At 47.2% G+C, this 57,671-nt stretch carries 59 protein-coding genes, 7 tRNA genes and 1 pseudogene; 6 read left to right on the top strand and 61 right to left on the bottom strand.

Annotated features, from left to right (window positions below):
* Positions 1-23 precede the first annotated feature (23 nt).
* The 3 genes from ASD24_RS15050 to ASD24_RS15040 are packed head-to-tail and all read right to left on the bottom strand — an operon-like array spanning position 24 to position 1,744.
* The gene (locus ASD24_RS15050) at positions 24-524 is read right to left on the bottom strand and encodes a GNAT family N-acetyltransferase (protein WP_056697107.1); all 501 of its coding nucleotides are present in this window, start codon (positions 522-524) and stop codon (positions 24-26) included.
* On the bottom strand, positions 521-1,018 hold the full coding sequence (locus ASD24_RS15045) for a hypothetical protein (protein ID WP_056697105.1): 498 nt from the start codon (positions 1,016-1,018) through the stop codon (positions 521-523). Before ASD24_RS15045 ends, ASD24_RS15050 begins: the two co-directional genes overlap by 4 nt.
* 57 nt (positions 1,019-1,075) lie before the next feature.
* Positions 1,076-1,744: a hypothetical protein gene (locus tag ASD24_RS15040; protein ID WP_056697103.1), complete on the bottom strand. Its 669-nt coding sequence runs from the start codon at positions 1,742-1,744 to the stop codon at positions 1,076-1,078.
* A gap of 225 nt (positions 1,745-1,969) precedes the next feature.
* Between ASD24_RS15040 and ASD24_RS15035 the strand changes: the two genes are divergently transcribed.
* Together ASD24_RS15035 and ASD24_RS15030 are read left to right on the top strand one after the other, a co-directional pair.
* Positions 1,970-3,946, top strand: coding sequence for a methyl-accepting chemotaxis protein (locus ASD24_RS15035; RefSeq protein WP_056697101.1), 1,977 nt, complete (start codon positions 1,970-1,972; stop codon positions 3,944-3,946).
* Between the two features lie 113 nt (positions 3,947-4,059).
* On the top strand, positions 4,060-6,039 hold the full coding sequence (locus ASD24_RS15030; protein WP_056697100.1) for a methyl-accepting chemotaxis protein: 1,980 nt from the start codon (positions 4,060-4,062) through the stop codon (positions 6,037-6,039).
* Positions 6,040-6,214: 175 nt separating this feature from the next.
* On the opposite strand, the gene ASD24_RS15025 is transcribed toward ASD24_RS15030, so the two are convergent.
* The 40 genes and pseudogenes from ASD24_RS15025 to ASD24_RS14825 form a co-directional block, all read right to left on the bottom strand.
* Positions 6,215-7,225, bottom strand: a complete 1,011-nt coding sequence (locus ASD24_RS15025; protein ID WP_056697097.1) for a LacI family DNA-binding transcriptional regulator — start codon at positions 7,223-7,225, stop codon at positions 6,215-6,217.
* A 151-nt stretch (positions 7,226-7,376) separates the two neighbouring features.
* Positions 7,377-8,186: a 5-deoxy-glucuronate isomerase gene (iolB, locus tag ASD24_RS15020; RefSeq protein ID WP_056697094.1), complete on the bottom strand. Its 810-nt coding sequence runs from the start codon at positions 8,184-8,186 to the stop codon at positions 7,377-7,379.
* A 66-nt stretch (positions 8,187-8,252) separates the two neighbouring features.
* A complete protein-coding gene (iolG, locus tag ASD24_RS15015; protein WP_056697092.1) occupies positions 8,253-9,308 on the bottom strand; it encodes an inositol 2-dehydrogenase in 1,056 nt (351 codons plus the stop codon).
* 78 nt (positions 9,309-9,386) lie between these two features.
* Entirely contained in the window at positions 9,387-10,862 is a 1,476-nt protein-coding gene (locus ASD24_RS15010; RefSeq protein WP_327205242.1) for a CoA-acylating methylmalonate-semialdehyde dehydrogenase, read from the bottom strand.
* Positions 10,863-11,056: 194 nt separating this feature from the next.
* Positions 11,057-12,064, bottom strand: coding sequence for a 5-dehydro-2-deoxygluconokinase (gene iolC / locus ASD24_RS15005; RefSeq protein ID WP_056697090.1), 1,008 nt, complete (start codon positions 12,062-12,064; stop codon positions 11,057-11,059).
* Positions 12,065-12,226: 162 nt separating this feature from the next.
* Entirely contained in the window at positions 12,227-13,123 is an 897-nt protein-coding gene (iolE, locus tag ASD24_RS15000; protein ID WP_056697088.1) for a myo-inosose-2 dehydratase, read from the bottom strand.
* Between the two features lie 57 nt (positions 13,124-13,180).
* Positions 13,181-15,046, bottom strand: a complete 1,866-nt coding sequence (iolD, locus tag ASD24_RS14995; RefSeq protein WP_056697086.1) for a 3D-(3,5/4)-trihydroxycyclohexane-1,2-dione acylhydrolase (decyclizing) — start codon at positions 15,044-15,046, stop codon at positions 13,181-13,183.
* An 885-nt stretch (positions 15,047-15,931) separates the two neighbouring features.
* Positions 15,932-16,150, bottom strand: a complete 219-nt coding sequence (locus ASD24_RS14985) for a hypothetical protein (protein WP_056697082.1) — start codon at positions 16,148-16,150, stop codon at positions 15,932-15,934.
* A complete protein-coding gene (locus ASD24_RS14980; protein ID WP_056697079.1) occupies positions 16,147-16,752 on the bottom strand; it encodes a DUF3990 domain-containing protein in 606 nt (201 codons plus the stop codon). Before ASD24_RS14980 ends, ASD24_RS14985 begins: the two co-directional genes overlap by 4 nt.
* Positions 16,749-17,222: a YbjN domain-containing protein gene (locus ASD24_RS14975; RefSeq protein WP_056697078.1), complete on the bottom strand. Its 474-nt coding sequence runs from the start codon at positions 17,220-17,222 to the stop codon at positions 16,749-16,751. Before ASD24_RS14975 ends, ASD24_RS14980 begins: the two co-directional genes overlap by 4 nt.
* Positions 17,223-17,420: 198 nt before the next feature.
* Entirely contained in the window at positions 17,421-18,212 is a 792-nt protein-coding gene (locus ASD24_RS14970; RefSeq protein ID WP_082560417.1) for an N-acetylmuramoyl-L-alanine amidase, read from the bottom strand.
* Positions 18,205-18,414 (bottom strand): holin, encoded by a 210-nt coding sequence (locus ASD24_RS14965; RefSeq protein ID WP_056697076.1) that lies wholly within the window; start codon positions 18,412-18,414, stop codon positions 18,205-18,207. The genes ASD24_RS14970 and ASD24_RS14965 overlap by 8 nt, the downstream gene beginning before the upstream one ends.
* A 2-nt stretch (positions 18,415-18,416) precedes the next feature.
* Positions 18,417-18,791, bottom strand: a complete 375-nt coding sequence (locus tag ASD24_RS14960; protein ID WP_056697074.1) for a hypothetical protein — start codon at positions 18,789-18,791, stop codon at positions 18,417-18,419.
* A gap of 56 nt (positions 18,792-18,847) precedes the next feature.
* Positions 18,848-22,453 carry an LPD38 domain-containing protein gene (locus ASD24_RS14955; RefSeq protein ID WP_056697072.1) on the bottom strand — a complete coding sequence of 1,202 codons (3,606 nt, stop codon included), beginning with the start codon at positions 22,451-22,453 and terminating at the stop codon, positions 18,848-18,850.
* Positions 22,454-22,463: 10 nt separating this feature from the next.
* The gene (locus ASD24_RS14950) at positions 22,464-23,045 is read right to left on the bottom strand and encodes a hypothetical protein (RefSeq protein WP_056697070.1); all 582 of its coding nucleotides are present in this window, start codon (positions 23,043-23,045) and stop codon (positions 22,464-22,466) included.
* A gap of 41 nt (positions 23,046-23,086) precedes the next feature.
* Positions 23,087-24,820, bottom strand: coding sequence for a hypothetical protein (locus tag ASD24_RS14945; RefSeq protein WP_056697068.1), 1,734 nt, complete (start codon positions 24,818-24,820; stop codon positions 23,087-23,089).
* A 227-nt stretch (positions 24,821-25,047) separates the two neighbouring features.
* Entirely contained in the window at positions 25,048-25,566 is a 519-nt protein-coding gene (locus ASD24_RS14935; RefSeq protein WP_056697065.1) for a hypothetical protein, read from the bottom strand.
* Between the two features lie 78 nt (positions 25,567-25,644).
* Positions 25,645-26,397, bottom strand: coding sequence for a hypothetical protein (locus ASD24_RS14930; RefSeq protein WP_056697063.1), 753 nt, complete (start codon positions 26,395-26,397; stop codon positions 25,645-25,647).
* Between the two features lie 11 nt (positions 26,398-26,408).
* Positions 26,409-27,812 carry a hypothetical protein gene (locus ASD24_RS14925; protein ID WP_056697062.1) on the bottom strand — a complete coding sequence of 468 codons (1,404 nt, stop codon included), beginning with the start codon at positions 27,810-27,812 and terminating at the stop codon, positions 26,409-26,411.
* Positions 27,809-28,366, bottom strand: coding sequence for a phage adaptor protein (locus tag ASD24_RS14920; protein WP_056697060.1), 558 nt, complete (start codon positions 28,364-28,366; stop codon positions 27,809-27,811). The genes ASD24_RS14925 and ASD24_RS14920 overlap by 4 nt, the downstream gene beginning before the upstream one ends.
* A gap of 82 nt (positions 28,367-28,448) precedes the next feature.
* Entirely contained in the window at positions 28,449-28,580 is a 132-nt protein-coding gene (locus tag ASD24_RS31330; protein WP_268795334.1) for a hypothetical protein, read from the bottom strand.
* Positions 28,581-28,635: 55 nt separating this feature from the next.
* Positions 28,636-29,133: a hypothetical protein gene (locus ASD24_RS14915; protein WP_056697058.1), complete on the bottom strand. Its 498-nt coding sequence runs from the start codon at positions 29,131-29,133 to the stop codon at positions 28,636-28,638.
* Between the two features lie 10 nt (positions 29,134-29,143).
* Positions 29,144-31,939 carry a hypothetical protein gene (locus ASD24_RS14910; protein ID WP_056697056.1) on the bottom strand — a complete coding sequence of 932 codons (2,796 nt, stop codon included), beginning with the start codon at positions 31,937-31,939 and terminating at the stop codon, positions 29,144-29,146.
* A gap of 3 nt (positions 31,940-31,942) precedes the next feature.
* Positions 31,943-32,524 carry a phage adaptor protein gene (locus ASD24_RS14905; protein ID WP_056697055.1) on the bottom strand — a complete coding sequence of 194 codons (582 nt, stop codon included), beginning with the start codon at positions 32,522-32,524 and terminating at the stop codon, positions 31,943-31,945.
* Between the two features lie 12 nt (positions 32,525-32,536).
* On the bottom strand, positions 32,537-32,800 hold the full coding sequence (locus ASD24_RS30330; RefSeq protein ID WP_235540588.1) for a head fiber protein: 264 nt from the start codon (positions 32,798-32,800) through the stop codon (positions 32,537-32,539).
* Positions 32,801-33,034: 234 nt separating this feature from the next.
* Entirely contained in the window at positions 33,035-33,994 is a 960-nt protein-coding gene (locus ASD24_RS14895) for a Mu-like prophage major head subunit gpT family protein (protein WP_056697050.1), read from the bottom strand.
* A gap of 28 nt (positions 33,995-34,022) precedes the next feature.
* Positions 34,023-34,442, bottom strand: a complete 420-nt coding sequence (locus ASD24_RS14890; protein ID WP_056697048.1) for a hypothetical protein — start codon at positions 34,440-34,442, stop codon at positions 34,023-34,025.
* 14 nt (positions 34,443-34,456) lie between these two features.
* Positions 34,457-35,425, bottom strand: a complete 969-nt coding sequence (locus ASD24_RS14885; RefSeq protein ID WP_056697046.1) for a hypothetical protein — start codon at positions 35,423-35,425, stop codon at positions 34,457-34,459.
* Positions 35,426-35,483: 58 nt separating this feature from the next.
* On the bottom strand, positions 35,484-37,559 hold the full coding sequence (locus ASD24_RS14880; RefSeq protein WP_056697044.1) for a portal protein: 2,076 nt from the start codon (positions 37,557-37,559) through the stop codon (positions 35,484-35,486).
* The gene (locus ASD24_RS14875) at positions 37,556-37,777 is read right to left on the bottom strand and encodes a hypothetical protein (RefSeq protein ID WP_056697043.1); all 222 of its coding nucleotides are present in this window, start codon (positions 37,775-37,777) and stop codon (positions 37,556-37,558) included. The genes ASD24_RS14880 and ASD24_RS14875 overlap by 4 nt, the downstream gene beginning before the upstream one ends.
* A gap of 222 nt (positions 37,778-37,999) precedes the next feature.
* On the bottom strand, positions 38,000-39,454 hold the full coding sequence (locus tag ASD24_RS14870; RefSeq protein WP_056697040.1) for a terminase large subunit domain-containing protein: 1,455 nt from the start codon (positions 39,452-39,454) through the stop codon (positions 38,000-38,002).
* Positions 39,447-40,166, bottom strand: coding sequence for a terminase small subunit (locus ASD24_RS14865; protein ID WP_056697039.1), 720 nt, complete (start codon positions 40,164-40,166; stop codon positions 39,447-39,449). Before ASD24_RS14865 ends, ASD24_RS14870 begins: the two co-directional genes overlap by 8 nt.
* A 58-nt stretch (positions 40,167-40,224) precedes the next feature.
* On the bottom strand, positions 40,225-40,443 hold the full coding sequence (locus tag ASD24_RS14860) for a hypothetical protein (RefSeq protein ID WP_056697037.1): 219 nt from the start codon (positions 40,441-40,443) through the stop codon (positions 40,225-40,227).
* 193 nt (positions 40,444-40,636) lie between these two features.
* On the bottom strand, positions 40,637-40,984 hold the full coding sequence (locus ASD24_RS14855) for a hypothetical protein (protein ID WP_156395462.1): 348 nt from the start codon (positions 40,982-40,984) through the stop codon (positions 40,637-40,639).
* 207 nt (positions 40,985-41,191) lie between these two features.
* A tRNA-OTHER gene (locus tag ASD24_RS14850) sits at positions 41,192-41,277 on the bottom strand.
* A gap of 128 nt (positions 41,278-41,405) precedes the next feature.
* Entirely contained in the window at positions 41,406-42,017 is a 612-nt protein-coding gene (locus ASD24_RS14845; RefSeq protein WP_056697031.1) for a hypothetical protein, read from the bottom strand.
* A gap of 3 nt (positions 42,018-42,020) precedes the next feature.
* Positions 42,021-42,869: a zinc-finger domain-containing protein gene (locus tag ASD24_RS14840; RefSeq protein WP_056697030.1), complete on the bottom strand. Its 849-nt coding sequence runs from the start codon at positions 42,867-42,869 to the stop codon at positions 42,021-42,023.
* Positions 42,870-44,244, bottom strand: a pseudogene (locus ASD24_RS14835) (DEAD/DEAH box helicase).
* Positions 44,241-44,522, bottom strand: a complete 282-nt coding sequence (locus tag ASD24_RS14830; protein WP_056697025.1) for a VRR-NUC domain-containing protein — start codon at positions 44,520-44,522, stop codon at positions 44,241-44,243. Before ASD24_RS14830 ends, ASD24_RS14835 begins: the two are co-directional and overlap by 4 nt.
* 287 nt (positions 44,523-44,809) lie before the next feature.
* Positions 44,810-47,146 (bottom strand): virulence-associated E family protein, encoded by a 2,337-nt coding sequence (locus ASD24_RS14825; RefSeq protein WP_056697022.1) that lies wholly within the window; start codon positions 47,144-47,146, stop codon positions 44,810-44,812.
* A gap of 150 nt (positions 47,147-47,296) precedes the next feature.
* On the opposite strand from ASD24_RS14825, the gene ASD24_RS14820 reads away from it, so the two are divergent.
* On the top strand, positions 47,297-47,614 hold the full coding sequence (locus tag ASD24_RS14820) for a hypothetical protein (RefSeq protein WP_056697020.1): 318 nt from the start codon (positions 47,297-47,299) through the stop codon (positions 47,612-47,614).
* Between the two features lie 2 nt (positions 47,615-47,616).
* Here the strand turns inward: ASD24_RS14820 and ASD24_RS14815 are convergent, their stop codons facing one another.
* The 12 genes from ASD24_RS14815 to ASD24_RS14765 all read right to left on the bottom strand — a co-directional run bounded on the left by ASD24_RS14815 (position 47,617) and on the right by ASD24_RS14765 (position 54,721).
* Positions 47,617-49,566 (bottom strand): DNA polymerase, encoded by a 1,950-nt coding sequence (locus ASD24_RS14815; RefSeq protein ID WP_056697019.1) that lies wholly within the window; start codon positions 49,564-49,566, stop codon positions 47,617-47,619.
* Between the two features lie 413 nt (positions 49,567-49,979).
* Positions 49,980-50,771 (bottom strand): DUF2815 family protein, encoded by a 792-nt coding sequence (locus ASD24_RS14810; protein WP_327205241.1) that lies wholly within the window; start codon positions 50,769-50,771, stop codon positions 49,980-49,982.
* The gene (locus ASD24_RS14805) at positions 50,764-51,963 is read right to left on the bottom strand and encodes a DUF2800 domain-containing protein (protein WP_056697017.1); all 1,200 of its coding nucleotides are present in this window, start codon (positions 51,961-51,963) and stop codon (positions 50,764-50,766) included. The genes ASD24_RS14810 and ASD24_RS14805 overlap by 8 nt, the downstream gene beginning before the upstream one ends.
* Positions 51,960-52,394, bottom strand: a complete 435-nt coding sequence (locus ASD24_RS14800) for a hypothetical protein (RefSeq protein ID WP_056697015.1) — start codon at positions 52,392-52,394, stop codon at positions 51,960-51,962. Before ASD24_RS14800 ends, ASD24_RS14805 begins: the two co-directional genes overlap by 4 nt.
* A gap of 19 nt (positions 52,395-52,413) precedes the next feature.
* Positions 52,414-52,671 carry an AbrB/MazE/SpoVT family DNA-binding domain-containing protein gene (locus ASD24_RS14795; RefSeq protein ID WP_056697013.1) on the bottom strand — a complete coding sequence of 86 codons (258 nt, stop codon included), beginning with the start codon at positions 52,669-52,671 and terminating at the stop codon, positions 52,414-52,416.
* Positions 52,668-52,832, bottom strand: coding sequence for a hypothetical protein (locus ASD24_RS30325; RefSeq protein WP_156395460.1), 165 nt, complete (start codon positions 52,830-52,832; stop codon positions 52,668-52,670). Before ASD24_RS30325 ends, ASD24_RS14795 begins: the two co-directional genes overlap by 4 nt.
* A gap of 43 nt (positions 52,833-52,875) precedes the next feature.
* Positions 52,876-53,064 carry a hypothetical protein gene (locus ASD24_RS14790; protein WP_056697011.1) on the bottom strand — a complete coding sequence of 63 codons (189 nt, stop codon included), beginning with the start codon at positions 53,062-53,064 and terminating at the stop codon, positions 52,876-52,878.
* 15 nt (positions 53,065-53,079) lie between these two features.
* Positions 53,080-53,565 (bottom strand): hypothetical protein, encoded by a 486-nt coding sequence (locus tag ASD24_RS14785; RefSeq protein WP_056697009.1) that lies wholly within the window; start codon positions 53,563-53,565, stop codon positions 53,080-53,082.
* Positions 53,566-53,570: 5 nt separating this feature from the next.
* Positions 53,571-54,041, bottom strand: a complete 471-nt coding sequence (locus ASD24_RS14780) for a helix-turn-helix domain-containing protein (RefSeq protein WP_056697007.1) — start codon at positions 54,039-54,041, stop codon at positions 53,571-53,573.
* 5 nt (positions 54,042-54,046) lie between these two features.
* Positions 54,047-54,226 carry a hypothetical protein gene (locus ASD24_RS14775; protein ID WP_056697005.1) on the bottom strand — a complete coding sequence of 60 codons (180 nt, stop codon included), beginning with the start codon at positions 54,224-54,226 and terminating at the stop codon, positions 54,047-54,049.
* Positions 54,227-54,228: 2 nt separating this feature from the next.
* Positions 54,229-54,513 carry a helix-turn-helix domain-containing protein gene (locus tag ASD24_RS14770; RefSeq protein WP_056697002.1) on the bottom strand — a complete coding sequence of 95 codons (285 nt, stop codon included), beginning with the start codon at positions 54,511-54,513 and terminating at the stop codon, positions 54,229-54,231.
* 1 nt (position 54,514) lies between these two features.
* Complete coding sequence (locus tag ASD24_RS14765; protein WP_056697000.1) at positions 54,515-54,721, bottom strand: helix-turn-helix domain-containing protein; 207 nt, start codon at positions 54,719-54,721, stop codon at positions 54,515-54,517.
* Between the two features lie 191 nt (positions 54,722-54,912).
* On the opposite strand from ASD24_RS14765, the gene ASD24_RS14760 reads away from it, so the two are divergent.
* The 3 genes from ASD24_RS14760 (at position 54,913) to ASD24_RS14750 (ending at position 57,059) form a co-directional block, all read left to right on the top strand.
* A complete protein-coding gene (locus ASD24_RS14760; RefSeq protein ID WP_056696998.1) occupies positions 54,913-55,320 on the top strand; it encodes a helix-turn-helix domain-containing protein in 408 nt (135 codons plus the stop codon).
* A gap of 3 nt (positions 55,321-55,323) precedes the next feature.
* Positions 55,324-55,731, top strand: a complete 408-nt coding sequence (locus ASD24_RS14755) for an ImmA/IrrE family metallo-endopeptidase (protein WP_056696996.1) — start codon at positions 55,324-55,326, stop codon at positions 55,729-55,731.
* A gap of 131 nt (positions 55,732-55,862) precedes the next feature.
* Positions 55,863-57,059, top strand: coding sequence for a tyrosine-type recombinase/integrase (locus tag ASD24_RS14750; RefSeq protein ID WP_056696995.1), 1,197 nt, complete (start codon positions 55,863-55,865; stop codon positions 57,057-57,059).
* Positions 57,060-57,155: 96 nt separating this feature from the next.
* Here ASD24_RS14750 and ASD24_RS14745 read toward each other — a convergent pair.
* The 6 genes from ASD24_RS14745 to ASD24_RS14720 form a co-directional block, all read right to left on the bottom strand.
* Positions 57,156-57,226: transfer RNA gene (locus ASD24_RS14745), tRNA-Gly, on the bottom strand.
* Positions 57,227-57,237: 11 nt separating this feature from the next.
* Positions 57,238-57,311, bottom strand: a tRNA-Pro gene (locus ASD24_RS14740).
* A 28-nt stretch (positions 57,312-57,339) separates the two neighbouring features.
* Positions 57,340-57,413: transfer RNA gene (locus ASD24_RS14735), tRNA-Pro, on the bottom strand.
* A gap of 7 nt (positions 57,414-57,420) precedes the next feature.
* Positions 57,421-57,499 (bottom strand) — tRNA-Leu (locus tag ASD24_RS14730).
* Positions 57,500-57,513: 14 nt separating this feature from the next.
* Positions 57,514-57,590 (bottom strand) — tRNA-Arg (locus tag ASD24_RS14725).
* A gap of 4 nt (positions 57,591-57,594) precedes the next feature.
* A tRNA-Gly gene (locus ASD24_RS14720) sits at positions 57,595-57,669 on the bottom strand.
* Between the last annotated feature and the right edge of the window lie 2 nt (positions 57,670-57,671).

The raw sequence follows: 57,671 nt of genomic DNA, 5'->3' as shown, positions 1-57,671 counted from the left end.
ATGAAATTTGAACTTACTCTGTCTTATTGTATCGTGCACACCATCGTGACTGATGTGTCACACATGCCTACTTCAACAAATCCAAATCGACGATACAATCGAATTGCTTCGTTATCTGGATCAACACTAAGTGACACAGCAGCAATACCCCTTTGCTTCGCTTCCTCTAATGCAGCTTGAATTAACCGTGTACCCACACCTTGTCCGCGTGCTTCTTCAATGATCGCCATTCCCATCTCCGGTGTCTCCGCATTGACATAGCCGAATCCTGCATTTTGTTCATTGAAGAACCTAAGTGTGATTGAGCCTAATCTTCTGTCCTGTCCCCCGTGCGTAGCCACCGCCACAAATCCAAAGTCGCCTTCCCTTCCCCATCCCTCTACGTATTTAGATAACCCAGGGCTATGGATAATATCCCGTTTAAAGGGCTCGTCTTCCTCTCTGGTATACAGGGATGCATATAACATTTCCCATAAAAATGGAACATCTCGCTCATCAATGGGTCGAACGACAATATCAGTCATGCAGCCTCCTCCTTTAACTTATTAAAAATACGTTCAATTTCATTGAAGTTGAATTCATTGGTGATCTTGTAAGACTTATGGGCATCTCTCGTTGCAGCACTATTATAAATCGCCATGGTATTGTCGCTATAGAGTGAAATTCCGAGTTGTTCAGAAAAACGATCCTCTTTGATAACCAAGATCCGTACTTGGTAATAGTAAGGTAAATCCTGATCTGAACCCACTTGTTTTACATTTTGTAGTTCAACATCCTTGAATAGTTTTAGAATGCCCTGGATCTGCTTCGGATCTTCAAGTTGAACTTCTTCAGAATCATAGAGCTCGCGTTCAACCTTACTTATTTCCAATAGCCTAATCTTGTCAAGCATGGTCATATGATCGGTTACCTCTGCACGAAACGTAGTATGCTGACTTTTCACATATAACGGGATCGCAATAGCAGCAACTACAATGGCCGTAACTATAGCTAAAATATACTTCGTTCTATTTTTCATATGATAGCGATGCACCCCTCCCGTAAAAATGCAATAAAAGCCCTATAACTTGGATGCTTATAGCTTCACCCATCCTGATCCACTAAAATACCTGCGAAATCCCTTGTCTGATCCGTCCATTGATTCCATTGGGAACCAATGCTGTTGCCGAAGCTCTTCAGCTGATAACACACCTAATTCATGCTTACGCTGACCTTCACTGCTCAACCAATCGGCGTACGCATTTAAACTGACCTGTACACGAGATTGATCATGCCTAGTCACCATCACATAATTCTGTACAAGTTTAGTCGAATTGGAATCCTCCGGAGTCAAGTAACTTGTATTTTCATAGACCTGTCGAAACTCCCTCTGTATCTCAGACCCATCTCGAACTTCTTCAATCTCTGCAAGAAACCCCGTCTGCACATCGACACCAGCTCCTAGATCGACAAGTGCGGTATATTCTGCATGATAGATATTGGAAGAGTAAGATGCAGGTTGCCCCTTAAGCTGAGAAAAATCCTCTCCTGTAAGCTCCAGATATCTAGAATGGAATTGTTCAGGAGACAAGTTGGTCATCTCCCAATGGAAAGCTACATCACTAAGAGAATCCATTATAATCTCAACCTCAGGAGTAGGAGGTGTGTAATCTTCTAATTCTTGTTCTCGCGAGGAATTAAGCAGAATCAAGAGCGCAACAAAACACGCAGATAAGATGTATCCCCACTTTTTAATGATACTCACTCCCCCATTTTCCTAATCTCTTAGACTTTTAAATTCCTAAAACAAGTCCCTACTTTTCCCTGTCTATGTAAATAACGTTGAATCTACATGAAAGTTATTCATTAATTTCAATTGTAATCGCATTCAGAAATGTTATCTCTAAAATTTAAAATTTATATGACGATATACTTCATAAGCTTTTAACCATGCTAACACATTTATGACATCTAGGGGGAGAAGTAAAGTATGAAATTAAAACTTAAATTGATGTTGGCCTTCTTGATCACCGTCCTTGTTACTGCAGGTGCTCTCGCACCACTGGGTCTGTATCAGTCAGGCAAACAAGCCACTCAAAGTGTGAACAACAAACTAGACGGATTGGTATCTGCCGCAACATTTCAGTTGGACGGTTGGTTACATGGCAATGAGAAATTACTAGAAACGGTGGGGCTCATATTCCAAGAAGCTGTGCCTGCTTCTGATGTGAATGAGGACTATTTGTCCATCATGTACCAGGGCACCAATCAGAACAATCTAGAAGATTTATATTATGGTAACGAGGATGGTCAGTTTATAAATGGTTCCGACTTCGTCCAAGCAGCAGATTTTGACCCCAGAGAACGTTCCTGGTACAAAGAAGCTGTGGCAGCAGATAAGCTAATCTTTACCGATCCATACATCGATAACAAATCTAAACAATTCACGGTATCCATCGCCATGCCTATAAAAACAGAGAATGGTGCGCTACAGGGGGTTGTAGCTTCTGATATTTTGCTCTCCAAATTAACCGATACGGTCAATCAGATTGATCTGGGTGGGTTAGGATACACCTTCATGCTTGATAAAAATGGCGTCATCTTAGCTCATCCCCAAGCTGAGCTCGCAAGTACTTCTGCTGCGGACAATGCTGAATTGGGGCCGTTACTGGCTGAGATGATAGCTAATCCAGCAGGACAGACGTCTTTCCAATATAACGGAGAGAACCTGCTCTTATACTTCAAACAGATTCCAAGTACAGGTTGGATTGTCGGTTCAGTCATTTCTGAAAAACTCGCTTATGCTGAATATTATCAATTACGTAATCAATATATTCTCATTATCACCGTCACGCTGGTCGTTGTTTTGGCAGGAGCATATGGTGTTGCCGCTCGTTTAATCAAACCTTTGAAACGACTCCAGCTCATGTCTGCTCAAATGTCTGAAGGTGATTTCACAGGTCGTGTTCCCTCCAAAGGAAAAGATGAATTCGCCGAGCTTGGGGTGGCCTTTAATTCAATGTCTGGTCAGCTCAGCCAATTGTTGCAGCAGGTTCAACAATCTGCAGATCGAGTTCAGGACATTTCACATGAAATGGAGGATCATACCGGGAATACCCAGCGTATTGCTGAACAGATCTCCATTGCTACAGACGAGCTCGCTCAAGGATCAAGCAGTCAGGCAGAGTCTGTCTATGAAGGCTCTAGCCGACTTACCGAAATGAGCCACACTGTCAATGGCATTAATGGCAGTATCGAGCAGTCGGTAGCTATGATGCAGGAGGCAACAGACGCCATGCAGGCAGGATTGCGAGCCGTAGACCATCAAGTGCATCTCTCAGAAGATAACCGTAAATCTATTCAACAGGTCGGAGAATCCATCCACTTATTGGCGGACAAATCTCGCAAAATCGAAGGTATTGTCAGTATGATTCGTGATATTTCGGCTCAGACGAACTTGCTCGCCTTGAATGCCTCCATTGAAGCTGCTCGAGCGGGAGAGCAAGGACGTGGGTTCGCTGTAGTTGCGGGTGAGGTACGCAAACTAGCTGAGCAATCTTCCCAGTCTGTTGATTCGATTATTGTGTTGCTAAACGAAATTCAGGCTGCGAGCAGTCAAAGCGTAGATGAAGTAACGTCTGCAGAGCAAGCCACCCAACAACAAGTTGCCTCCGTTCATGAGATGCGGGATGTCTTTGCACGAATTAAACAATCGGTCGATGGCATTGACCATCAGGTGAGACAGGTTTCCACAGCGACCTCTGAACTCGACAACAATGCAGGCAAAATTGCCGAGGTAATCTCCAGTGTTGCCGCGATGTCCGAACAGAGTGCTGCTTCCACAGAAGAAGTCGCTTCTTCGACTCAAGAGCAGTTCAATTACATTACAACCATTTCAGATCGCTCTAGAGAATTAACGAATCACGCCAACACGTTATTTAACGAAGTGAAAAAATTTAAAATTTAATCTTCCTCCATACTAAATATCTGCTTCATTTTGACGATATATTATCTAAGTTGTAAGTCTTAAAGTTTCATTCAAACATAAGAAATAGAACTGGATGCTTGGGGGGAATGGGAATGAAGCTCAAACCAAAATTAATGATTATGTTTCTCGCCGCCGTACTAATTACGGCAGTTCCGCTTGCAGCTCTGGGCTTGATTCAAACCGAGAAGCAAGCAACGTTACATGTGGATACTAAATTAAATGGACTGATGACCTCATCAGCCAACGAGTTGAATGGATGGATTAGCAGTAACGCTAAAGTGGTTGAAACACTGTCGTTCATCATTCAGGAGGGTGTACCCGAGGGGCAGCTCAATGCAGATTATTTTAATATTATGAAGCTTGGTAGCAATAAAGAAAGCCTTTCGGATCTCTACTTTGGTGCAGAACAAACTGGCGAGTTTCTTAATGGTTCCGGCTGGGTGCCTGACCCTGATTACGATCCCCGAAAACGACCATGGTACATGGAAGCCAAGCAAGCTAACCAATTAACATTCTCCGATCCTTACCTAGATATGGTGACTAATCAATATGCCGTGTCCATCGCCATGCCTGTACAGAATAAGGAAGGGCAGTTACAAGGGATTGCGGCAGCCGATCTGCTCCTCTCCACCCTTACCGATACGGTGAGTAAGATCAACCTAGATGGGCTAGGATACACCTTCTTAATTGATAAAAAAGGACAGCTCCTAGCTCACCCTGATGAGAAGCTCGTGAATACATCTGCTGCGGACGATCCAGAACTCCAGCCATTATTGGCTGATATGCAAGCTAACCCGTCAGGGCAGAAGCTTTTCCGTTACAACGATGAGAACTATTCATTATTCTATCAGCAGATTCCGAGTACAGGCTGGGTGATTGGTGCAGTAATTTCCGAAAAGCTCGCTTATGCCGAGTATTACTCTTTACGTAATAATTATATTCTGATTATCGGAATTACACTGCTCGTTGTGATGGCTGCATCGTATTGGATTGCCTCACTCTTCATTAAGCCTCTGAGAAGCCTGCATGGCACATCCCAGCAAATGTCGAGTGGTGATTTTACCAGCCGAGTGAACATAAAGGGCAGAGATGAATTTGCCGAGCTGGGTGCGGCATTTAATCAGATGTCCGATCAGCTGAGCACGCTACTTCAACAGGTGACCTCTTCCGCGGATCAAGTACAGCGTATTTCTGGTGAGATGGAAGACCATACGAACAATACGAAGCGCATAGCAGAGCAAATCTCCATTGCCACAGATGAACTGGCTCAAGGGTCTAGCAGGCAAGCCGAATCTGTCTACGATGGCTCCACTCGTCTGTCGGAGATGAGCGATAACGTTAGCGGTATTCACCGCAGTGTAGAGCAATCCGTCAACATGATGCGTGAAGCGAGTGAAGCTATGCAAGTAGGGATTCAGGCCGTCGACCATCAGGTCGAGCTTGCAGGCGATAATCGCAAGTCTATTGACCGTGTTGGAGAGTCCATCACACTGCTGGCAGACAAGTCTCAGAAGATCGAAGGCATTGTCGATATGATTCGCGGCATTGCCTCACAGACCAATCTGCTTGCCTTGAACGCATCAATTGAAGCAGCAAGAGCGGGTGAACATGGACGCGGATTCGCCGTCGTTGCAGAAGAAGTGCGGAAACTCGCCGAGCAATCTTCAAGTTCTGCCCAGGATATCATTGTATTGCTAGATGAGATTCAAGCAGCTAGTCGCCAAAGTGTAGATGAGGTGGTCTCTGCTGAAGGTGGCATTGATCAGCAAGTAGCTGCCGTGCATGAGATGCGGGAGTCATTCACACGGATTAAGCAATCCATTGACGGTATCGACAGCCAGTTAGGGCTTGTATCCTCTGCCACGACTGAACTAGATGGAAACGCAGGCAAGATTGCTGAGGTGATCTCCAGCGTAGCGGCCATGTCAGAGGAAAGTGCAGCTTCCACCGAGGAAGTTGCCTCCTCAACGCAAGAACAGGTTAATTACATGACGAGTATATCGAAACGTGCTAATGAACTGTCACAGCATGCCAACACATTATTCCAGGAAGTGAAAAAGTTCAAAATTTAAACGGAAACGTTCAAATTAGGACAAGAATCTGCTTCGCTCACGGAATGATCAACACAATAAATAAGCCGCGTCTCCCCTCAGGGATCACGCGGCTTATTTATTGTATACTTCAGTATTGTATTTAATATGAGTGTGAGCGAGAGTGACGGTATAACGCAATGAGAGCACACTATTGTTAGCGTTCAACCCTAGGTCCTGTCGACTCCCGTACCACCAATTCAGGCTTCAACACCTTCTGCTGTGGCTGCTTGTTGTGATCCTTCAACTCTTCAATAAGAATATCCACCGCATGACGACCAAGCTCTTCAATAGGCTGAGCAATCGTTGTGAGCGGCGGGCTCGTAACTGACGCCAGAATCGTATCATCAAAACCAATGATCGACACATCTTCAGGCACACGTAGACCTAGTTCCTTCGCTGCCTGTAGCGCACCTATTGCCTGTATGTCATTACAACAGAATAGACCTGTTGGACGCTCGATATCGCTAAGGAGTTGCAGCACTTCCTGTTTGGCCGCGTGCAAGTCAGCAGAAGAAGCTCTGATCCGTTCCGATGCAAGCGTGTGACCTGCTTGCTGCAGCTGCTCGCGGAAACCCCGGATTCGTTCTTGACTACTGCTCACCTTGAACGGTTCAGATAATACAGCAAGATGGGTATGCCCCAGTTCCAGTAGGTGCTGCGCAGCCAACGCACCACCTAAACGGTCATCAATAGCGACTGTGTGCACAGATAGCGTTGGCATCTGTCTTGCGATCAGTGCAACAGGAATCGATTGTTGCAGCAGTGGTGCCAATATATCTGCATTATCGATCCCCGTTCCGATCATCATGCCATCGACTCTTTTTTGCTGTAACAAATTCAGATAGCGCTCTACCCGCTCGTCCTTGTTATCTGTACTGCAGATCACGACGCTGTATCCGAGCTTGCGACTCCGATCCTCCACCGCACGAGCCAGCTCGGCAAAATACGGATTCGAGATATCGGGAACGAGCAGACCCAAGGTATACGTCTGTTTGCCAGTAAGTGCAGCAGCAATGGCACTTGGTTGATAGTGCAGACGTTCCATAATCTCCATGATCTCGGCGCGGCGCTTTTCACTAATTTTCCCTTTGCCGTTAATGACCTGTGACACCGTTGCTATCGATACACCCGCTTCACGTGCTATATCATAAATGGTTGCTTTCAATGTTATTTCCCCATTTGTACTACATATAAAGTTCATTATACATAGGTAATCGTTTCTTCTTATTATGCAGGGGGATGTCCGCATAAGCAACCAACTGTAGGTTCTTCCCGTGCATAAGACAAGTCCAGCATGTTAAGGACTCTGAAGGAGTCTATCTTTTGTTCATCAGCCAATCATGGTCAGGATCGTTATGGAATTTCCATGTCCGCGTTGGTCCAGCCATCACGTTCAGATAATACACCTCGTACCCTGGAGGAGCACCTACCGGATGGTATCCGCATGGTACAAGCACCACTTCGCCATTGTTGACGGCGAGCGTCTCATCCACAGAACGATCATCAGTATAGATCCGTTGAATAGCGAAGCCTTGCTGAGGCTCTACACGGAAATAATAGGTCTCCTCCAGCAATGACTCATCTGGTAGTGCATCCCGATCATGTTTGTGCGGAGGATAACTCGACCAGTGTCCATCCGGTGTAAATACTTCTACTACAAGCAAACTGTCGGCTTCCTTTTGCTCTGGCAAAATGTTATGGATCTGCCGCTCCAGATTACCGTACCCTCGTGATTCAACGCCAACATCCTCAGGTGCAATCAGACGTGCTGGGTAACTTCCTTTACCAGGCGCTGCACAAATAGCAATTTCAAGTTTGGTAAGCGCAGTAACCTGTACTTGATCTGAACTCGGAATATACACAGCGTATGGAGGGATTTTCTCAAAAACGCTCATTCTGCGCCCAATATTCTCCCACGTGTTCTTCTGTGTACTCACATTCGCAAGTCCGCTAAGAAGAACGATACACAACTCCTGATCCTCGCTCTCACGCACCCATGTCTGATTCTCCTCCAGTTGTACCACCTGAAATCCTACGTATTCCCAGCCGGCCGACTCTGGCGTAACGGTTAAGAGTGTTCCATCCTCTGCTGGTTTGAATTCGGGCTTCACTATGCGCTCTGACATGTGGTTACCGACTCCTCTCGAATTGCAATTTTAGAACAACATACGATAGCAGTTAACTTTGCTTGCTTAAGATTGAACAGCCGTCTGCGAATTCACTGATACACTCGTTACCTCACGAAGCTTGACTGGTCTTCCCTGTTCGAGTGACATCCGAGCCGCATATGCAATCCGCTCTGCCTGAACCGCATCATGACCATCCACGATCACAGGTGTATCCTTCAGAATAGCCTCTATAAACAGAGCTGTTTCTTGTACATACGCTTCGTTATAACGTTCAAGGAAAAAGTGGAGTGGTTTGTCCCGCAGCAATCCCGTAGCTGTGCTAAGCTCTACTGTATTCGGATGATCGTTAGCAGCCGCAGTGCTACCCATCGATCCAAACACTTCCACACGTTGGTCATATCCGTATACCGCTCGGCGACTATTATCAATAACACCAATCGCTCCATTGGCAAAATTCATCGTCACAATCGCAGTATCCACATCTCCATATTCAGCAAATACGGGATCCACCAGCACATTGCCTTGTGCGTACACTTCCTCTACTTCACTGCCTGAGAGATAACGAGCCATATCAAAATCATGAATCATCATATCCATGAAAATTCCACCTGATACCCGGATATATTCCGCAGGCGGCGGACTAGGGTCACGAGAGGTAATCTTGATAATATGTGGCTCTCCGATCGAGCCATCCTGTACATGTGCGCGCACCTGTCTGAAATTATGATCAAAGCGGCGATTGAACCCGATCTGTAGCTTCACTCCTGCCTGCTGTACAGCCGCTACTGCTGCCTCTGTCTGATGAAGATCCATACTCACTGGTTTCTCACAAAAAATATGCTTACCTGCTTGCGCCGCTAATTCAATAAGTGGCACATGAGTGTCTGTTGAGGAACAGATCAATACAGCATCCACGTCAGGGTGTTCAATAAGCTCTGTACTATTCGTTGTCACCACTGAGATACCACGCATCGATGCCCAAGCTTCAAGCTCTGGCCCTGCAAATAGATCACTTATACCTACGATCTGCACATGAGGATTGCGCAACAAATTGTCGGCATGAATTTTGCCAATTCGTCCTGCGCCAATAATACCCACTCTCACCTTGTCCTTGCCCATCCCGCTACCTCCCTGTATGCGTATCCTGTCTCCCATGACTTACTTCGGCTTCATTGTGATCAGCCGATCACCCGTTGCTTACCAACGAGCCGTGACCATCTTTTTGCGCGTGTAAAACTCGACCCCGTCTGACCCGTTGGCATGAAGATCCCCATAGAATGACTTCTTCCAGCCGGAAAATGGGAAGAACGCCATCGGCGCTGGCACGCCTAGGTTAATGCCCAGCATACCCGCATCAATGGTTTCACGGAATTGCCGCATGTGAGCTCCGCTACGTGTGAACAAGCACGCGCCGTTAGCAAAATCGGAACGGTTCGCCAGCTCCACCGCTTCCTCCAACGTCTCCACTCTCGCTACAGCAAGTACCGGAGCGAAAATTTCATCCTTCCAGATTTTCATCGTGCTATCTACTTTATCGAATACGGTTGGCCCTACAAAGTAGCCTGCTTCCCCGCTTGCCTTATCCTTACGGCCGTCCCGAATCAGTGCCGCTCCTTCTTGCTCTCCAGCCTCGATATAACCCAGTGTACGTTCTTTGTGTCCAGCGCGAATGACTGGGCCTAAGAACACTCCCTCATCCAGACCATTACCAATGGTAATCCGATCGGCTGCTCCCACCAGCTTCTCGACAAGAGCGTCTGCAACATCGCCTACAGCCACAACCACTGAACACGCCATACAACGCTCTCCCGCCGAGCCAAACGCTGCACTAGTAATCTCTTTCACCGTGAGGTCAAGGTCAGCATCTGGCATAACGATAGAGTGGTTTTTAGCACCAGCTAACGCCTGCACCCGTTTGCCATGAGCGGAAGCAGTTTTATAGATATATTCAGCCACAGGCTGTGATCCGACAAAAGAGATCGCTTGAATCTGCTTATGTTCAAGCAATCCGTTCACGACATCATGTGCACCGTGAACGATATTAAGCACACCATCTGGTAGCCCCGCTTCCTTGAATAGCTCTGCCAAGCGTCCTGCTAGCAGAGGTGTACGCTCCGAGGGCTTCAGAACAAATGTATTGCCGCAGGCGATGGCCAGCGGGAACATCCAACACGGTACCATCATCGGGAAGTTGAATGGAGTAATACCTCCAATTACACCTACTGGGTACCGATACATGCCTGACTCCAGCCCTGTGGCGATGTCAGGTAATTGTTTACCCATCATCAGATTCGGGGCACCTGCTGCGAATTCCACGCATTCGATACCACGCAGGACTTCGCCGTAGGCCTCTGCGTAACTCTTACCATTTTCAAGCGTAACCAGCCTTGCAAGCTCTTCCCAATGTTCTACGAGCAATTGCTGATAGCGGAATAAAATCCGGGCACGGCGTGGCACCGGGGTTACACTCCAGGATCGGAATGCCTCATGTGCAGTTTCAACAGCCTTGTCTACATCTGCCCGCTCAGAAAGCGGTACATAAGCGATAATCTCTTCCGTAGCTGGATTCACAACAGGCTCCGTACGGGTAGACGTTGGAGTCACCCAAGTACCCCCGATCCAGTTTTGTACCATTGTCACATTTGTCGATGTCTCCGATGTTCCTTTTGCCATAACCTAGTCCCCCTTCGTATATACGTGCCCTATGAACTTACCTATGCCTGAAATGGCAGTAGTGAAGTTAATGCGTTAAATCATATAGGTTCAACTAAAGAAGGTTCAGTTGCACTTATATAGTTAACTAATAAATTAGTATATGATCCTCGGTAAACGGATCTGCGTTTCTGAGTAATGATGCGATCCAACGATCACACTGTTATTTCGCCTCGATTACAACGTTCGATATATTCATTCACCTGCTCCACCGTAGGCATTGCATCCGAACAACTGTGACTAGAGATGACAATGCTGGCTGCTGCTGCACCGTACCCCATACTGCGTTCAATCTTCCATCCTTGCATCAGACCATATAGGAATCCGGCTGCGTAAGAATCTCCTGCTCCAAATGTTTTGACAACCCGCGCTGGATAACTATCCGCACGGTGAGACAGCCCTTCTCTGGTGTACGCAATGGAACCTTCCTTGCCGTGTTTGATCACTACGATTTTGGCATCAAAGTCGAACCATTTCTGAGCGGTTACCTGATCGTTATGCTCTGGGTTATGATCAAATGTTTCCATCATATCGAACTCTTCGCGAGTCCCTAGAATGATGTCACACTTCTCTGCTGCCAGGTTGTAATATACCGCCGTTTCTTCTGCTGAAGACCATGTATATGGACGGTAATCTAGATCAAACACAATGACAGTTCCATGTCTCTTGGCATAAGTTAGTGCCTGCAATACAGCTTCACGCGAAGGACTCTGAGCGAGGGCAGTACCAGAAATCAGGAGCACGCTAGAATCTGCAATGAGTTGCTCCTGCACCTCGCGCGGCTGTAACTTCAGATCAGCTACGTTATCCCGGTACATCAGAATACTGCAATCGGTTGGGCTTTTGATCTCTGTAAACGCAAGTCCTGTAACTGCCCCCGTATCATCCGATACGACATTGGAGGTGTCGATCGTGTTCTGCTCCAGATAACTTTGGATGAAGCGTCCCATCTGATCGTCTGCGATCTTGCCGATAAACGCTGTCTTCATGCCAAGCCTTGACATGCCAATCGTAATATTGGCTGGAGAGCCACCTACATATTTGGTAAACGTCATCGTTTCTTCCATAGGGCGGTTAATCTCGTTAGCATTAAGGTCGATGCATAATCGGCCAATTGCAGTAAAGTCTAGCTTTCTGGATACCGGAAAGGATACGTAGGTCATTACCGTTGAACCCCTTTCTAAGGGAAATATTTAATGAATCAGATTGAGTCTTGGTCGCTTGGTTAGCTCGGTACTGATCGTCTATCTTAAGAACAGTCATTGATGAATCCTCTGAATAAGTTCTTATGGCTCTGTGAGTTACTAGAAGAACCAGTTCGTAGACTACTTGATTAGGGATTCCATGTATTGCAGAGAGCGTTTCGCATACTCATAAGGATTGTGAATTGCTGGATCTTGTTCCCCTTCGAGCATCGCCCAGCCGTCATATCCTCGCGTGATCAATTCCTGAAGAATTGGTGCAAAATCAATACATCCGTCACCTGGTACAGTAAACACGCCTCTACGAATACAACCGACAAAATCAGATTGTTCCTTCCTAGCCTCATCAAGCACATGTGGGCGAATATCCTTCAAGTGGATATAAGCTATGCGGTCATAATGTTTACGCAGCACCGTAAGTGGATCTGCACCACCGTAATAGGCATGACCCGTATCGTACAGGAGGTACACCAGTGAAGGATCGGTGAGCTCCATAAGCCGGTCAATTTCATCTGGCTGCTCTACCACAGTGCCGCCATGGTGGTGATATGTGAGCTTGAGCCCATACTCTTGAGCGATAGCTCCAGCTACATTCAAGCCATCAGCAAATGTATGCCATTCCGATTCGCTCAGTCTTAATACTTCTTTTTCATGCGGTGTGCGCCGTGGGTCAAAATGCAGCGAACCCCCCACCTCAGCTGTACTAATCACCTTACTACCCATCGACTGTAAAAATTCCGCGTGTCTTCGATAACTGTCCAGCTCGGATAGACGATAGGCTGGGTCTGATAGCAGGACCGATTTCCATTGGGAGACAAGACGGATGTTCCGCTTATTCAATTCCTCGCGTAGCGTTGCAGAATCGGTTGGATATTTGCGTCCCATCTCCGTACCTGTTAACCCAAGACGCTGAATATCATCTAGAATCTGCTCACAGGTTGTGGCATCACCATGTTCCTTCACGTCCTCGCCAACCCAATTAATTGGATGAATCCCGAGCTGAAAGGGCAACTTGTTCATTGCTTTACATCTCCTTTGTCGTTCAGCCTCTAGCTCCGTATCGTGAACAGTGCTGAATTAAATGGGTCTTGCTTTGGATCGATTCGTTAACATTGCCTGATGAGCATGAATTACCTTTTCTTCTGTAGAAACCTCCGGTACACCCACATTCCACCATGACTCGTACCCACCTGCGTTCGTTCCCGGCACGACTGAGATCTCGATGAGTGTAGTCACGTTCTCGTTTCTAGCATCCTTGAGTGCCTGCTCCAACTGCTCCGCAGTTTCAGCCTTGTAGGCTTTGGCTCCCATACTCTTGACATGAGCAACAAAATCCATTTGCATATAATCGCCAGAGAGTCTTCCGCTCTCCGAATCCCGGTACCGGAACTCGTTACCGAACCCGTCGCTTCCATGCTCACGCTGTAGGTTATGGATACACTGGAATCCATTGTTGTTAAATAATAAAATAGTGAACTTCTTCTGTTCCTGTAAGCTGGTCACCAGTTCAGAATGAAGCATCAAATAACTTCCATCGCCAACCATGGCGTATACCTCACGATCAGGCTCAGCAAGCGCAGCTCCGAACGCACCACTTACCTCATATCCCATACAAGAGAATCCATATTCCATGTGATATGTCTTCGGCTCTGCTGCTCGCCACAGACGATGCAAGTCTCCTGGTAGACTACCTGCTGCACACACGATTACGGAAGATGGATCAATCGTTTGATTAATAACGCCAACCGCAGTAGTCTGTGCAAGACCATCTGTATGTTCTAGACTGTACAGCCGATCTACCTCTGTAATCCATTCATCTCGCAAGTTAGCAACTTCAGTTGCGCCATATCCCGTTTGGTATTGCTGCTCTTGCAATGTCTTTTGCAATGCCTGTAGACCTTCCCGTGCATCTGCTAGAATGGCTTCTCCACCTAATTTGGCGGCATCCATACTATTAAGATTAATATTGATGAAAGTAGCTTCCGGATGCTGAAAAGCAGAGCGAGACGCCGTCGTAAAATCGGAGAACCGAGTTCCCACGCCGATTACAACGTCCGCTTCCCTTGCAAGCCTATTGGCTGCTAGGGAGCCAGTAACCCCAATGGCACCCACATTCAGCGGGTGGTTCCACGGTATAGCACTTTTACCGGCTTGTGTCTCAGCAACAGGAATGCCAAACCTCTCGGCGAATTCCGCTAATTGTGCGGATGCCTCAGAGTACAATACACCGCCACCGGCAACGAGCAGTGGCTTCTTGCTGCGGGCTATCTGTTCCGTTGCCCGTTCCAGTGCAGATTGAACCGGTGGACGGCGATCCAAGTAGTGTACTTTACGAGCAAAGAACGATTCTGGATAATCGTATGCTTCTGCCTGAACATCCTGCGGCAGTGCCAATGTTACCGCGCCTGTCTCTGCTGGGTCAGTTAATACTCGCATGGCTTGTGTTGCTGCAATCATTAATTGTTCTGGGCGAACGATTCGATCCCAATACTTGCTGACAGCTTTGAAGGGGTCGGTCGCTGAGATCGTATAGTCACTGCTTACCTCCAACTGCTGTAGAACTGGATCAGGCTCTCGCGTTGCAAAATTATCACCGGGAAGCAGTAGGACAGGAATCCGATTGACTGTTGCTGTTGCCGCCGCTGTGATCATGTTCAGCGCACCTGGTCCAATGGATGTTGTACAGGCATAGATTTGTTTACGATTCTTCTGCTTGGCATAAGCAGTGGCTGTATGCACCATGCCTTGCTCGTTTTTCCCTTGCATATATCGCAGCGTACCCGGGCTACGCTCCAGTGCTTCTCCAATACCAGTCACATTCCCATGTCCAAAAATACCGATGACACCTTTTACAAACTTAGTTTCTACACCATCTACCGAAATGTACTGCTGATCTAAATATCGAAGTAGTGCCTGTGCCATCGTCAGTCGAATTGTTCCCATTCGTTAATTGTCTCCCTTCCCTTTACAGGTTAAGCGCTTAATCTACGTTAAGTTTAAGCGCCTTACCTCTAAAGGTTAAGCGCTTAATTCACATGGTAATACAGCTTGCTGATTTAGGCAAGATATTTTTGTAAGCGTTTTATATTTATCGTATAAAAAATTCAGTAATGGATGTACGTAGAATATTGCTCCTATCCGACTGGATAATGTTATTACATTCGTTGAAGCGTAAAAAAAGCAAAAGAGATATGGCATACACCATATCTCTTTTGCTTTTCTATTGAAGCGGGTGATGGGAATCGAACCCACGCTATTAGCTTGGAAGGCTGATTCTCACCCTATGTTTTGAATTGATTTGATCTGTTGAATGGGCGCTAATACTGGATTTCAGTGTTAGCGCCTTATGTATAATTCGATATCGTAGGCGAGTTTCTACTATTATAGTGCCCCATAATTGCCCCTTATTATATAGAAAAAAGAAGTCCGCCTAGGTTAGCCTGACGGATTTTAATTATATCTTATATTGAAGCTGAAATAATCTCTTCTATCTGAGTCCAGCCGTAATCCTCATCACCGCGTACAAGCTTGATTTCTCTTCGAGGCATGTCGATTGCTGTGACAATCCCTTGTAAACTCTCATCATAAAATGGGTTGAACACGACCAACGTAATTAATCTTCATCCCTGGTAAGACTCCAAAATCGCCTGTTCTATAATCTGTACTCCTGTTCTTCTAGTGCGGTTTTCCCTCGTCTTTTTTTGTTTATTCATTGCCTTTTTACTTGCCACAATATCGTCTCCGTAACTAGGAATATCATACAGGAACATACGTTCTTTACGCAACAGAAAAAAGGCCTTCAAAATCACTTCTTTTGTAGGCCTTAAATTATTTCCCCATTGATAAGTGTTCTTCTAATATATAATCAGCCCAATATTCAGGAGGGTAGTGCCCAATAAAGTCTGGATCTTCTTTTAACATTTCAATAAAAGTGGAACCTTCCACAAGTTCTTCAGCCTTATCATGTTTGTATCCACCACGCTGGGAGATGGATTCAAGCACCATCTCCTTTAATCTGAGTTCTACATACTCCTCATCATATCTCATGCTTGTTCCACCTCCCATATATGATTTCTACTTATCCAATTTTTAGCTTCTTCAGTATGGATAGATAACTGATCAAACGATACATTACCATCTTTCCATGGATGCCACGGCATTATACCTCTCAAGGCCTCTTGATGTGTAATTTTATTCTTTTTTAGGTCATCTAGCAATACCGCAATATTTGGTTTCCCATCTGCAACTGGACCATAAACCAATGGAATTGTTTGATTTATGTTATTCAAATTACCGTAAGATGTGTGAGTTCTATTACTTAATATAAAATTACCCCAAACAGTATCTGGTTTATCAAATATTTTGCAATTATTTATTTGTACTTGCTCTATATCGAGCTCATACTCAAATACTATAGGTTGAACGAGCTTTTTAGAACCGTCTCGAATAATTCTTTTGTTAGCGAACTTTGTTTTTCGCAAAGCCTGCTCCTGAGCTTGTTCCATGTTGCTTGTAAGATAAAAACCTACTCCAAAATCTGGGCGAGGGTTGGCTCCTAAAATATTGATATTGATTCCAACTTCTAGGGAATTCCGATGATTATCTGTAGTACCATGAAAAAGTTTTGTAGGAAGAATATTCTGACTCAAATTCCAACCTTCTCCCCCACAGTAGAATCATTGAATAATCCTCTATACACTTCAACAGGATCTTTATCACCGAAAGCAATACTCATAACTGATTTCATGTGATTTTCTACCATATTTAGAGTTAAAGAAATTAGTTTTTCCAAATTTTTTCCGGTGGTATTAAACATGCCAGTGGCTCTAAATGCTACCTCACCTAAATTTCTATATACAAAAAAGTGTCCCATCTTAAAATGAACATTAAGGTGAGAGAAGAACAACGAAACTTCATCGAATTTATCACTTGGTACTTTAACTGGAAAAGTTGATTCTAGTATAAAGTATTCATTATCAATGATAATTGTCACGTCAGAAGAAAAATCTTCACCTTTAAAAGGGAGATAAAATGCAAAATCATCTAAACTTTCTTGGTAGGAAAAACTGTACTCATCTAAAATCCCTTTAACTTGTTCAAATCCTTTTTGTGATTCCATTTCTATTCCCTCCCTCTTCTTGAATATGTAGTATAGACTGTTATTCGACTTAGTCCTCGAGATCCCTTCTATTCCCCTTACATGATTTTATATCGGTAAATTTAATATAAAATTAAATAATATTAAAAAGGACCCCGCGTCAGTAATTGAACGGAGTCCCTTCACCGATTCTTTCGGATTACTTTTATTATACATTCCTTAACTTTTAGATTCAATATTTTTCAAACGTTTATCTAGATCAGACACATTACCGTTAGTCGTAGCAAACAAGACCAGGATATTTTTCCTGAGCCGATTAATGACTACTGCTGTTTCTTCCCTCGTGATCTGCGCCCCTGGACGAATCCCGTCAAAATAACCATTTGCCGTTACCTCAGCCCACGTCGTCTCAGCCCACTTGCTTGGTACGTTAATGTCTCTCCCCTGTGTCACCGGCTTGTCCTCCTTCGTATTGACCAGCCCCAGGTATGTAGCGATACCCTGGACGTGCCCATCAATGATCGCATCGATCACACTAGATTGCTTCAAGCGATCAGCGTCAGCTGCCACATCGATAAACAAGTTTTCCGTCAGGACTGCTGGCATCTTGGATTCCCGTACCATATGCAGGTTCTTCGACTTCTGGCCACGATCAATACCGCCCAGCTTTGTCATGATGGCTTTATGCAGAGCATCCTGCAGCTTCACACTGTTCTGGGATGCAGACGTATATCGGTAGGACTCAAACCCTCCCTTACCGCCGGCAGCGTTGCAATGGACAGATACCAGGATGTCAGCACCAGCAGCGTTTGCCTTGGCTGTCCGATCGCGCAGCTCCAGGAATACATCTGTGGATCTAGAGAGCAGCACCTGCACGTCAGCATAGGCTGCCTCCAGTCGTGTCTTAATGCCTAGCGTTACCTTCAGAGCAATGTCTTTCTCCTGGATCCCGTGGCCAACTGCTCCTGGATCCGTACCGCCATGTCCTGCATCGATCCAAACTTTATACATCTGCACCATCTCCTTTGCTTACTTCTGGCAATCCAGCTAGACTTGTGAGCAAACTTGTGATTACGGATAATACAACTGTCCCGCCCACTACGCGCCAATCCACCGCTGTGAATACAGTAGTTGCACCGATTACACCGATAGCAACCTGTGCGCCTGTTTTAATCGCTCTTACGCCCGCAGCTTTCCACCATTTCATTGTCATGATTACATTCCTCCTAATTTAAGTCCTGCCCAAACAGCAGTAACGATTGCACCAGCAACACCTACGATTACAGCACCGTAAAAGGTGCGTTTAAACCACTTCTGATCCTCAGCCTGAGCCTTCTGTGTAGCCAGCGCCGTTTCAGCTTTACGCAGCGCATCATCCGCAATCTCTTTGGCCGATTGCAGCATATCCACTCTGTGATGCGCTGATTTTGAGGACTGATCCGCATTACGGGCAATCTCCCGAACTGTTTCTACGGCAGCAGCCAAAGTTGGTACGACTTCCAACGTTTTCTCAATACGTGCAAGTTGGATCTGAATATCGACAAGCAACTTCGAATTTTCGTCAGCCACCTCTCTCACCCTCTCGTCCACGATCTTCTCCCCCTTCTCTCTATGAAAAAACACGCCCAGGAGTTGAGCGTGTTGGTCTATTTATATGGAACGATTGCTTTTGCAGCATCGACGCCCTCCTGGGCTAAGTCGTTGAGCTGCTGTTGCATCACGCGAAGCTGTTCCCGTTTCTGAGCCTTGTTCAGCGTTCGATTTGCTTCCAGCTCACGCATCTCTTTCCGGACTGAGCCCATGTCCTTGCTGATCCGGTTAAACTGCTTACGCAGATCGTCATTGTACCAAGCAGGCAGATCCCTTAGATCCTTATCCGTATTCGCCTGATCCATCTGATCCTTATAGTTGTAGAACTCTTTGGAAATGTCATTACTGTACACAGGATCCGCTGTCATATTGGTGACAAACGCATTACCCACCGACTGCAGGACATTGGTGCCCTCGTTGGCAGGCGACATCGCCGGCAAAGCAAGTTGACCAGCAACACCTGTGTATTGCCGAATAAGATAGTCTAGCTGCTTAGGCGACATTCCTGTTTGCTCTCCAATGAATTTAGACAACGAACTTGTCCGGGCATCAGACTGCAGCTCAGGAGACAAACGCTCCAAGTATCCGGGCACGATAGGCGCATCAGCAAAGTTACGGTTAGAAGATACTTGCGTCATAGGGCCAAAAATCGTATCACCCAGGAGCCTGTCCGGGATGTTCGCATCCTTCTTGGTCAGGGATTGAATCCCCGGTGGTAAGAAGTTTGTCCGAAGCGCATCAGCAAAGTCACGGAAGGCTGCTGGATCTTCATCCTGAAGCTTCCGCATCAACCGCTCCGGGATATCGCCAAATAACACGCCAAGCTCCTGCGGCTTCGCGATCCGGATAAAGGTACCATCGCCTTTCGGAATCAGAATAAACTGATCCTTGATACGGTTGCTTAGCTTTTGGTAGTTCGGATCATCATGGTTGACTGCATAAGCTACCAGGGACGGGATCGTGATGGCCAAGACGGATTTTATCCCCGCCTGAACAGGATTGTCTTTGTACATCCGGGCAAAACGGTCAACCCCTTGAATGGCAGCGTTCATGTATGGAAACACTTTGTCCAGCTCCCGGGTCAAGGTACCGCGCCGTTTGAAGTTCGTCGTTAAGTCCTGAGCTTCATACAAGGCGTTCAAGACTTCGTCCTGTGAGCCTTTTCCACCTTTGGACAACCTTTTATACTCGGCGAGTCTTGGCGCTGTCTCCAGGACATTCTGGAAGTTCTCCAGGATATCAAATGTCTTCGGAATAGCATTTTTCAAGGCTGGCTGCGGCAGGATCTTCCGTTTACTCTGAGCCAGCAGATTACGGTTAGCCGCAACAGCTGAAGAGTGGCCACCGCCTAGTGCCTTGTACTGCTTGTAGATATCCTTATTCAGGAACGTCTCCATAGACGCCTGAACCAGATCCGCTACGAAGCGAATCGGGTTTCCGGTTGACTTGCTAGTTACATAAGCCTGGGGAATGTCACGGAAGATGTTACGCGTGATATTGAAAATAGGGTTAGCCCCTGTCGTCAGCATCTTCATTTTATTGGTGACCCAGCCCACCATGTCCAGGAGCATCCCTCCACTATTGGGACCCAAAGCCGTAACTGCCTCGAGTAAACTCTTATCATTAATCTTCACATGCACAGGCTCACCGTTGACCAGGACCCGAACAATATTGTCCTTATCCAGCTTCGTGTTCTGCATCACGCTGTTGAAGTCATCGCTGAATCGAGAAAGGAGATCCTCCAGTCCATCCGCATCCAGCAACTGCTTCGTAATATCATCCAGCTTCTCCGGCTGTTCTACGATTTCCGCAAAAGCCTTAAAGTCCTCTGGAGACTGTTTAATATTATTAACAAATTGTTGCATGACCTTGTTGCGGTTGGCCGATTTCACGTAGGCGTCAACGTTCTCAATAGTTGCCTCGATCGGACTGATAATCTGACGCTGAGATCCACCTTTCTGATAGCCCTTCACTGGGTTTCTGCCACCAAAGCCTTTACCCTTAGCCCCGCCAATCTGCTTACCTGTCTTTTCCAGCTCGCTAAAGAAACGTTTATTCGGCACATAGTAGGGGTTAGCTTCAAGCCAGGCTTCAGCCTGTTTCGGTGAAATGATACCAGGCTCGACTAGCCACTTCTGCACCATGGTGTTGTTGAATTCATAGAGCTGATCGGCAATCTGCTTAAACTCCGGAAACTCAGCATCGTACCGATCCAATTTGATCTGGCCAGCTTCAGGTGTCCAATTCAAGCTATCTTTAAATACTTTTTCCCCGCGATCAAAACGGGTAATCGCATGCCGGTTAATGAGATAATCCTCGAAGTCGAGGAATTTACCTTTCGGCAGCTCACTCAAAACCTGTTTGAGGGATGCTCCTACGGTGTTGCCTGCGCTGTCCACTAGCCCGTCTGTCACGATTTGACGTGCGGTCATGTCTGCACCACGGGTACCTAGAGCAAGCTTGTGGGTACTCTCTGAGGCTCTCAGGCTACGCCCCATTACCTTCTCCATCCATCGGTCAAACTGGCGAAGCGGGTTAAGATCATCGACCAGGGCTGTATAGGCTTTATTGGCCAATCCTCCTGGAGTGCCTAGCTCAATGCTATTACGTGACCGGATCTGACTCTTCGTATCTGATAACGCTGCGGCTGCGTAGGGATCTCGATTCTTCCCTAGCCCCGATACTCCCAGTCCAGGCTGAGCTGCCTCACCTAACTCTCGAATAGCTCCAGTCAGATTGCCTGATCCAGCACGATTCCGTAATGCCGAGATCCCTGCACCAGCTCCACGAAGTAGCAGGTCACCACCTGCACCCAGCCCTGCGCCTAGCAATGTATCTGTTGCAATGCCTCCAAGATCTTCACCTCTTGCCCAAGCTCCTGTACCGCCCTGCAGACCGCCAGCAATACCCTCTCGAACAGCACCCGTCGTTAAGCGGGTTGCTTTATCTACGCTCATGACCTTACTTGGCGCCTGGGCAATCTTATTGATTACGGATTGGCCAACTCGGCTATTAACGAGCATGTCAGATCCTCTATTTGTACTGGAGAGCATGCCGAGGCCAGGGGCTCCAATAGTTGCAGGGTTCGTTACGGATCCGATAGCACCACCTAGTAGATCGGCGGTAAAGTTAGCTGCCCTGCTACCTGTGTCACCTGGTGCCATACTCGGCGTGCCTGTAGCCACTTGTCCAGCCGATCCGCCTAAACGGGTAACAAAATTGCCCACGGGATTCCCGTAGGCAAGATAGTTCATAGCATTTGAAAATGGGGATACGAGACTTGCGAATGGACTGGTCGCCGCATCCTGGGCGATCTTCTGCTTATTCGCTTCATAGGTTGATATCTTCTGCGGCTGTGGCTCCAGCGGAACACCTGAAGCTTGCTGGTACGTCTGGAGCGATTGTGGGTCACCACCCAAGGAACGCCCCAGGGTTGAATTACTGAAAATATCCGAGCCCGTTTGAGTGAGTGCCGGCGGCAAGGATGACTGCAGCTCACGCATCGATGGCTGGTTGGCCAGAAAGCTTTTGACGGCTTGCGTACGCGGGTTGATCTGGGCATTAGGCTGCTGCCTGTTCAGGGTTCCACTTAATGCTGCATCCTTGACCTCCAATGCCTTTTTACGTTGATCTTCTGTAAACTGTTCAAGCCTTGTCGCCATAAGACTCCTCCTATCTCAGCATGCCAAGCGCATCCTGGAGTTCTCTTTTGAATCGATCTGCAACGGCTAACTGAATATTACGTGGCGAAGACTTAAAGTATTTCGCCCCACTATTAGCTCCGCGCTCTGTGTACAATCTTCTCAATATTTCTGCGTCTGACATATTAGCCGTAATGCCGGCATTCTTAATGACTCGCGCAGCTCCACCCTGACCATGCTGTACCGATGTTGACCATAGCGCAGCCTGGACAGCTGGTGATCGCTTGTTTACATCCAGTCCCGTACTCTTCAGGACAGACTTAGCAATCGGGTCATAGAAGGTTTGCTTCGCGTAATCATGCTGAGCCCGTGCAAAATTCTTATTGGATGCAGCAACCTGTTTCCAGGCTGCATCAAAACTAGTCGAACCTACAGGATGTGCAGCAAGTGTTTTGTAGGCTGCGGGATCTGCATTCTTCAAATACTGCACGAAGCCTTTAGCCGACCCTTGATTAGTGGTGAATTGATAAATGCCGTAGCTGGCTCCGCCTAAGTCGCCCTTTGTTCGAGCGATAGTTCCAGCGTTGCCGCTTGATTCATATTTAGCGGCCAAAGATCCAATGATAGCTGCTCCGGTGGCGGCTCCGGAGCTAGTCAGTTTCCCGAGTTCACGGCGTACTTTCGATCCAGCTCCTGGATGTCTTTCTGGGTAAGACCCATAGATAACAGCACCTGATCGTCTTGTCCGATTGGCAGCCCGAAACCACTCACTTGCTGGTAGATCTGATCCTTCGTGGCGAAATCTGTAGGCGGCGTGAACTTCTGAGTGTTAGGATCGGTAAACTGAGACTGTAACGCACTAAGCACCTGGTTGGCACTCATGCCGTTATACTCCGATGATGGAGCGCCTTGCATACCCAGCCACGCACGAGAATTCTCATCCTGGTTGATGGCCAGCATCGCATTACGATACGCTGTTTCATCCCTTTGTTGTAGTTCTTGTAGTGCATAGTTAAGTCCGAACTGATCAACACTTTGCTGAAACTGGGCACCCCACTGACTATCTGCAACTGCATCCCTTGCCTTCGAATAGGCAAACTGCTCAACAGCAAAGTTATTCTGCCATTGCTGCTGACCTTGGTTGAACGCTTGATTCTGGCCAGCCATGGTAAGCTGCCCATTCGGATTCGCTGCCTGACGAACCAGACCGCCCCAATCAGACTGCGGCGTGATCAGCTTGCCTGAAGCATCCATGTACATACCAGCCGCTTGCAAGTTCGCCTGCTTGTTACTCAGATCCATAGTCTGACCCTGCAGGGTACGAATACCTGGTCTTACCTTCGCTGCATCCGCACGACTAACATTAGCTCCATACTGGCTAGCATCGATGCCCATCGCCGTAAGTTGACTACGAATAAAATCAGCTTGTTTGCTCAATGCAGCACGATCCTCAGCGGTAATTCCTTTAGTCTCAGCTTGTTGTTTCAAACTATCTATTTTGTTGATTGCATCTCGTGCTTCAGTTGGAAGATAGTTTCCCGTGACAGAAGCCTCTTGAAGCGGATTCTGGAAATACTCCTGATTCTGCAGACCGTAGAGGTTGCCTAGGTTCCCGATGGCATCTTGGCCAACACCATAATTCATCTGTTGAACCTGCAGATTTCGATTCGCATCATCACTATATCGCTGGTTTGCCTGTTGCATGAGTTGAGGCACCAGATTATTCGCAATACTCTCCATAGCCCCTGTGCCGATCTGGTTGGCCACCGTCTCACTCCAGGATGATTTACCTTGCCCTGTTGCTCGTAGTCCTGCATTCGTATCTGCTTGCTGTGTGACCACATTACGTTTAGCCTCGGCAAGCTGTGCCTGATACGCTGGATCGGTTGTCTGATCATAGGAGAAAGCTTCAGGCTTCGTGAATTGGAACTGGGATTGGTTATTAATAAAATCATTGATCCGGCCAAGTGTGGCTTCTGTACGGCTACCGGGAATCGCAAAATTGTTCTGCGCTGCTGGTGCGGGATTAGCTTGCACATTGGAAGCTGTCTGAGTCATCGGGGCTTGATAGCCCAGATTGACATTGAGGTACTTAGTTTGTGCTGAGGTATCTAATCCCTGGTTCTGACGGTTCGTGATCGTGGCCAGCGTTCGAGCAATCTCACTTTGCCGATAGGCATCGTCATTCTTGATCTGCGCCTGATTCGCCGTGATTCCCTGGCGCCCGGCAGTATTAGCTGTTGCGTAGTTAATGCCACCGTTGCCAAGAGACGGTGAATTGGCCGCACCGGATACAGTTGGTATTTTGACCGAAGCAGCCGAACCGAGGGTACCGATAACAGGCTCATTCTTCTTTACAGTAGTCGTACCCGTTGTTGTATAAACCACCCGTGCCACCTCCTTAATACAAAATAAAAAGGACTCCTCAGGAGCCCTCACGTCTTAATTTCTTCCTTTTATTCTCATCCCATTTTCGATAGATCAATGCCGATGCGCCTAATAACATTGTGATAGTAAATAATAGGATTGGATTAGCGGCAATGAACCCTCCAAATGCAAATAACAACCATAACAAAGGAAAACCTATAATATATTGAAGTGCTATTTTAATCTTTTTACCCATTAGTTAATACAGCCAGTTGGGATTCTAGATCAGTTAACAGAGCTTCTTGCTCAGCTAAGTTAGCTTTTCGCATTTCAAGGAAACTTTCTTCGCCTGTACTATCTTTTGAAGGATCGTTAATCACAGATTCACTTGCTGCAACAAGCTTTTTGGTATCTGCGATCCGTTGTTCTGCAACAGCGATCCGTTCCTTCAGTCTAGTTATTTGATCTTCCACGCTCTGCCCCTTTCCAGGCGTTGAGGCCGTTGGTGTGCTGGACGTGTTCGTATTCAAAATAATTTCCTTACCCTGCATACTTACATCGAATCCAGCCGCTTCCCCTATCGATCTAGTAGGTGAATAGCTTTTACCATCAACAATAATCGCCGTGTCTAACTCTTGACCATCAATCTTTACAACAGTCTGGCCTTGAATCTTCTTACCTACTAAAGATTGAATATCATCTGCGAAAGCCGAGGCAGATAGGACGAATAAGGCACCAGCTAGGAATCCAGCAACATACTTTTTCATGTCAATTCTCCCTTATACCATTTTCAACCAATATACCATAGCTTCCACAACAAGATATTCAAATTGATCCAAATTGTATCATCTATCCTCTAGGGCTTCGATACGGTCAAAAGCTTCTCTCAATTCATCCCCTAATGTTCGCCCTGGGGTATCTGCATAAATTTTATCCCAGTTTGTAAAGCTCATTTGATAGGCATCTACAAAAATGTTACCTCTTGCTTGTAAACCAAGAGACGAATCGCTCTCAAATATTGGATATCCCAGCAAATTATGAATTCTGCCTCTAGGAGTACCCGCCACTGTAAACCGTAAAGCTGGTGATCCCCCGTAATCAGGTTCTATAACAACGTGATTATTGGCATCACGAAAAGCCCCGAACACATTCCCCGTTGCGCTCATTTCACAACGCGGATATGCATTACGACGGGTCGCAATATAGGAACCGTAGATTTCAATCGACTCGATCAGACCTGCAACGATATGACCCAGGTTCGCACTGATCGCAGAGAGCTGGTTCACGGTGATCTTATCTGCAGTGACTGCACCAGCTTGAAGCTTCTCTGTGGAAATTGCCCCCGCCTGGATCTTCTCTGCAGAAACAGCATTCGCGCTTAGCTTGTCTGTGGTGATCGCTTCCGCTTTGATGTTACGAGCTTCGATACCATCCACTCGGATATTGTCAAAAGCAACATTGCCATTCAGGATAAACTCTAGATCCTTCGCCATTTTAGCTACCGTGTTGGCCAGATCCTTCACATACGCATTCATTACAGCTACGTCAGCAGTATTTGGTGGTGCATGCATACGTGGCGCATCGCCCCATTGTGTCATCCACAGACCTCCTAATATAACGGCAGCTGACGAATCTGCCGCGTAAATTCATGTATCCGTACATATCCAGATCCGGAGAACCGAACACGTACCCAGTTATTAAGTGTGAACTGACGTACTGGAATGATTACCCGTTGTACTTTTTGTCCAGGTGATCCGGAAATACTCTGCACAAGCGTCCAATCGGAATCGCCAGTTACCGAGGGAGACATGTGAATCTCCATACTCCCCGTCAGCTCAACAACAACCCACATCTTGTACCATCGCATCTTCTGAGCAAGAGACCCGCCGTTAAAGGGCTTGGTAGTTGCCGACCAAGGAATTGCACTGCCTGCGTCAGTAGTGCCCCCAATCAACAATACTCGTCCGGATGAATCCCCCACATAGAGCCGGTTATCCATTTGAGCAAATTGCACGGCACGAATCCCGTTCCACTCACACCAGGATTCCACTCCTGATCGAGGATCGTAAACCATCATCTGTTCGGGCTGAATGTTGAAGTACAGCTTTCGGCCATCTGTTCCAGCCACTGTATCGGGTCCAATGTTACTCAGGCGTTTGTCGATGATCTCGCTGAACCTTCGAGTCGGAAGTGTTCCACCCCCGTACTCATAGATACCCGTACGATGCATAAAGCGCATGAAACCCTCCTGAGTCAATGCACTCTTATTATTGGAGAGCCCCATATCCTCAGTAATCAGCCTGACATTGAAGTCCGCAGGAATGCCCCCATACAGCTCATGAAGACTACCAGGCATCCCAATGGTCAGTTTGCTAAGGCTACCCGACAGCATGTTGATATCCTCACCACGTGTAGATTCCATCTGTCTGCGGTAGCTATCCTGCTGGTTGCCAGCAAACTGATTCCAGTTTTGCGGTTGATCCAGTGCAGATGACCACAGCTCGTTCCCTACGGCACACCATAGCCGGTTCTGATACGTCGTGATGTATTTACCGTTCGAAGGTGCTCCGCTCAGCACAGACACCGTGGAGCCGTTGTATCGACGCATGGTATCCACACCATTACACCCAATGAGGTTAACCCCGCCTAAATTGCCGTCGAAGTTGGTAAACGTCCACTCGGCAGATGTGTTCAGACCACTGGCCAATGTAGCCCAGGAAGACCCATTCCATCGTCTCCACGTCCCATCGCTGAACACAACGTGCAGCTCACGTCCGCGCCAAACACCCATACCGAGTACACGAGAACCATTAGCTCCGATGACCGTGTATCCAGGACGCGTGGAAAGCGCTGGGTAGTCATTGTTTGTCATGTTCTTCATTTCAGTCAGGTACGAATCTTCAATGGAATACGGATCAAACGTGTTTAGGCCACGAAATTCCCGTAGCGGGATCGGTGGCATGATACCCTCTAGGGGCTGACTCTGAAAGGTTGGATACTGAATCAACTTCATTTAGAACCACCCGCTTGATAGTTTTGTGCCGCTGTATTCCACGCCGCTCGATACTCATTGGTGTAATGGGCTGCTTTAGCGGTATCGTCCTGGCTGTTGGCCAGCATCGATGCAAGCGCAGGGATGAATGTCCAGTGATATTCCTCTGGAGCATCTGGTACAGCAGTTAGCGTCGAAGATAGGAACGTTGTTGTGGCGATTCGCCGGTACCGAAGGAACCCTTTCAGATTGCTATAGGGTGCAGGGAACAAGGATAGCGTCTTAGTCGTATCATCAAAGGCATAGGCGTTCTGCGCTGGCGTTACCTCATCCCGATCTAAGCTCATGTACGGGAACATCCCGATCATGACCAAGTCGATATTCTTCTGTCGCACATCTGCAGGTAGCGTGTAATCCTCTCGCCCCGAACTACATTCGAACTTCGTTATCTTCGGGATTTTCACAACGTTGAAGAAATCCTGATTCAACGCATTCAACCAGATCACTTTATCTGCAACTGGAACATCATTCGGAACAAGCATGTTAGCCTCTGAAATAATGTCATTTATATTCACGGGATCAACTCCCCCTTATTTCGCATAGAAGCCCCCTGAAGATCAGAGGGCACAAAATAGCGCTCCATATTGGGAACGCCTACTAAACAATATTTCCGTTAGAGTCCATATCTCCAGCTTCCAAGGCTTCAGCCACTTTATCACGGCTGCCTGCTGGCACTTGCTCCAGCTTGATCAGCCCTTTGTGGATCATCATCACATAAACAACTAGCATCGTCTCACCTCCTTTCATGAGTGCTACAGCCCATCGGATCAGCAGCCTGGCAAGCTTAACCCTCATCTGGTGATACCACACCAAGCAACATCATATGCAGTTCCATGAGAGCCAATTGGTTTGCGTTACTCTCGGCTGCCAGTTGTTCGTTGCGTACTTCCGATGCTTCAAGCCGTTGTTTCAAAATGTCCAGCTCAGAAGGTTCCTCAGGCTGTGGCTTGGTCAACTCGTCAATTTCTTCCTGGCTAAGTCCTTCGCTCCATAGGTCAGGAAAAGTTTCCTGAGGTTCGTCCTGGTACGCCTTCCATGCCGCTATGTCAAATTGAGGGCGAAACAGACCCGCAGGCATTGACACGCCGACCAGATACCCAGCAATCCCCGGCTCCGCTTCTTCCTTGTCTTCATCTGGCGTTGGAACCTGCTCGCTCTGATCAGGATCAAATATCACAGGAATCGGATCGGCATAAAAAGGGACGACACCACTAAAGGCATCGTCCACTATCTCGTCCTCTAAATAGAGTCCATCAGTATTTACTTTAGGTACGGCTTTCATTTGATCCCCCCTATGCTTCTGCTAAAAATGAAATATCTGCAAGGCTTAACCACCCATTAGCTCCCGTAGCTATAACGACATCTCCGTTATTTTTCACATCAACCCTTCCATATGTCTGCGAAGTCCCATCGCTACATTGTACTAAGGTTATAAATGTTTTCGAAGGAATAAAACCTTTGGGAAGTTTAAACGCAATTCCCGAACTTCCCACTATTCCGCTCTTGATAAGCCCGTCAAAATAAACCCTCCCGGCGCTATCTTTATAATATCTGGCGTTCCCATAAGATCCAGTCCCATAATCCACCCACCCATTAAGCAACGTAGGCGTAATCCACATTTGCGAAGGAGCATCTTTCTCAGCCTTCTTACTCTCAAGAACCGATATTCTTGTTGTGTTCTCTTGCAACGTTTTGACAGTATCCAGCAAAAGAGCCTTTTCATTTTCGGCATACGTTCCTGTGATATCCACTGACGGATATTTGACCATCATCAGATATGTGACGCTGTAGGTTGCTGCTGGATCGTAAGATTCTTTCACTAAATTCGCTCTTGATAATCCGTAAGAATCCGAAACATTCCTGCCAATGCTCCAGGCATAATCTCTTTTACTGTTTTTGTAAATGGCAATAATGTCACTCGCCTTATTTTTTAGCAAGGAAGACGAAACCTGAGTAAAGTTAATCTCCCGGCGACCATTTAGATTGGGGTTCGTATTCTCAGGAGCAGGAGTATATTCACGGAGTACAATCCCCGTTCCTACCTCTACTTGGTTATCTCCATCTATAAACGTCAATTGCCCCTCAGACGTTATCGGCTCAACTACTGGTGTAGCAAGCTGGTACTGGAGTTGGTATGGTGTATAGTTTGGTGCGACAGTCGTTGGTAAAGTAGTCGTACCGCCTGCATAAGTAGCGCTAATCCCATCAGCACGGTAAGCCCATCGCTTATTCGCCGCCCCGCTCCCATTGTAAACGCCTTGCCCGCTTGAACTTACCGTTACATCGTACATTTTCCATCCCATGAAATACGCCTTGATCTCATCCGCTGTCGGTGTGTATGCGTCTCCCCATCCACTGTCTGTGTTATTTACTCCTATTAAGGCGTAATTACCGGAGTTATTGCTCACGGAATGCTGTTCAATGGTTTTACTCCAATCACTTCTAAATTCGATCACGGAACCATCGTATTTCGTAAGATAAGAAGTGTATTCTACTTGGTCATAAGGAGCCTTTGGAAAACCACGAACACGTACTCTCTTAAATCCAGCTGCCATATTACCAGGAATTGAAAGGTTGTAATCGTCAGTAGTTAATGCATCAACGCCGATTTTAAAAATTCTACTCCACTTCGACACCTTGAAATACTGTCCATCACTCTCAAATACCATATCCGGGTTAGCCCCGGTATCTGGATTTGCGTGTAACTCCGTTTGTAATGCAAGCATAGCATCTTCACGTGGTACAAACGGTTTGGCTACATTGCCAATCGTGAGCATTGGTTCTTTAGCGTTTAAATCGCCAGCATCTACCCTATAGATCGTTACTCTAATGGATTGGGCGTTACCTTCAGTTGTTACGATCCCATTGTTGAGATATCTTGTAAAGATAGACGTACCTACAGCGTCAAACGTCTCTACAGCAACGTGTGTCCCGATGATATCAACCGATAAGTAATAATCAGTATTAGGTAGACATGGTACATTAACATAACTGTAGCTTCCGCCTGTGTTTGTCGTGTTTACTGACAACTCATAGGAAGAGACGATTTTTGCATCCGTTCCGAGTTGACTCCACTCATAAAACGGCGGTAACAGGTTATCGCCATAACGAATGACATACGGGTTTAACACACCAAAGATACCAATTTGACTTTGATAGTTAAGTGCCGTCCGCCCCTGTAAGCCAGCAAGCCTAAACGCCGCATCCTGATTAGCATTGATGACACTAATGCCTGGCTGGAGTGTAATGTCTGTTCGGTCAGGGGTATCGAGACGATCACTCAACCCTGTCAGCTCTGCGGCCTGATTCTCAAGCTCCTGACTATGAGCCAATTGAAGAGACTTATCAGCAGCGCTCATTAACCCACCCTCAGTCGCAGTGGCCGAGGGAATGGGATCTGCTCCATATTCAGTATGCGTAGAACCGTGTGCACCTGGAGCAGCATTCCCCGTAGCTGTTATGGTCAATTCTTTTGTCACTGGATTTGTAGAAACTCTTATCCCAACACCCTCTACAAGAGTAATCATGTCGGACGGATCGTTGGCTGCAACACCATTGATCACTGCGAATGCGTTTTGGTTGACCTCTGCCCCCGTCTGGATCCCGTTCAGCTTTTGCTTATCTCCTGCAGACATAAGTCCCTTAGTCGAAGTGGTTGCTTCTGTTGTATCGGCTTTCCAGTTCCAAGCTACTTTCTCCGCATCTGTGACGAAACGATTGGAACTATCCTGCGCAATAATTGCAGGCGGATGCGTAATAGGATGAACGTATTTATTCGCCTCGGCTTCCACGTTATTTAATTTAGCTTTATCCTCTGCAGACATAAATCCAGAAACTGTAGGCGTAGCATTCGCATGTGTGTGAACACCTGGAGCCTTACTATTCCAATTGACCTTATCTGCAGGTGTAACGTGAATCGTGGTATTAGCAATATGAGCGCTGAAATCCACGTTTTGCTGATCTGTATACTCCTTCGACTCTTTCAGGGCTTTATCTGCCTTAGCCTGTGCGCCTTGAGGTGTCTCCCACTGAGGAGGTTGTCCACCGGCAATATCGGTACTGGTATCTCTCCAAGGGTATCTACTCATGCTTTACCACCTTTCTTCCACGACATATCGCTCTTGCCCGTTCGATGCCGTTTGATATTCCATATAAAGTTGAATGTACTTGTTGTTATATTCCTCTGACTCACTGCCATTCGTTATTTCCCGCAGCACCCCATACACCAGGAGCATGTCGTAATCTGGATCAAAGCCGGTATCCTTGTCCATGTCATCCAGTCTGAGCGGGTACAGAACAGGTGCATGGAACACCTTGATCCCATAGGCTACATCTGTATCAGGTGTGGGTACAATTCCGATCTGTCCTGCTTGGAAATAATGGTACGGCTTGATCGATGCATTATGGAACTGCCTTAGCGGCAGTCGGACATACACATCGTCACGCAACATGGTTACCTCGGTCACGGCACTCTGGGGGCATGGCAATGTGTATGCTGGCTGATCTTTAACCAGGTCAATCGCCGTGCAAACCGTTTCGGATTGCTGTTGAGCTGACCCCAGGTTACGCAACAGGCGATCCCGCACCTGAGTAATCTTGCGCAGGATCGATGCTGGTGAGAGTGTATGGGGCGACTTCTCAATGATCTCTTCTATTACGTCGCTCACCTTCATGCTTTAAGCCTCCTATGATGCGATAATGCCAGCAGCGCGAAGCTTGGCCAGTAATGAGTTAAAGTCCGCAACTAACCCAGCTATGGTGGTTGCCGTGCTATCCGCCTGTGCTGCAGCTTGCGATCCAGATCCACCGCCACCTAAATCAACAGGCGCACCGTCTTCATCTACAAAGACAACGTAATCAGCTTCCCGCTTTTCGGGTAGTCTTGGTGCTTCGGCTGCGGGAATTACCCTCTGATAGTTCGGCTGTCGGCTGTGATTGATTGGCATCATTAATCCCTCCAATTAGTTTTTCAATTAACCTGTTCATCTGCAGCTCCTGTCCACCTGACTTGATGCGGGATCGTCTGCTTCGAGCTGACTGTCTTCCACGAACACGACGAGTGACCTGGGATCGCTGCAACAATTGATTGGTACGTTGCTGCTCTGCATAAATGGCATTCAGCGCTTGTAGTTCATCCCGATACATGGTACACCTCCAAAATAGAAAAAGAGGAGCCGAAGCTCCTACTGAACGTTGTGGCCATAGATGAACGAGTAGTTGGTGAACCCGTAAGCCCAGCGGCCGATAGCTTTGAATTTGGATGCCTCAGTATCAAAATCTGTCAACGTGCCGTTCTCAATCTTACGTCTCCACTGCCAGATGTTGAACTGCTTCAGACGAGCTGAGTCAGCCGCAAACCAGTTCTTCCGTTTAGCTGCAGAAATGAACGGATTGACAATGACATTGATTGTGCCTTGATACATGTTCACGTCAAAGTGATTGCTGCCTGGCTCATACTTCGGAAGATCCGAGTCCGGCAAGCCCGCAATCTTAAATGCAGGACGGGCATTGTACGGGGAAACGATCAGAGTATCCGGAATCACCGCCATGACATCTCCTCGATCATCCACCCACTCCTGCATAGCCACAGCTGTATCGTCCCATGAATCGATATTCAGCGGGCTATCACCCAGGTTTGATTGCACGTCTGTGCTGTTCGTAGGGCTGTATGGATGATCGGCAGCAAACAACGCTTTGCCATCAGGTCCCGCATACTTATCGAGACGGCCACGCCAGTTTGGTCCCGTGGTATCAAAACCATTATTGAGGAACTCGACTGCCTGTAGCTGTTGAGTCTTATAAACTGAACCCGACAAAGATTTAATTCGTCTTGCGATCTCGGACAGCTTCAGATCGTCAATAAAGTCACGATCAATAATACGGCCATCACTAAATTTACGGTTCTTCAGGATCTTCTCCCAAAGCGCATCGACATCCTCATACTTCACCTGGTTGTTCGAATGCCCCCATTCTTCCATGGTTCCCTCGCTGCCGATCCCCGCATAAGACTCCATCTCCTTGCTGGAGGTGGTCACATTGTATAGCAACGGAATAAAGTCCTTCTTATTCGCCATTTCCATCTTGTATAACTCTTTGTAAATCGGCTCCAATACTTTCGGATCCCATTTCAATGCCGTTTGCATAGTATAATCCCCTCTCTAATCTTTCTAATTAGGACAGTTGGCGGTTCTTGACTTTGAACCGAGCTGTCTTTTTATTGGTGTTAATTTCAAATACTGCTAGAGATCCACCCGTCACTGTAGCAGCATTGGCAGAAAGCCCATCAGCAGCTAATGCAATAGCACTGGCTCCCGTAACGAAACCTGCTGCAGCAGTACCTGAGTAGGGCGCCTCGTACCAATCCCCTTCACGAGCCAGGATGAACTCTGTCTGCTGATCGGTACCAGACTTAACGTTAGAGGTGAGGAATCCCGCAATAGGATCCGTTGCCCCAGCCTTAGTCACCCGACCAGCAACAATCTTGATGGCTTCACCAGCAAGACCCGCTTCATTGTTCGTCATCAACTGTGACGTGATCCGCGTTGGATCCTTACCATAATCGTTGTAAATGTATTTAAATCCTTGTGGCATCGTGTACAGCCTCCTTATTTTTCAAAGTTTTTCGCATACTTCTCTGCACCTGCAGGGTCTAAGCCAAATGCGGCGAACGCAGCACGTAGCTCCTGAGGCGCCTGCGGATCCAAACTTCCTGGTGGATTGGTCTCCACCTGTGACCGCTTATTCAGGCGTTGATTCTTGATGAACGACTGTTCAGCCTGCTTCCGGGTCTGGGCAGAAAGCTTATCGCGGTGAACCAGCTCATACGCATCGATAGGGTCATACCCCCGCTGAATGCGTGACTGCATGTCCTGTGTAAGCCAAGGGGCAGACGTGCCATCCTCAGACACCTCATTGGCCAGGTCGGGATACTTACGGAAGAATGATTCCCAGGCCTCGACTTGCTGTTGTTGTTCAGTCTGCTGACTGCGCTGGGTTTGTGCCTGCTCTGACTGCTGAATCAGCTCCTGAGCTTGTTGAAGAAGGGGATGCTGCTTCAGATACTGATCCAGTACACCCGGATCGATCCCCGCATTCACGGCCTCATCACGCAGATTCTGCTGCAGACCGTCAAAGTCATCCTTCCGCTTTTGAACGGCCGCTTGCTCGATCTGATCCAGGTTGTCCAAGAGCTCCGCATGATCCTTATAGCCCTGCTGCTGTGCAAGGCGATCCAGGGCAGATTCGTATTGCTGATTACGCCCCTTGATCTTGTCGTAGTTCATGCCTTTCTCTACATAGCCCCGAACCTCCTCATCCGGTACTAGCGTTTCCTGACCGTTGTACTTCACTTGAAGCCCTTTGATGTCTGCAGGTTTAGCCGGATCTATGGCAGGATCCTCATCTCCTGAATCGATATCTGGGTCTTCGTCCAGATCCTCGTCCTTATCTCCGGGCTCATCTGTACCTGGGTAATCAATACCGAAAGCCTCGTAGTACGCTTGGATCTCTTCCTCACTGTGACGCTCTTGCTCTTGTCCCTCTTCGCTTTGGCTGGCGCTTGAGTTGATATTCATAACTAACTTCCTCCTAATCCGCTATGGCTGGCGGCAGAATAAATAGGCCAAAGGATTCTCACCCTTGGCCTGTTGGTTGCGACTGCATGAGCTGGCTTGCTACTTTCGCCGCATCCAAATTCATCTTCTGTTGCTTCATACCCTGCTCAAACTCACGATCACGTTCTTCACGCTGCGCCTGCTCTCCAGTAACTTGCTGGAGTGACTGCTGCATGGTTTGGTTCTCCTGACTGAGTTGCTGCACCTGAGCTTGTGCCTCCTGTGCCTGCTGCTGAGCTTGTTGCAGTTGTTGCTGCATCCCTGACGCCTCTTCAATACGGCGCTTAATGACATCCATCGGTTCCATACGTCCTGTTTGAATGACAAAACGAACAGCCTCCGCGTCCACCATCGGAAGCTGAGTCACGGGATCCCGCAAATTCATCAAGTTGAATACGAGCTGGAGCCAGTACTCTCTATCCTGAGGCTTGTCCACGCTTATGTTTACCAAGATGTCAAACTCAGGCACAAACTCCTCATCCACCGGAAACGCCTCTGGTTGCTCTTCTCCCGTCTCCGGATCAATCAGAGTCTTACCTGTCTCATACTGCGTTGGAACGCGAGAAATGACGGCATTCCGGCTGATAGAGACGTTACGACCAGTGACTCGTGCAATCCGTTCTGTCGTGTAGAACTGAGCAATCAGCTCCACATACTGAGCGAATACCTCCTCCAACGCTTCCTGAATCATGTCGGATGCGGTGTTGAGACGGGTACCAGCAGCAGCCATAAGAGCCTTAGCCTGTTCCCCACTCGTCACCTTGCTGCTGGCCTGACCATTAGAGCTATCAAACTGGCCAGGGATCTTCTGCAGCATCTCGTCATAGTAATTCAAGCCGTTGAACACCGTTGCCGGCACGTTCACACCCTGCAGCTCCTTCACATCATTCAAGCGACCCGGAGCTACGGGAAGCATGGCACCAGGCTGTCCACGTTGTTCCTGCCATGTACGGGGCTTCGTGATAGCTCCCTCTTCATAGGCAATAGCTGCACCGCCCATCTTGGCAGACGTCTCAATGCCGATCTCCGCATACTTGTTCTTCATGATCTGCGGCTTGATCATGTCACGAGCAAAGCCCTTGCCCCACACTGAGCCCTCTTCGGGGTATAGCGTCCGAGCAACAAAGGGATACTGCCCATGATCGTACATGTATGACCTATGCTCTAGCATGACGCCTGATGTAGAGACATAGATACAATGCACACCATCCATATCCCCCTTAGCCTTGGCCAACAGCTCCGATGGATCGTTACCAAGGGAGAGAGCTTCCTCAGCTAAGTCGTTGAACAGCTTCTTATCCTCCGGCGTCATGATCTTAGGTAATCCACGGTACCAGTACTCAATCAATCCAGAAGTCTTGTCTGTTCGATGATTCTGGCTTTCCGTAGTATCGTCCCACAGGTCGATATCCGATGAGCCGTTATCAGGCTGCACCTTCTCCCCCTGCTTCTTCCACCACCTGCGGAAGTATTCCAGCGGTTGCCGGGAATGAATGATGATCGCAGACATTTCCTGCAGGAAAATGAAATCATCGATGCGAGGATCTGGAAAGAAGGTAGCCAGGTTTACCGGAAGAATGTCATTACGGCCAGTGTACTTGTTCGATCCCCGGCCACCTTCCACCGTGGGGTCAAAGATGGTCTTATAGATCAAGGGGCCATGAATAACCATCCGGCGCACAGCTCTCATATGCTTGTGCTTGAACTTGATCTTGCGCAGCTCATACGGCATGAAGTCGTTCAGATCCCGTGCCTTCTCTTCGTCTCCAGGCTCAGGAGCGCTAAAGTCAGGGTATGGCATCCACCCCGCCAGTTTACCGACAATCGACTCCAGCTGAGAGAACACGATGTTATCCACGGAATCAGGTCTACGCTTAGATGTCGCCTCGGATCGTAGCCCGTGCCAGTGATCTCCCATGTAGAACCGCTGCTCCTTACGCCAATGCTCTTCCACCGGTTGTCTAGCAGCCTTGAATGCCTGGTAGTCCTCATTCACAACATCCCAGATGCGCTGCTGTTCTGGTGTATTGGGATTCGTGGAGTCTGTAGAATCCTCTCCTGTGAAGATCCCTTTCACCTTGTCGAGTATACTCATTCGTCATCACCCTCTATCGGCTCGTCATACCAGCTCATTCGCTTTGGTGGCTTGTCGTCTGGAGGTCGTCCAGGCTGAATACGTGTGGACAGGTACTCGCTGTGATTCCGTGCAACTAAGCGATTGGTCAGATCCTTGATAGCCTTATCCTGCTCTCGCAACTGCACCACCAGGAAACCAACGACCACGACATTAATAATGGCGAATACAATTTCCATTTTTCATCCTCCTATCTGCATAATCACTGTATAAAATATCTACTGGAACGAATTGTAAAAACCCTCAACCGCGCGGGTTAAGGGCATGTTGCATATATGATGCATAAACGTTTTGGATTGAATACACCCTTAGCCCTTATGTAGCAAGGGTTTGAGGATTCAGACTTTTGCACAAAAGCCCGGATTTTGAACACAAGTCCTGCATAAATATTGCATACAGAATTACCAGAAACCTTCAACCTCTGGCAGATCGTCGTCCTCATCGTCATCGAAGTCTGCCCGTCGATCTGGCAGCGACTCCGGATTGGCTCCCCAAGGCGTCTCCCCTTTGGCTGCTGTCGGTTGACTCATCACCCAATAGCGTAGCGCATCCGGGATATGATCCAGTGTATGAGAAGCTACGTCCTCCACCTTACGCGGATCGTACATCATAGCCGGGATCGCTTCAATGGCCTTTACGCACGTACTAAATATCTTGAGTTTGGCTGACTTGTAGAAGTTGCCGTTCACCCAGTCCACTTCATCCGTAACGTGCAGCCACTCACGCAGTCGCTTCCAGCCATTGACGCGTTCCTTCTTCGCCTGGATCAGTGGGACATCTTTCTGCGCGAAGATCTCGGCAGGCGTGATGTTCTCCGTCTTGGATTTGTTCCAGAACGAAGTATCAGCCACGTTGTATTCATACCGCTCTCTTACTGGGCTGTTCAACCTGGTGATCTCCACCTGCTCACTGGTTAAGAGCTTAGTCTGAGCCAGCTCCCGATACAGATAGCCGGTACCATCAGGCGCTAGAGCAATCCACAAACATACGAACGGATCCGTATAACCTTCATCCAGTGCCCGGTACTTCTTCCAGTCACGGGGGATCTCGAACGGATCCACAACATGAACAGCTCTGCTGAACTCACTGAAATACTGACCCGCGAATACATCCCAATCCCCTTCAAGCAGTTGCTTCCGCTCGATGTCGGGCAATGCAAGCAAACGCGCCAAATAGCCCGGATCCGATTGGACAAGGGCTTGGTTATCGTGAACGTTTGCGGGAATAAAGATACGGCTACGTATGATGGGCTGGCCTGCATTAGGTGTCCCTTCTGGCCAAAACAGCGTATTGCCTTCGTCGTCGGTCTCGGTAATGTGATGCACTGTCTCAGCTGTACCAGGTGATACGAACCGCTTCTTGACCCAGGTATGGCCTACACCGCCTGGGTTCGTCGTACTCTTAACGGATCGGGGGAACGGCTTACTGCCCCGCAAACGAGAAAGCATGTACAGATACCATCTTTCCTCGAACTGCGTTAACTCCTCCCACCGAATGACGTCGTACTCTGCACCCTGGTAGTTCGTGTAGTTAGCGTCATTGTCCCAGTACGCAAGCTCGATAACTGAGCCGTTGACAAACGTCCATTCATACTTGGATTGGTTGTACTTACCCAGCTCCTTCGGAAACACCTGCAACGTCCTGGCAATGATGGAACGCTTGAGATCCGGGAAGGTTCGACGGAATATGATCTGGCGGCTGCCTGAATACTGCATGGCATATTTCAGTGCATCCCAGATCGTTGCCTCAGACTTACCGCCGCCTGCAGCCCCACCGTATAGGATCTCGTCGGCCTCAGTCTGGTGGTAGACCTGCTGCCTCGGCTGCGGCTTGTAGGGTATAACGACCTTAGTCATCTTTGGTCATCCCCTTATCAAAGATTACTTGCAGAGCCCCGCCGTCCTGGCCAGTCAGCTCCACCTTTTCCTTGAACATGCCCAAGTGCCGAGCCACGTTCTCCAGCGCCTTCGCCTGATCATGCATCACAATTTCAAGCCCTGCCTTCGTCTGCTTAATACCGGAGTACAGCAGCTTAGCCCCGCCTTGGAGCTTACGGGTATCCTCGATATGCAGATCCGGACGTCCTTCACCTCGGCACTTCGGGCAATCAGGATGTGGATCTGCCAGACGATCAAAGCCATAACCTCCTGCCTCGCTCGGCAAGATATCCTCCACCGGTCTATCCAACTCCTCGGCCTTAGCCTCCGCATCGTTGATGGCATCTTCTAGCGCCTGGGCATATTCTTCTGCATCAACCCACTGATACTGGTGATTGATACCGTGGCAGTGCCGGCAAGCCAAGCGTCTCAGGTGGATCAGTTCGTTCGGATCCGCCGTAGCCAAGTCCCACCAGCGCCGAAGCACCATATCGGCTGTAACCTCGACCTTGGCTGCCCTCTTATCCATAGCTTTCTGAATCGCTGCCTGAACCTTAACATTACTTAACAATCTACTAGCCTGCTGTTCAGCCGTTTTAGGGCTATATCCTGCTCTGATTGCTGCCTGCGTGGCATTGAGGTCAATCAGGTATTCATCTACAAAGCGTTGTTGCTTGGCCGTCAATGCCATCGCGATCAGCTCCTTTATGTACTGTAAAAGAAAAAGCACCCCGAAGGATGCTTCTAATTTATCTCCTTAAATGCGGCGGCATTAGCTCTTCCACATTCACTGTAGGTTTGTACACCACTTTTGGAAATACGCCGTACACATGTCCGCATTGATTACAGAAAACTATCTCAAACCATGCATCTCCATTTTTGCTCTTTTCCGTACTTTCTACAGAGATAATTTGTTCAATTCCCTCGGTTTTGCATTCAGGACATTTTGGTTGTGCATGATTAGCCATAGATTACACCTCCTCTCTACTGCACACTTCGACGTATAGGAAGAATTTCCCTCTTTTGGTGTCGAAAGAACTAGGACAAAAGGAGGTGAGGTATTTGCTAGAACGCTTGTATGATGCCCTTGGAAATCACTGCCGTTGAATTGCATATAAAAAAAGCACCCTGGAGGATGCTCTTTACCTGCTACTAAGTAAATTATGGAGTTATTCTTACATGTACTTCTTCGAGTTCATTCCCATTAGCGTCTACTACATTAATAATACCGTGATCTTCCCAGTCCTGTACTTGGAAATTCCAATTATATGCTGTAACTAGTCCATTACCACTGACCCCGAAAGAATCCTTCGCGTATCCGGATTTATAATATGTATAATTACGCCCAGAACCTAATTGGTAAGTTTGCCCAACTTTTAATGTAATAGTGTACTTAAGAACTTTAGACGCGGTTGTGTTTACTTTTAAGTCTGCGGCACTTGCTCCTGCTATCCCTGAACTTAGTGCGAGAAGTAATGCTGCTGATGTAGCTAAAATTAATTTTTTCAAAATTTTAACCCTCACTCTCATTTTTTTTATCTTACTTCATTTATTCTATTAGCAACTTAAGAAAATTACAATATTTTTCTTCTAAAACATAAAATACCCTTAAATTTATTTTTATTGAATTAGTAGAATAACCATCCAAACTATTTGGCTTGATATAAAAATGACCGCCTCCGAAGAAGCGGTAAGCATGTTGCAAGGTTATGTTAATGCCGACATCAGGACTTGAACCTGAAACATTCTGCTCTCTGTTTGAAAGGGTACCCGCAGCGCTCTACCTATTGAGCTATATCGGCTAAGAAAAATCGCGTCACATGCAGGCAATGCCGTACATCAACGCGACTTTTTATAAATTGTCCACGATATCATTTTAACACGGGAATTTAGGCTGTGAGTCCCGACTTAGTCTCTATTTAGTCCCGGATTATTTTGCCAGTTTCAGATACATCCGCATAGCTTTCTCACGTCTTCGGTAAAACTCAGCTTTAGATACACGGGATTTCGCCGTTATCTCTTGCCAGTTCTTCTTCTCAACGAACGCTTGTTTCAGAATCTCGGCATAATCCGGTTTATAGTCCTCCAGCAGCTGCATCACCTGGTCAACCCGTTCAACCTCAGCCTGCAGATCCTGAAGCTCAGCCAGACGTTCAAGCACATCATCCAAGTCACTCTTGACTCCGCTTCGTGCATCGATCACTGCACTGATCTTATTTCGCAACTGTTGCAGCAAGGGATCGTCCTCTTCATAGAGTCCAATGTCGGGTACCGCTGCAAGTTGTGCCTTTACTCCTGCAGGATACCGATCCAGGTACGTATGCGCCACCGTCTCCAGCTGCTGCTCTTTACGGGATAGATACATGTAGCTTGGTCGTCCCCGTAAACGACGGTGAAGCTGCTGCAGCTCATCCTCCTCAGATAAGCGGCTAATGGTAATTCCTCCGCCGACCTTATAAGTCCCCAGTGCTTGGAGTCGTGCCTGCATCGCCTTGTACTCGGTCAGTTGCTCGATAACCTGTTGTTCTCTCGCGCTGGCCATAGGCTACTCCCCCGATGCTGACAGCCGATTCAGGATCCACCGTGCACGAGTCAGATCCTGAATCGCAGAATCCAAACGGTGCACCTCAGTGTTCGGTACCGCATTGATAGGCTCCCGTTGGCTCAGCTGCTCTTCCAGATCAGCATTCTGCACGGTAAGCCGGTTCACCTCGTCAACTAGATTGTCGCAATCTTCGCGTAAAGAGTTAATCGTTGCCAGATGTTCTGATATTTTAGCTGTTTGATCCTGGCTCAGTTTATATCCGCTCTCAAACATTCTCTTATACTCGATCCGATCTTGCTCAACCTCTTTTAACAGTGCCGATAAGCGATCGTTATCCTTGCACACCTCAACGCGATATTCTTCCAGCTTCGTAACCTCTGACGTCAGTCGCTCGATCTCCTTCTCTGCTTTAAGCAATAGCTCTTCACTAGGTGGTCCTGGTGGGGAAACGTCCTTTTCTCGCAGAAGTTTCTCTTGTTTAGGCTTCCTCGCATCTGCCCATTTACTGATATGGTTATATACGGTCACCTCAGTAACGCCCTGTTCTTTGGCGATCTGTGCAACAGACTTCCCCGAAGCACGTTCGGCATTGAACTGCTCTTCCGTCATCTTGAATTTTGTCATAGGCTTATCCTCCTGTTTAGTTCGATTCGATTGGGTAACGTTGTTCAACGCTTGGCCGAGTTTTCCAAGCTCAATGCCGATCGGACAAACTACACTACAGTGCGTTGTGATAAACGATGTGTTACCCCCATGTTCCCGGTTGTACTCTGTTTTGGTCTTGCATCCTTTGCAATGGTTATCCAGTAAATCGCTGATTTGATTAACGGTGTTGATGCGTGAACTCATCTATTTCACCCTTTCGATCCGGGCTTTCACGGCGTCCATTAAAGCATCTTGTCCAGTCGCTTTGCGCTCCAGTGCCGCCACGGCATCCTCATCCATGGTTCCCTCAGCAACCAATCGAATCACGACAATATTATGCTTGACCCCCTGTCGGTGAACCCTGGCATTCGCCTGCTGATCTTCTTCTAGGCTCCAGATCTGGTCGAACCAGGTAACCGTTCTGCAGCTGGAGTCCTGCAAGTTTAAACCGTGGCCAGCTGACTTGGGATGAAGCAGGAGAAGCGGCGTCTCATCGTTGTTCCAGGCGCGAATATCCTCGTTGCCATCTTTGCCTTTTCGCAGGATCTTGGCTTGCGGGAATCTCTCTTGGATCCGGCTAAGGCTGTGCTGGTAGTTATAAAACACCATAACCGGCTTGCCGTTTGCTGCCTCGATCACATCCTCTAAGGCATCAAGCTTAGCCTCATGGATCTCTTTAACTCCGCGATCCTCGTCATAGACCGCCCCGCTTGCCATCTGCAGAAGCTTATTACTAAGCACGGCAGCGGTCTGCGCTACAACATCCGCATCTGCATACTCGATCAACAGCTCCATCTCCAGCTTCTTGTAAAGTTCAGCGGCTTTTCCAGTGAGACGAACGGTCACGGTTCGATCAATGCGTTCAGGCAGCTCCAGCCAGTCTTCCGCTTTCATGCTGACGGCAATATCACTAATCGCCTCATAGATCCGATCCTCGGATTCCTTTTTCTGCTTCCAGTTGTACACGATATGTCCACTACGTTCACCAGGAACAAAGTACCGATCACGGTAAGCTGTTACGGTCTTGCCAAGTCGATCTCCCTGATCCAGCAAATAAACAGGAGCCCACAGATCCATAAGACTGTTCGGGGCAGGTGTACCCGTCAAGCCGATCAGTCGCTTGACCATAGGCCGGATCCGGCGAAGCGCCTTGAACCGCTTAGACTGGTGATTCTTAAAGCTGGAAAGCTCATCGATCACAACGGTATCAAACGGCCACTTGCTGCCATACTCACCAACCAACCATTCCACATTCTCGCGGTTAATGACCCAGATATCAGCATCAGCCTTCAAAGCCTTTCGGCGCTGATCTACGGTACCCAGCACCTTACTGATCCGCAGGTGCTGCAGGTGATCCCATTTGTAAATCTCACGTGCCCAGGTATCATCAGCTACACGAAGCGGTGCAATAACCAGTACGCGGTCAGCCTCAAAATAATCGTTCTGTAGCTGATCAATGGCCGTCAGGGTAGATACTGTTTTGCTAACCTAAGCCCATCTCCAGAAACAGGCCAACGAAAGGCGTGTCCAGAATCCGCTGCGTTGCATAGGCTTGATACTGGTGGGGAATGAACTTCATTTCGGCATCACCTCCTGAATGAACCGCTCGATGTCGGCTTCGCTGTCAATTTTGTAATGCACATGTCCCAGGGCTAACAGATCCTTTCGCCATTTCCGTTGTAAAGGCTCAAGGGGCTTACCTGGTGCTTTCAATTCCACGTACACGGTTTGTCCACCCGGCAAGATGGCCAAACGATCAGGCACCCCTCGATTACCAGGGCTAACCCACTTCGGCATCTTCCCTCCGATCCGCTCCACAGCAATCCGTGTCTTACGTTCCAGTTGTGATTCTCGCATAGAACCTCCCAAATTCTGGTGATCAGTTGTAACACCCTACACACGTATGCGTACAGAATGTGTGTTTAACCTATATCCCGTATCCCTATATATAGGTTAATTATTCTTTTTAATATTATTGATATATTTACTGTGATTACTGATACACACAATGAAATCCCTTATCAGTCATGGGTTTTTGGTGTATCAGTAATTTCATTTTCACTGATACGTCACTGTGATTACTGATCAAAATCTGTATCAGTAATCCGTTTACTGATACACCACTGATACAGGTTACTGATACACTATTCTTCTTTATGGAAGACGGTCTGCAAACCGTAACCAGGAATGCGTAAACGCCCTTTAGCTTCGTACCAGCCGGGAACTTTTCGCATAATGTCGCATATCTCTTTTGCCTCCCAGGGCTTCATGTCGCCCTTTCGTTTACTGAGGCATTCCACCCAGATTTGGGCTGCACACACCCGCTGACGCAAGCCTGAAGGACGGTCAAGCTCGTCCAGTTCCTCGGATTCCAGCCACTCCTGGATAAGACCCTCACGTGGATCACTCTCCATATGTGCCGCTTGTTGCCGCTCTGCTTCCATGCGTGCCTCACTATCCAGCTCCAAGGTTTCCCCCGCCTTAAACCAGCTGAGTACCTCTGCCCAGATTTGGCTCACATCTTCATCGGAAAGATGATCCCAATGGCTTTTTTCTGCTCGATCAGGAAATACTTCTATCGGCCAAAAACGGCGGTTTCCTGTCATGTCACGTAGGAACCCCTTCGTGTTCGTTGTACCAAAGAATACGCATTTCCGTGGAAACTCCGATACCTGTCTGTCATACGCAACACGGTACCGGTCTTCCGTTTTGGACAAGAAGGCTTTAACCTCTTCGACCTCGGTCTTCTTCATAGCCGATAGCTCCCCAATCTCGAAGATCCAACCTGACTGCAGGTGTTCCCCCGCCTCTTTGTTCTCGAATGTCCTCAAGCTATCACTGAACCACTCACGGCCAAGCTTTGCCAGTAGTGAGCTCTTGCCGGCACCTTGTGGACCCACCAACACTAGCATCTGGTCGAACTTGCACCCAGGACGGTAGAGTCTAGCCACAGCAGCAAGTAACATCTTACGTGTAACCTGACGTACGTAATGTGTATCAGCTGCCCCTAGATAAACGGTGAACAATCGTTCTGCACGAGGCATACCGTCCCATGATGTAGACTCCAAAAATGTCTTGATCGGATGAAACGTGTTCCGATGAACGACTTCCGTAAATGCGTTTTGAATGGTCTTTGCACTATTAATGTCATGAGCCTTTGAAAACCAGTGTTGCAGCCTCTTGTCGTCAGCTCCAAGCCAAGGTTCATACAGGCGTCCAGGACGCTCCTTTTCACGCCATGGCAGAGGTCTACGAATGACCTCTGCATTACCAAAAGCGTCATATCCAAGAATGTCGTTCCAGGTACCGTTTGATAGGATCAACTCAATGTTGCCTGCGGTGGGAAGCAGCTTCCCCGTCTTATGGTGGCGTTCCAGCTGTTCTAACCAACTATCATCCTCCGGTTCATCTTCATCATCGAAATCCACGTCTGCGAAGTCTGCCTGTAGTTCCGCACCCGCAGCACGATTCACTTCAGGAAGCCGAATCGCCCAATGCTCCATCGCCATATGACTAGGCTTCTTGGCATCTGGCGTGAACTCTTTCACTCGCTCATCCAAATGACCAAATTTATGAACTCGCACTAGATCGAATAAATTGTATGTCCGGCCATCACTGATCGGATCGCTGTCCTGGTGCGAGTAAGCGAGATCCTGTTCGGGATAGACCTCAAGTCCGTTTGCACTAGAGCCTCTAGTATAGGTATATCGATTGGTTATGGTACCCTGGCTGTAAATGTCGGATAGGAAATTCTCAATGCCTTCCTCAATCGTGAACGCCCTACAGAACAACCCAATGGTACCCATCTTCTCTCGGGGATCTTGAGCCCTCGTTGCAACGTAGCGCAACACCCGACCTTCTTCCGGATGCCGTGGCCAAGCTGCAACATCCTGCCAATCTTCATATTGATTCAATACCTCATCGACACTAAGGGCATCCCCTTCACCGATCTCCAGTACCGGCTCTGCATCCTTTGAACACGACGGCCAGTACATGAGCCGATGAACGTCGAATGTCGTTTTATCAAAATAGTTAATGCCGATCTGCTCCGCTAGCTTACGGCTGACGGCAGCGTATTCGTCCGGATTCATGGATCGATCTCCTGGAACGATTAGGCGATACTTTTGTTTATCTGGCCGGTGACTGTGCGTCGAATAGATCGCATACGCCCGGCCACCCAAGATCAGCTCCACGGCGAATGAGAATCCATCGTCAGCAAAGTCGGCATCGAGGGTAATAAGGCTGCGTGAATCCACGTTCTCCTTCTTCCGCCGTCCGCCTAGGATCAGACCACCGACGAATGAAGCGCCATCTTTGGTTTTTCCTTTTGCTGGCACACTCATTTTGTCATAGGCTGCCATCGTCTCCGCTGTCCGTCGAACCTTTCTGAGCCGATCAACAACTTCATCCCATGTCCAGTATTCCGGCTTCCAGCTCATGTCTGCGCGGTGCTTACCGAGCGATATGTCTAATTCGTGCATGTTGCCACCTCAATCTGTGTTTAAATCTTGTTCATAATTATATGAAAACCCAGTGCTTATATTTTTATTAGAGTTCATTTGAGTTACTATTTGAGTTACTATTAAGGAAGTAAAATAGAGACAACCCCCAATTAAAGGAGAGATTAAATTTTGGAAATCTCGATACAACAGAGTAGTTACCGCACCTTATTTATTGTTTCTGACAATGACACAGTATCCAGACTCGAAAAACTCATAAAGATTGAAAGTAACTATGAGATCCAAGAGATACATTATGATGCCGTAACTCAAATTAGCTTAGACCCTTTTGATGAGTCTGAATTAAAGCTAGCGCACCTGTATGTTTCCACTCAAAAAGAAAAGAGTGTTAAAGAATTTACGGACTTCATCGCTTCAAAATTGGAGCCCTCATTAAAATATTTAGAAATTAGTGAAAATTCGATATACAGGCTGTCTGACGAAGTCTAAAGTCAGTCCTTCTGATAAAATTCACATTCAAAGCCGGCTGCCTTTAGAGGCAGTCCCGGTGCCCATTCGATGGGTTGACCCATGAGGTCAGTTACTTCCTCCACCGAGCTAACATCCTCCGGAACATCCAGCACAATCTCGTCATGAACATGCAATGGAATATTGAAACCAGCTCGATCCATCCGAAGTAAACTCTCCGCGAGACAATCTCTTGCAATAGCTTGAACCAGGTTCTCCACCAGGGTACCGCCCCAGGTACGCTGCCGAACCATACGACCCGTTTTATCTGGAGCCATGAAGGATAATCCATCCTTATTGAACTTGGGATCAGGTCTGATCTCAGGCGAAGGATAGGACAAGCTGTGTCCACTCGGAAGATCCGCAAACAACATCCCCTTGGCGTATCGGTAACTTACGCCATGAGCCAATTTGACAACACCTTTTGTTTGAACAGCTTCGATAGCTGCAGCCTCAGCACGGTACCACAGCTTACGTATTTTAGGATTCGCATCCCGCCACTGTCTGACCAAAGGATCGTACTGATCTGCAGGAATCTCCTTCTTCTTATCCATCTGCTCCATAGCTGCTGCACCACCACCGAAACCACACGCCAAAGTGGCCACTTTTCCTGAAGCACGATATTTATAGTTTTCATGCCCTTTCACAATCGAGTCGAAGTCAATTCCAAACATACGTGAAGCCGTTGCTTCATAAATCTTGCCGTGCCCCGCGAAGACTTCCAGTACCCACATTTCATCAGCCAGCCAAGCAATGACCCTTGCCTCAATTGCTGAGAAGTCAGAAACGATGAAGCGATTACCCGGTGAAGGGATCAACGAGGTACGAATAAGTTCAGACAATACAAAAGGTGGAGCACCGTAGAGCATTTCCAGCAGCTCGTAATTTCCAGAAGAAAGCACGTTGCGTGCCCTGTCTAGATCCTCCAGGTGATTCTGCGGTAGATTGTGCATCTGCACCCGCCGTCCAGCCCAGCGCCATGTTCGACTGGCTCCACAGTACTGTAAGATCCCTCGAACCCTGCCGTCGTCACAGGTACCCAGCTTCATGGCATCATATTTATTGACAGAAGTTTTGCCCATCTCCTGCCGAAGCTCCAGCATACGGTGAGTCTCTTCCGTAGGTGCAGCATCCAGCAGTTCAGGCATGTTGTCTTTACTTAAACTATCGATCTGTAGCCCCTGATCAGCGAACCACTCTTTGAGCTGCGGTAAGCTATTCGGGTTATCGACTCCGGTCAGCTCCTTGGCTTCAACAAGTAACCGCTCTGTATATTGTTGTGAACAGGCAATAGCATGACCTATCAGATTCTCATCTACCCCGATGCCGTAATCGTTAATTTTCTGATCCAATGCCCATACCTGCCATTCACGTTCGGGTACAGGGAATCGCTCCAGACGCTTACGCACCTCGCGTTCCACCACAACGTCCTGCCGGTTATAATCCACGTATTGCTGCCAGCGATCCGTGTCATGGTACGCATAGTTACGAGTACGTCCACCATTGACCTTTGTCGGCTTGCAGGGAACACTGAAATACTTGATTAATGCCTTACCCTTGTTGTCCTTCTGAACGTCCAACCCGAGTGCCTTGGCTGCTCTATCCAGTGAACCGGGCAGCCCCAACGTATAAGCATGAGCCATAGAGCAACGCCAGTGCTTAGGTGGACACTCCATACCGAAATACTTGGCAATAGCTGCACGTTCAAACCCAGCATTCCAGGCTGTCTTGGTCACATCCATCCGAAGCGCGTCCAGGACGTCTCTTGGAATATCCTGAAAATCAGTTAGGTCGATAACTTGGACTGGATCGTCATCGAATGCGAAGGCGAAGAGTAGAATCTCGAAGTCCTCAGCCTCAACGTATCGATGAACACCACATGCTTTCAGATCAATGCTGCTGTAAGTTTCCAAGTCAATCTGTAACAAGCTCATGAACACCCCTTTCTCAAAGACCTAAAATAAAAGCAATATTCAAAAAAATGAGAACGTATTTTCTTAATTACACATAAGGAATATTATGTTATATTAGTCATGAAGCACCGCAGTTTTCTCCTTTTCTCGTGAGTAGCTCACTGTTTTCTTGATACATACAGTGGGTGTAATTCTAGCCCTCTGATATGTGTAATGTGTAACTTGCATTACATGTACATAAAAAAGGAGCTGAGAAAATGCAACTCAAATTTCGCGATTTCGAGTTAAATATCAAACAATCCATAATTATTGCGGTGATTACTTTAATTAGCGTGAGTATGGGATTCGATGCCTCTCTATTCAAATAGAGGGGTTTTCTCAATTTAATGAAAAAGGGGACCCTCACGAATCCCCAAAAAATACTGATTTACTGATTAGTTCAAGAAATCGTCTTCCTCATCACCGTAATCATCTGTATCAAAATCCTCATCCGCAAAGTCATCAGAAACGCTGCTCCGTCCACCAAGGAAGTCACCATCCTGCACCTTCACAATGTTGTTCAGTCCTGCCGCAATACCCTTGTTGCCTTTGGTATCGAATAGATAGAAGTTCACGCTGACTTTGGCAAAGCATCCACTGTACACTTCGGTGGTATCCGTGATCTCCTGGAACTTCGTTTTGCCGTTACTGTCTTTACCGATCGGCTTCACAATACCCGGTTTGTTCTTCGAGCTTGCATTGAAGAAGTAGTGACCTTCATACGCTTCATCATCTGGTCTTTCTTCATCACCATCACGAAGTGGTACATGGAATTTAGCAGGCAGTTTACCGCCATACTTCGCTTTCGCTTGTTCTTTCAACACATCAATGATCGCTTTGTATTTTTGAAGAGTTACCTTATCGTCTTTCGGGATTAGAAGAGAAGCACTATATTTCGGATCCCCGCCATCTATGGATTGCGGCTCCCATACGTTTGCATAAGAAAGTCTTACTTTTCCAGTCACCAATTTAGTTGTTTGATTGTCGATTGCCATTTGTACATTTCTCCTTTGAGTTGGTTTATTTGGTTTAACTACAGGGATTTTCTTGTATTCAAAACGCCATTTGTAGGCATCCTTACCGATTTTATTGAACAGTGCTTTTTGGGCAGCCTTGGCCGAGGGTTCGGATATGCCGAAACACCATTTCTTCGACCAGCTGCTCCACACACCCCACTGATCAGACATCGAAGTCCTCACCCGCAAAATCAGTATCTACGCTATTAAGCTCAGGCCGTCTGTCTGTCTCAACGACAAGCACAGGTTTACCTTGAGGCTTAACGATCAGATCACCGATCAGGACAGATAGCTCCTTTTTACCGATTCGTTTTTCCAGCTCCCCAATACCATGCAGTTCACGTGGTTTGAGGTACTTGTCCGCTTCGAGCGTTGCCTGTTCAAATACTTTCCACGCAACATCCTTATCAGAAATTGCACGATTACTACGTCCCTCCACCAGTTTCCAGCCCGGGATTCGCTGACCGGTCTTAGCCTGATCAAACGCATAACTTTGAACATCTTTCGCCCAGGACTGGAGCTGTTCAGCGATAGGAAGAATTGCACCGATCTCGTCCAAGTCAAGTAGAGCCGGATCCTGAAATTCATAGGCTATGGCAGCCATGTTCGCGTCTGATCGAGCGCGGCAGTTCCCTTTGACCTTGCACCACCGGCAATGATCTCCAGGCTTAAATTCGCCTTCTCCGGCGTCAGCAAGTGCTGCAGCAGGTCGCACAATTTCCTCAGCCCAGAATAAAAGCTCATCTACCGTCATGGTGTCAGTAGTGACACTGTCGAGACGGGGCTGAACAATCGTCATGCGAATTTCCTTAATGTCGTAGAACATGCTGTACTCTGACCAGGAACCAAGCGCATAAAGGCGAATCTGTGGATTACCAAACGCACTAACCGGCACACCTTTACCGTATTTCAGGTCAATAACCTCCATGACCCCATCAGAGATCAGCACTACGTCACCGATCCCTTTACCGTCCGGTACCCACTCTGAGAAATCAGCCTGAGCTTCCAGCAGCACTACGGCATCCTTGGAACGTGCCTTGGCTTCCATAAACCGTTCTTCAACAAGCTCACAGTATTCCGTGACGGCTGTTTCCATCTCTGCGCCATAGAACAGATTCGTATCGATGAAAGTCTTCATCTTCCCGTCCAGATCTTTACGACGCTTGGAATCACATACGGTTAAGCGACGCTCCAGCCGAAGCTCTGACAGCTCATGAGCTGCCGTCCCTTCGTCAGCAAATTCACTGCGCTTGTCTGGCATATGCTCCGTGAGTCTGGCACTCGGTGGACAGTTAATCCACTGGGATGCCTTAGAAGCACCCAGCAGGGCATGCTTCCGCTCCGAATGTGCAGGGGCTGTCATTTGGACATCCCCACCAGTTCGCGAAGGAAACCAATTCGCTGTTCATTCGGAATAGCCGTAACATTAGATACTCCGTATTTCACCAACAAGGCCTTAATCTTCGCCTTACCTACTTCTCCTGATTTTTCAGTTGCGGCTGCACGAAGAGCAACATCATCTGGGATATCTTCATCCTCAGAGTCTGTATCGGACACAGAGTCGGAATCTGAACCAGCTTGTAGATCTTCCTCCTCTTCTGTAACTACTGGCTTGTCCTCTGCAGGTTTTGTAGTAGCAGATTTACTAGTAGTACGACGTGGTTTAGGCTCCTCTTTAACAGGAGTGGCAGAAGCAGCCACCCGTACGTTACCGCAAAGACCAAAGGATAGAGCAGAAAGCTCACGAAGAGATTCGGCTGCATCAGCGCCGGTGATATTAATTTGAACTGGCATATATAATTCCTCCTAATAATTAGTTTTGGATAAGTTGTGAAGCCTTCGTAATACAAGGTGTGCAGATATGTTTACCATGGAATGATTGCAGACTTTCAGTGTTACCACAGAAGAAGCAGCCAGGTTGATACTTGCGAAGGATGATCTTGTCACCGTCTACGAAAAATTCCAGCGGATCTCCTTCTTCAATAAAGTGAGTACGGCGAAGTTCAGCCGGAACAACTACACGACCAAGATCGTCAATACGACGTACGATACCCACAGCTTTAACACTCATACTGCATCTCCTCGCTTCCGTAAACTGGCTTTGAATCGGGATAAATATTTGAGGGAATGAATACGAGCTTGACGCTTGGCATTCTCGTAAGCAGCAAACTCCAAACAGATCAACCTCTCATCGCGAGTAAGGGCAAGCCAAACCTTTCCGGTAACTGTCATTGCATAATCCTTTCTGTCAGTGATATACTGACGGCAGAGTGTTTTACAGGGCAGCTGACAAGGGGTAGGATCCTTCCAGCTGCATTTTTGCGTGCAGACGATTCCGATAAGCGCGGTACTGCTTGTCTGCATGTGTTGCGACCTTAATACGACCACTGCGGCGCATCTGGCTTGCCAGTGCCAGGTAGAATGCACAGGCTGCTGTGTAATGCTGCTCAGTCATTAATGGCAAAATTCTCACCTCCTTTCAGGCTTCCGACTCTTCAATGATCTTGAAGAACTCGCTGGCTTTCATTTCAATCAGTCCCTCAGGCGGATCTCCTTCGAATGGATCCAGACTGCAATACACGACACCATCTATTTCAAATAATCGACTTCGTATCCGCCCGCCCCCAAAACCTCTGAAATAAAACGGTACGTAGGGCTTTCTTAGCACTTCTAGTCCTGCTTCCCTCAACGCCTTAACCCAAGCTTTACCGATACGAGAATTGAGTTTAAACTTCCGCAGATTCTGATCAATCGGAGCACACAGGATTGAACCATACGAGCTAATGTCCTTTTCTGTTGGGACAATGTGCAAGGCTTCTGTCGTAGCCCAGTAAACTGTTGATTCAATAGCGTGTGTAGCAGTAAAATCAGTGACCAGATTACGGATCGCTTTTGAATTATCACGATACGCTTTAAAATCATGGTGAAGGCTGCTGCCCTCGGTTACTTTGAAATAATGTTCCAATTTGCTCACTCCTCGTCTTTGGATTCATCCTGTAGGCTTAATTCAATTTTGTATCCAACATATCTCCATAGTAGAGATTCCATTTCGGCTTCAATTCCCTCACCTTTTGGTATTGCCCCTGCCTGTGCCAGCTCCAGCGCTTCCTGATCAGAGTTACAGAGCGTTCGAATCAACGTGGATCGATTTCGAACCAATCTGAGAAATTCCTTTTTAAGCATTCGGGAATCATCAGAATCCAATCTAGAAATAGGTTTGCGTGATTTACGAAGCTTCCCACGTTTTGGTAAAGCACCATCCAGTAGGGAATCTACAGAGACATTAAAATGGTTTGCAACTTTTTTTAGGTTATCAATAGATGGAGAGCTTTTAGCCCAGGTATAAATCGTTCCTCTTCCAAGACCAAGTTCAATTTCAACCCTTGGGATAGACGTTTTGGTCTGTTCGCAAAGCGTCTTAATGGCAGCAATCAAAGACATTTAACTTACTCCTCTCCAGCCGACACCGTTGTGATGCCGATCGACTTGGCCGCACAGCCCATTTTGCAGTACAGGTGCTGGCCATAACGTACAGCTAGCTGACCCTCCACGATCTCTGCAGCACATTCCGGATTAGCGCAGAAGTCCATTACTTCTGGCGGTGATAGGCTTGGTGTTTTGTTCAAGTTCAGGCTTCCTTTCTTTTCACAATTTTCGAAGCGACATATCTATCAAGATCCGTTTGCCTACAATAGAACTGTCCTCGCTGCTCGAAGTAATCAAGTTCATTGCTCTTCATCATTTTCCGAACAGTATCAGTGGAAAGTTTCAAGTAGCTTGCAGTTTCCTTGACAGTGAAGATATTCGCGTATAACATTTGATTAATGGTCGGTTCCAGCTTTTTCAGGATGCTCTTCTCTAAATCAGATTCAATATCTGATCGAAGCGCTTGAATTAGATCAGTTGTCTGCATATTAATTAGACTCCTTTACTAGCTCGTCCAAGGAAACACCTAGAGCTGATGAAAGCTTAACTAGTGTTTCTGCGTTAGGCCCCTGTTTCTTTGACTTCAGACTGTAGATGGCTGTCATAGAAACTCCACTTTCTTTCCCCAGTCTGTAAGGCGTCCAGCCTTTCGCATCAAGCAATCTTTTTACGTTCTGGTCGATTGTCATCCCCATGTTTGTCTCACCTCCTGAACACATAATATAACTTTTAAAAGTTGTAAACAATGTCGAATATAACTGTTTAAAGTCACAAAAAGCCGTATTTACTCTTCTTTCCTCCGCTTCTCTTGACATAACTCAATATTACAAGTTATTATAACTTTATTAAGTTATACCTTAAAAAAGTTATAGAGAGGTTGTTACCAGTGAGTGTCTCAGAAAAATTATCTGAACTTATAAAAGAAAAAGGACTTAGTGTTTACCGTATATCCAAGGACACAGGAATCCCATACACCACGGTAACTCAAATAGTTAACGGGAAGACAAAAAGCCCACGATTCGATTTACTTAAAACCCTTGCAGAGTATCTCGGTGAGTCTGTTGATACTTTCGCTAGCTCTGAAGAAAACGAAGAACATGAATCACCTGATTGGGCTACAGCAAAAGATATGAGAGATTTTAAAAAGATGCTCGAAGAAGACGAACCTGTTATGTTTGATGGTGTGCCAATGAGCACTGAAGATAAAGAGAAAGTAAAACGCATTATGGAAGCTTTGTTCTGGGAAGCTAAAGAGTTGAACAAAAAAACATACGGCCGAAAAAAGAAGGACTAGATTATGGACGATATCGTTCAGGGACTTATCAAACAATTTAAGACTAACAACCCTTTCGAAATCGCGGAGCAATTAAATATCCATATTCGATACTCCAATTTAGGAAGTAGTACACGCGGATTGTATTATCGAAAGCTAAGACGAAGATTCATAGTAATTCATGAAGATTTAAGTGATCCATGGAAGAGGTTCGTCTGCGCTCATGAATTGGGACATGATCGTCTTCACCCAGGAATAAGTAGATTCTTTATAGATGAGCAGTCTTTCTTTAATGCGGGTAAATACGAACGACAAGCCAATCAATTTGCGGTTAAGCTTCTATCTGATGGAATTACTCCTGAACCTGGCGAAACCAGAGAGCAACTTTTGCGCCGTTGCTCAGTGCCGATTGAACTACATAACCTACTGTGAACTTGCTTTGTAGCATCTGCGAGGCGATTCACTATACCCAAAATAAGAACATAAGTTCCTTAAAGGAGGTGGTTTTTATTGAATTGTAAATTTAAGGGATAAACTAATTCATTTCAGAAAGGAAGGTAAACATGGCTTGGAGTGAACATCTAGGCGGCAATAAATACAAGATCGTTGAGCGAGATCCATCAAAGGCTTCCAAACCCAAACGATCTGTAACGGTATATATGCCAGAAGATCTCAAAACAGAAAAGAAAAAAGCAGCCTGGCTGGCGCTTGAAGAAGCTAAATGGAGTGAAAAAGTAGTAGGAGGTGAAGTTATTAGGCAAGAAGATATTACATTCAAAAACTTCATCCCAAAATGGGAAAAGGGATACGCTATGCAGAATATGGGCGAGTACACGCAGAACGTGAACCTGTACAACCTTAATAAGTATGTAGTCCCTGAGTTTGGTCACCTAAAAATCGGTAAAATAACAACTCTTTACATCGTTACCTTCTTTGGAGACCTCCGGCGCGAGAATGGTAAAGAATTCGCCACCAACACGAAACTGAATATCTACAAAGCGATCAAGTCTGTGTTCGATGCCGCATATGAGTGGGAGCTGATTACAAAGAACCCCATGGATGGTGTGCAGCGCCCACGAACCAGCAAGAAAGAAAAGAAAGCCATGCGTGGGGTTAAAAAGGCATTCAATACCTCAGAGACTGAAACCGTCCTGTTGGCTCTATATGACCTTCCAGACAGGTGGAGGCTTTATTACACTGGTTCTCTTCTTGGCGGCTTCAGAAGAGGCGAATATTTAGCCGTAGAATGGTCAGATGTAGATTATGATCGAGGTGCCATCTGGATTGATAAGCAGATCACGTTTGACAAGAACGGTAACAAGATTGAAGGCGAAGTGAAAACAGAAGAATCTGAGGGCTGGGTGTCTATGCCTAAATGGTATATGGCTCAACTCAAGGAATATGAACGTGAATGGAAGAAAGAGAAATTGCAGTGTAAGGATTGGGCTGGAGGAAATAAATCTTATGTGTTTCATGGCGGTAAGGGTATTATGTACTTCCCTACGACCCCCACAAGCACCTGGAGGAAGTTTCTTCAGAAGAGGGATATTCCTCACGTGAAACTACATGGGTTACGTCACACGGCGGCCATGTTGCTCAGAGAGAGCGGAGCCGACCTTAAAACGATGCAAGAACGATTGCGACATACCAAGATCGGAACAACTGCGGATATCTACACCCATTCGTCTGACATGATCTCCAGAGAGGCAGCAGACCGTTTAGAGGTGTTTGATCCTAAAAGATTGAGATTTGCCCCATGAGTTGCCCCATGAACAGAAATAGTCTAGTCGTATGTCGAAATCAGGGTAAAGAAAAAACCCTTGTGGCGCAAGGGTTTCAGGTGTTTCATATAACAAAGCGGGTGATGGGAATCGAACCCACGCTATTAGCTTGGAAGGCTAAAGTTCTACCATTGAACTACACCCGCATACGATAAGATCGGGATGACACGATTTGAACATGCGACCCCCTGGTCCCAAACCAGGTGCTCTACCAAGCTGAGCTACATCCCGTTATGTATACCGGCGAGAGGACTCNAGATCGGGATGACACGATTTGAACATGCGACCCCCTGGTCCCAAACCAGGTGCTCTACCAAGCTGAGCTACATCCCGTTATGTATACCGGCGAGAGGACTCGAACCTCCACGGTTTCCCACTCGATTTTGAGTCGAGCGCGTCTGCCATTCCGCCACGCCGGCATATRAAGTTATAATGGCGCGCCCTGAGAGATTCGAACTCCCGGCCTTTTGATTCGTAGTCAAACGCTCTATCCAGCTGAGCTAAGGGCGCAAATTGGAGCGGAAGACGGGAATCGAACCCGCGACCCTCGCCTTGGCAAGGCGATGCTCTACCGCTGAGCCACTTCCGCAT

This window comes from Paenibacillus sp. Root52 (assembly GCF_001426865.1).
Taxonomy (GTDB): Bacteria; Bacillota; Bacilli; order Paenibacillales; family Paenibacillaceae; genus Paenibacillus.
This window is presented reverse-complemented; position numbering and strand designations above follow the sequence as displayed.

What these genes read in the sequence shown, in the direction of transcription:
- ASD24_RS15050 (WP_056697107.1), bottom strand. Translation starts at nt 524, where the DNA reads ATGACTGATATTGTCGTTCGACCCATTGATGAGCGAGATGTTCCATTT.
- ASD24_RS15045 (WP_056697105.1), bottom strand. Translation starts at nt 1,018, where the DNA reads ATGAAAAATAGAACGAAGTATATTTTAGCTATAGTTACGGCCATTGTA.
- ASD24_RS15035 (WP_056697101.1), top strand. Translation starts at nt 1,970, where the DNA reads ATGAAATTAAAACTTAAATTGATGTTGGCCTTCTTGATCACCGTCCTT.
- ASD24_RS15030 (WP_056697100.1), top strand. Translation starts at nt 4,060, where the DNA reads ATGAAGCTCAAACCAAAATTAATGATTATGTTTCTCGCCGCCGTACTA.
- iolB (WP_056697094.1), bottom strand. Translation starts at nt 8,186, where the DNA reads ATGTCAGAGCGCATAGTGAAGCCCGAATTCAAACCAGCAGAGGATGGA.
- iolG (WP_056697092.1), bottom strand. Translation starts at nt 9,308, where the DNA reads ATGGGCAAGGACAAGGTGAGAGTGGGTATTATTGGCGCAGGACGAATT.
- ASD24_RS15010 (WP_327205242.1), bottom strand. Translation starts at nt 10,862, where the DNA reads ATGGCAAAAGGAACATCGGAGACATCGACAAATGTGACAATGGTACAA.
- iolC (WP_056697090.1), bottom strand. Translation starts at nt 12,064, where the DNA reads ATGACCTACGTATCCTTTCCGGTATCCAGAAAGCTAGACTTTACTGCA.
- iolE (WP_056697088.1), bottom strand. Translation starts at nt 13,123, where the DNA reads ATGAACAAGTTGCCCTTTCAGCTCGGGATTCATCCAATTAATTGGGTT.
- iolD (WP_056697086.1), bottom strand. Translation starts at nt 15,046, where the DNA reads ATGGGAACAATTCGACTGACGATGGCACAGGCACTACTTCGATATTTA.
- ASD24_RS14985 (WP_056697082.1), bottom strand. Translation starts at nt 16,150, where the DNA reads ATGAGATATGATGAGGAGTATGTAGAACTCAGATTAAAGGAGATGGTG.
- ASD24_RS14975 (WP_056697078.1), bottom strand. Translation starts at nt 17,222, where the DNA reads ATGGAATCACAAAAAGGATTTGAACAAGTTAAAGGGATTTTAGATGAG.
- ASD24_RS14970 (WP_082560417.1), bottom strand. Translation starts at nt 18,212, where the DNA reads ATGTATAAAGTTTGGATCGATGCAGGACATGGCGGTACGGATCCAGGA.
- ASD24_RS14965 (WP_056697076.1), bottom strand. Translation starts at nt 18,414, where the DNA reads ATGACAATGAAATGGTGGAAAGCTGCGGGCGTAAGAGCGATTAAAACA.
- ASD24_RS14955 (WP_056697072.1), bottom strand. Translation starts at nt 22,453, where the DNA reads ATGGCGACAAGGCTTGAACAGTTTACAGAAGATCAACGTAAAAAGGCA.
- ASD24_RS14935 (WP_056697065.1), bottom strand. Translation starts at nt 25,566, where the DNA reads ATGAAAAAGTATGTTGCTGGATTCCTAGCTGGTGCCTTATTCGTCCTA.
- ASD24_RS14930 (WP_056697063.1), bottom strand. Translation starts at nt 26,397, where the DNA reads ATGACACAATGGGGCGATGCGCCACGTATGCATGCACCACCAAATACT.
- ASD24_RS14925 (WP_056697062.1), bottom strand. Translation starts at nt 27,812, where the DNA reads ATGAAGTTGATTCAGTATCCAACCTTTCAGAGTCAGCCCCTAGAGGGT.
- ASD24_RS31330 (WP_268795334.1), bottom strand. Translation starts at nt 28,580, where the DNA reads ATGCTAGTTGTTTATGTGATGATGATCCACAAAGGGCTGATCAAGCTG.
- ASD24_RS14915 (WP_056697058.1), bottom strand. Translation starts at nt 29,133, where the DNA reads ATGAAAGCCGTACCTAAAGTAAATACTGATGGACTCTATTTAGAGGAC.
- ASD24_RS14910 (WP_056697056.1), bottom strand. Translation starts at nt 31,939, where the DNA reads ATGAGTAGATACCCTTGGAGAGATACCAGTACCGATATTGCCGGTGGA.
- ASD24_RS14905 (WP_056697055.1), bottom strand. Translation starts at nt 32,524, where the DNA reads ATGAAGGTGAGCGACGTAATAGAAGAGATCATTGAGAAGTCGCCCCAT.
- ASD24_RS30330 (WP_235540588.1), bottom strand. Translation starts at nt 32,800, where the DNA reads ATGATGCCAATCAATCACAGCCGACAGCCGAACTATCAGAGGGTAATT.
- ASD24_RS14895 (WP_056697050.1), bottom strand. Translation starts at nt 33,994, where the DNA reads ATGCAAACGGCATTGAAATGGGATCCGAAAGTATTGGAGCCGATTTAC.
- ASD24_RS14890 (WP_056697048.1), bottom strand. Translation starts at nt 34,442, where the DNA reads ATGCCACAAGGATTTAAATACATTTACAACGATTATGGTAAGGATCCA.
- ASD24_RS14885 (WP_056697046.1), bottom strand. Translation starts at nt 35,425, where the DNA reads ATGAATATCAACTCAAGCGCCAGCCAAAGCGAAGAGGGACAAGAGCAA.
- ASD24_RS14880 (WP_056697044.1), bottom strand. Translation starts at nt 37,559, where the DNA reads ATGAGTATACTCGACAAGGTGAAAGGGATCTTCACAGGAGAGGATTCT.
- ASD24_RS14875 (WP_056697043.1), bottom strand. Translation starts at nt 37,777, where the DNA reads ATGGAAATTGTATTCGCCATTATTAATGTCGTGGTCGTTGGTTTCCTG.
- ASD24_RS14870 (WP_056697040.1), bottom strand. Translation starts at nt 39,454, where the DNA reads ATGACTAAGGTCGTTATACCCTACAAGCCGCAGCCGAGGCAGCAGGTC.
- ASD24_RS14865 (WP_056697039.1), bottom strand. Translation starts at nt 40,166, where the DNA reads ATGGCATTGACGGCCAAGCAACAACGCTTTGTAGATGAATACCTGATT.
- ASD24_RS14860 (WP_056697037.1), bottom strand. Translation starts at nt 40,443, where the DNA reads ATGGCTAATCATGCACAACCAAAATGTCCTGAATGCAAAACCGAGGGA.
- ASD24_RS14845 (WP_056697031.1), bottom strand. Translation starts at nt 42,017, where the DNA reads ATGGCCAGCGCGAGAGAACAACAGGTTATCGAGCAACTGACCGAGTAC.
- ASD24_RS14840 (WP_056697030.1), bottom strand. Translation starts at nt 42,869, where the DNA reads ATGAGTTCACGCATCAACACCGTTAATCAAATCAGCGATTTACTGGAT.
- ASD24_RS14830 (WP_056697025.1), bottom strand. Translation starts at nt 44,522, where the DNA reads ATGCGAGAATCACAACTGGAACGTAAGACACGGATTGCTGTGGAGCGG.
- ASD24_RS14825 (WP_056697022.1), bottom strand. Translation starts at nt 47,146, where the DNA reads ATGCACGAATTAGACATATCGCTCGGTAAGCACCGCGCAGACATGAGC.
- ASD24_RS14815 (WP_056697019.1), bottom strand. Translation starts at nt 49,566, where the DNA reads ATGAGCTTGTTACAGATTGACTTGGAAACTTACAGCAGCATTGATCTG.
- ASD24_RS14810 (WP_327205241.1), bottom strand. Translation starts at nt 50,771, where the DNA reads ATGTCTGATCAGTGGGGTGTGTGGAGCAGCTGGTCGAAGAAATGGTGT.
- ASD24_RS14805 (WP_056697017.1), bottom strand. Translation starts at nt 51,963, where the DNA reads ATGACAGCCCCTGCACATTCGGAGCGGAAGCATGCCCTGCTGGGTGCT.
- ASD24_RS14800 (WP_056697015.1), bottom strand. Translation starts at nt 52,394, where the DNA reads ATGCCAGTTCAAATTAATATCACCGGCGCTGATGCAGCCGAATCTCTT.
- ASD24_RS14795 (WP_056697013.1), bottom strand. Translation starts at nt 52,671, where the DNA reads ATGAGTGTTAAAGCTGTGGGTATCGTACGTCGTATTGACGATCTTGGT.
- ASD24_RS30325 (WP_156395460.1), bottom strand. Translation starts at nt 52,832, where the DNA reads ATGACAGTTACCGGAAAGGTTTGGCTTGCCCTTACTCGCGATGAGAGG.
- ASD24_RS14780 (WP_056697007.1), bottom strand. Translation starts at nt 54,041, where the DNA reads ATGTCTTTGATTGCTGCCATTAAGACGCTTTGCGAACAGACCAAAACG.
- ASD24_RS14770 (WP_056697002.1), bottom strand. Translation starts at nt 54,513, where the DNA reads ATGCAGACAACTGATCTAATTCAAGCGCTTCGATCAGATATTGAATCT.
- ASD24_RS14765 (WP_056697000.1), bottom strand. Translation starts at nt 54,721, where the DNA reads ATGGGGATGACAATCGACCAGAACGTAAAAAGATTGCTTGATGCGAAA.
- ASD24_RS14755 (WP_056696996.1), top strand. Translation starts at nt 55,324, where the DNA reads ATGGACGATATCGTTCAGGGACTTATCAAACAATTTAAGACTAACAAC.
- ASD24_RS14750 (WP_056696995.1), top strand. Translation starts at nt 55,863, where the DNA reads ATGGCTTGGAGTGAACATCTAGGCGGCAATAAATACAAGATCGTTGAG.